General features: G+C 66.2%; 49 protein-coding genes, 1 tRNA gene and 2 pseudogenes (1 of these 52 running past the window's edge). 24 read left to right on the forward strand and 28 right to left on the reverse strand.

The window, feature by feature from the left end:
* Positions 1 to 121 precede the first annotated feature (121 nt).
* A tRNA-Gly gene (locus tag VH571_RS13175) sits at positions 122 to 192 on the forward strand.
* A gap of 209 nt (positions 193 to 401) precedes the next feature.
* Here the strand turns inward: VH571_RS13175 and VH571_RS13180 are convergent.
* From VH571_RS13180 to VH571_RS13195, 4 genes and pseudogenes are all read right to left on the reverse strand, one after another.
* Positions 402 to 3461 (reverse strand): type I restriction endonuclease subunit R, encoded by a 3060-nt coding sequence (locus tag VH571_RS13180; RefSeq protein ID WP_423265014.1) that lies wholly within the window; start codon positions 3459 to 3461, stop codon positions 402 to 404.
* 11 nt (positions 3462 to 3472) lie between these two features.
* Positions 3473 to 4765 carry a restriction endonuclease subunit S gene (locus tag VH571_RS13185; RefSeq protein WP_423264964.1) on the reverse strand — a complete coding sequence of 431 codons (1293 nt, stop codon included), beginning with the start codon at positions 4763 to 4765 and terminating at the stop codon, positions 3473 to 3475.
* Positions 4762 to 6789, reverse strand: coding sequence for a type I restriction-modification system subunit M (locus VH571_RS13190; RefSeq protein ID WP_423264965.1), 2028 nt, complete (start codon positions 6787 to 6789; stop codon positions 4762 to 4764). Before VH571_RS13190 ends, VH571_RS13185 begins: the two co-directional genes overlap by 4 nt.
* A gap of 373 nt (positions 6790 to 7162) precedes the next feature.
* Positions 7163 to 7642: pseudogene (locus VH571_RS13195) on the reverse strand (recombinase family protein).
* A 228-nt stretch (positions 7643 to 7870) separates the two neighbouring features.
* Between VH571_RS13195 and VH571_RS13200 the strand changes: the two are divergent.
* Complete coding sequence (locus VH571_RS13200) at positions 7871 to 8995, forward strand: AAA family ATPase (RefSeq protein WP_423264966.1); 1125 nt, start codon at positions 7871 to 7873, stop codon at positions 8993 to 8995.
* 47 nt (positions 8996 to 9042) lie between these two features.
* A complete protein-coding gene (locus VH571_RS13205) occupies positions 9043 to 9915 on the forward strand; it encodes a hypothetical protein (RefSeq protein ID WP_423264967.1) in 873 nt (290 codons plus the stop codon).
* A 167-nt stretch (positions 9916 to 10082) separates the two neighbouring features.
* On the opposite strand, the gene VH571_RS13210 is transcribed toward VH571_RS13205, so the two are convergent.
* The gene (locus tag VH571_RS13210; protein ID WP_423264968.1) at positions 10083 to 11024 is read right to left on the reverse strand and encodes a restriction endonuclease; all 942 of its coding nucleotides are present in this window, start codon (positions 11022 to 11024) and stop codon (positions 10083 to 10085) included.
* Between the two features lie 93 nt (positions 11025 to 11117).
* Positions 11118 to 11546, reverse strand: a complete 429-nt coding sequence (locus tag VH571_RS13215; protein ID WP_423264969.1) for a hypothetical protein — start codon at positions 11544 to 11546, stop codon at positions 11118 to 11120.
* 62 nt (positions 11547 to 11608) lie between these two features.
* Between VH571_RS13215 and VH571_RS13220 the strand changes: the two genes are divergently transcribed.
* The 4 genes from VH571_RS13220 to VH571_RS13235 all read left to right on the forward strand — a co-directional run bounded on the left by VH571_RS13220 (position 11609) and on the right by VH571_RS13235 (position 14303).
* Positions 11609 to 12247, forward strand: coding sequence for a hypothetical protein (locus tag VH571_RS13220; protein WP_423264970.1), 639 nt, complete (start codon positions 11609 to 11611; stop codon positions 12245 to 12247).
* Between the two features lie 130 nt (positions 12248 to 12377).
* Positions 12378 to 13169, forward strand: coding sequence for an alpha/beta fold hydrolase (locus VH571_RS13225; protein ID WP_423264971.1), 792 nt, complete (start codon positions 12378 to 12380; stop codon positions 13167 to 13169).
* A 378-nt stretch (positions 13170 to 13547) separates the two neighbouring features.
* Positions 13548 to 14108: a hypothetical protein gene (locus VH571_RS13230; protein ID WP_423264972.1), complete on the forward strand. Its 561-nt coding sequence runs from the start codon at positions 13548 to 13550 to the stop codon at positions 14106 to 14108.
* A gap of 9 nt (positions 14109 to 14117) precedes the next feature.
* Entirely contained in the window at positions 14118 to 14303 is a 186-nt protein-coding gene (locus tag VH571_RS13235) for a hypothetical protein (RefSeq protein ID WP_423264973.1), read from the forward strand.
* Positions 14304 to 14423: 120 nt separating this feature from the next.
* Here VH571_RS13235 and VH571_RS13240 read toward each other — a convergent pair whose 3' ends face one another.
* From VH571_RS13240 to VH571_RS13255, 4 genes and pseudogenes are all read right to left on the reverse strand, one after another.
* Positions 14424 to 14903 (reverse strand): hypothetical protein, encoded by a 480-nt coding sequence (locus VH571_RS13240; RefSeq protein WP_423264974.1) that lies wholly within the window; start codon positions 14901 to 14903, stop codon positions 14424 to 14426.
* A 340-nt stretch (positions 14904 to 15243) separates the two neighbouring features.
* Positions 15244 to 15807, reverse strand: a pseudogene (locus VH571_RS13245) (ABC transporter ATP-binding protein); the annotation flags it as partial.
* Positions 15759 to 17036, reverse strand: coding sequence for a hypothetical protein (locus VH571_RS13250; RefSeq protein WP_423264975.1), 1278 nt, complete (start codon positions 17034 to 17036; stop codon positions 15759 to 15761). The gene VH571_RS13250 and the pseudogene VH571_RS13245, both read right to left, overlap by 49 nt.
* Positions 17027 to 17935, reverse strand: coding sequence for a hypothetical protein (locus VH571_RS13255; RefSeq protein ID WP_423264976.1), 909 nt, complete (start codon positions 17933 to 17935; stop codon positions 17027 to 17029). Before VH571_RS13255 ends, VH571_RS13250 begins: the two co-directional genes overlap by 10 nt.
* Before the next feature lie 311 nt (positions 17936 to 18246).
* On the opposite strand from VH571_RS13255, the gene VH571_RS13260 reads away from it, so the two are divergent.
* The 4 genes from VH571_RS13260 (at position 18247) to VH571_RS13275 (ending at position 22811) form a co-directional block, all read left to right on the forward strand.
* On the forward strand, positions 18247 to 19398 hold the full coding sequence (locus tag VH571_RS13260; protein ID WP_423264977.1) for an ROK family transcriptional regulator: 1152 nt from the start codon (positions 18247 to 18249) through the stop codon (positions 19396 to 19398).
* 130 nt (positions 19399 to 19528) lie between these two features.
* Complete coding sequence (locus VH571_RS13265) at positions 19529 to 20674, forward strand: sugar ABC transporter substrate-binding protein (RefSeq protein WP_423264978.1); 1146 nt, start codon at positions 19529 to 19531, stop codon at positions 20672 to 20674.
* A gap of 107 nt (positions 20675 to 20781) precedes the next feature.
* Positions 20782 to 21546 carry an ATP-binding cassette domain-containing protein gene (locus VH571_RS13270; protein WP_423265015.1) on the forward strand — a complete coding sequence of 255 codons (765 nt, stop codon included), beginning with the start codon at positions 20782 to 20784 and terminating at the stop codon, positions 21544 to 21546.
* The gene (locus VH571_RS13275; RefSeq protein ID WP_423264979.1) at positions 21543 to 22811 is read left to right on the forward strand and encodes a sugar ABC transporter permease; all 1269 of its coding nucleotides are present in this window, start codon (positions 21543 to 21545) and stop codon (positions 22809 to 22811) included. The genes VH571_RS13270 and VH571_RS13275 overlap by 4 nt, the downstream gene beginning before the upstream one ends.
* Before the next feature lie 58 nt (positions 22812 to 22869).
* Here the strand turns inward: VH571_RS13275 and VH571_RS13280 are convergent, their stop codons facing one another.
* Positions 22870 to 23892: a LacI family DNA-binding transcriptional regulator gene (locus VH571_RS13280; RefSeq protein ID WP_423264980.1), complete on the reverse strand. Its 1023-nt coding sequence runs from the start codon at positions 23890 to 23892 to the stop codon at positions 22870 to 22872.
* Positions 23893 to 24056: 164 nt separating this feature from the next.
* Between VH571_RS13280 and VH571_RS13285 the strand changes: the two genes are divergently transcribed.
* Genes VH571_RS13285 through VH571_RS13300 form a run of 4 tightly spaced genes read left to right on the forward strand, consistent with a single transcriptional unit; the run spans position 24057 to position 29198 of the window.
* A complete protein-coding gene (locus tag VH571_RS13285; RefSeq protein ID WP_233572950.1) occupies positions 24057 to 25316 on the forward strand; it encodes a sugar ABC transporter substrate-binding protein in 1260 nt (419 codons plus the stop codon).
* Positions 25317 to 25344: 28 nt separating this feature from the next.
* Complete coding sequence (locus VH571_RS13290) at positions 25345 to 26322, forward strand: carbohydrate ABC transporter permease (RefSeq protein ID WP_423264981.1); 978 nt, start codon at positions 25345 to 25347, stop codon at positions 26320 to 26322.
* On the forward strand, positions 26322 to 27215 hold the full coding sequence (locus VH571_RS13295) for a carbohydrate ABC transporter permease (protein WP_423264982.1): 894 nt from the start codon (positions 26322 to 26324) through the stop codon (positions 27213 to 27215). Before VH571_RS13290 ends, VH571_RS13295 begins: the two co-directional genes overlap by 1 nt.
* 3 nt (positions 27216 to 27218) lie before the next feature.
* On the forward strand, positions 27219 to 29198 hold the full coding sequence (locus VH571_RS13300) for a glycoside hydrolase family 127 protein (RefSeq protein ID WP_423264983.1): 1980 nt from the start codon (positions 27219 to 27221) through the stop codon (positions 29196 to 29198).
* 63 nt (positions 29199 to 29261) lie between these two features.
* On the opposite strand, the gene VH571_RS13305 is transcribed toward VH571_RS13300, so the two are convergent.
* Positions 29262 to 30131, reverse strand: a complete 870-nt coding sequence (locus tag VH571_RS13305) for an oxidoreductase (RefSeq protein ID WP_423264984.1) — start codon at positions 30129 to 30131, stop codon at positions 29262 to 29264.
* 102 nt (positions 30132 to 30233) lie between these two features.
* On the opposite strand from VH571_RS13305, the gene VH571_RS13310 reads away from it, so the two are divergent.
* A complete protein-coding gene (locus tag VH571_RS13310) occupies positions 30234 to 31121 on the forward strand; it encodes a helix-turn-helix domain-containing protein (protein WP_423264985.1) in 888 nt (295 codons plus the stop codon).
* Between the two features lie 605 nt (positions 31122 to 31726).
* Here the strand turns inward: VH571_RS13310 and VH571_RS13315 are convergent.
* From VH571_RS13315 to VH571_RS13365, 11 genes are all read right to left on the reverse strand, one after another.
* A complete protein-coding gene (locus VH571_RS13315) occupies positions 31727 to 32224 on the reverse strand; it encodes a hypothetical protein (RefSeq protein ID WP_423264986.1) in 498 nt (165 codons plus the stop codon).
* 206 nt (positions 32225 to 32430) lie between these two features.
* Positions 32431 to 34281 (reverse strand): alpha-amylase family protein, encoded by a 1851-nt coding sequence (locus VH571_RS13320; RefSeq protein ID WP_423264987.1) that lies wholly within the window; start codon positions 34279 to 34281, stop codon positions 32431 to 32433.
* A 31-nt stretch (positions 34282 to 34312) separates the two neighbouring features.
* Positions 34313 to 35257 (reverse strand): carbohydrate ABC transporter permease, encoded by a 945-nt coding sequence (locus tag VH571_RS13325; RefSeq protein ID WP_084816076.1) that lies wholly within the window; start codon positions 35255 to 35257, stop codon positions 34313 to 34315.
* A complete protein-coding gene (locus tag VH571_RS13330) occupies positions 35254 to 36243 on the reverse strand; it encodes a carbohydrate ABC transporter permease (protein WP_055961380.1) in 990 nt (329 codons plus the stop codon). Before VH571_RS13330 ends, VH571_RS13325 begins: the two co-directional genes overlap by 4 nt.
* A 102-nt stretch (positions 36244 to 36345) precedes the next feature.
* On the reverse strand, positions 36346 to 37671 hold the full coding sequence (locus VH571_RS13335) for an ABC transporter substrate-binding protein (protein WP_423264988.1): 1326 nt from the start codon (positions 37669 to 37671) through the stop codon (positions 36346 to 36348).
* Positions 37672 to 37769: 98 nt separating this feature from the next.
* Positions 37770 to 38798, reverse strand: a complete 1029-nt coding sequence (locus VH571_RS13340) for a LacI family DNA-binding transcriptional regulator (protein ID WP_423264989.1) — start codon at positions 38796 to 38798, stop codon at positions 37770 to 37772.
* Positions 38799 to 38980: 182 nt separating this feature from the next.
* Positions 38981 to 39640: a response regulator gene (locus VH571_RS13345; RefSeq protein ID WP_423264990.1), complete on the reverse strand. Its 660-nt coding sequence runs from the start codon at positions 39638 to 39640 to the stop codon at positions 38981 to 38983.
* 4 nt (positions 39641 to 39644) lie between these two features.
* Positions 39645 to 41243 (reverse strand): sensor histidine kinase, encoded by a 1599-nt coding sequence (locus tag VH571_RS13350; RefSeq protein ID WP_423264991.1) that lies wholly within the window; start codon positions 41241 to 41243, stop codon positions 39645 to 39647.
* Entirely contained in the window at positions 41240 to 41923 is a 684-nt protein-coding gene (locus tag VH571_RS13355; protein ID WP_423264992.1) for a DedA family protein, read from the reverse strand. Before VH571_RS13355 ends, VH571_RS13350 begins: the two co-directional genes overlap by 4 nt.
* Before the next feature lie 426 nt (positions 41924 to 42349).
* On the reverse strand, positions 42350 to 43726 hold the full coding sequence (locus VH571_RS13360; protein WP_423264993.1) for an MFS transporter: 1377 nt from the start codon (positions 43724 to 43726) through the stop codon (positions 42350 to 42352).
* A gap of 251 nt (positions 43727 to 43977) precedes the next feature.
* On the reverse strand, positions 43978 to 44190 hold the full coding sequence (locus VH571_RS13365; RefSeq protein WP_123940552.1) for an Rv0909 family putative TA system antitoxin: 213 nt from the start codon (positions 44188 to 44190) through the stop codon (positions 43978 to 43980).
* A gap of 127 nt (positions 44191 to 44317) precedes the next feature.
* Here VH571_RS13365 and VH571_RS13370 point away from each other — a divergent pair, with 127 nt between their 5' ends.
* Positions 44318 to 45421, forward strand: a complete 1104-nt coding sequence (locus tag VH571_RS13370) for a calcium:proton antiporter (protein WP_123940550.1) — start codon at positions 44318 to 44320, stop codon at positions 45419 to 45421.
* Between the two features lie 99 nt (positions 45422 to 45520).
* Here VH571_RS13370 and VH571_RS13375 read toward each other — a convergent pair whose 3' ends face one another.
* Complete coding sequence (locus VH571_RS13375) at positions 45521 to 46261, reverse strand: aspartate/glutamate racemase family protein (RefSeq protein WP_423264994.1); 741 nt, start codon at positions 46259 to 46261, stop codon at positions 45521 to 45523.
* The gene (locus VH571_RS13380; RefSeq protein WP_423264995.1) at positions 46261 to 47931 is read right to left on the reverse strand and encodes an NCS1 family nucleobase:cation symporter-1; all 1671 of its coding nucleotides are present in this window, start codon (positions 47929 to 47931) and stop codon (positions 46261 to 46263) included. The genes VH571_RS13375 and VH571_RS13380 overlap by 1 nt, the downstream gene beginning before the upstream one ends.
* Positions 47932 to 48121: 190 nt before the next feature.
* On the opposite strand from VH571_RS13380, the gene VH571_RS13385 reads away from it, so the two are divergent.
* Positions 48122 to 48730 (forward strand): helix-turn-helix domain-containing protein, encoded by a 609-nt coding sequence (locus VH571_RS13385; protein WP_423264996.1) that lies wholly within the window; start codon positions 48122 to 48124, stop codon positions 48728 to 48730.
* A gap of 45 nt (positions 48731 to 48775) precedes the next feature.
* Positions 48776 to 49780, forward strand: a complete 1005-nt coding sequence (locus tag VH571_RS13390) for a ketopantoate reductase family protein (RefSeq protein ID WP_423264997.1) — start codon at positions 48776 to 48778, stop codon at positions 49778 to 49780.
* 325 nt (positions 49781 to 50105) lie between these two features.
* Here VH571_RS13390 and VH571_RS13395 read toward each other — a convergent pair whose 3' ends face one another.
* Together VH571_RS13395 and VH571_RS13400 are read right to left on the reverse strand one after the other, a co-directional pair.
* Positions 50106 to 50897 (reverse strand): oxygenase MpaB family protein, encoded by a 792-nt coding sequence (locus tag VH571_RS13395; RefSeq protein WP_423264998.1) that lies wholly within the window; start codon positions 50895 to 50897, stop codon positions 50106 to 50108.
* A gap of 16 nt (positions 50898 to 50913) precedes the next feature.
* A complete protein-coding gene (locus VH571_RS13400; protein ID WP_423264999.1) occupies positions 50914 to 51879 on the reverse strand; it encodes a glycoside hydrolase family 6 protein in 966 nt (321 codons plus the stop codon).
* A 463-nt stretch (positions 51880 to 52342) separates the two neighbouring features.
* Between VH571_RS13400 and VH571_RS13405 the strand changes: the two genes are divergently transcribed.
* The 4 genes from VH571_RS13405 to VH571_RS13420 all read left to right on the forward strand — a co-directional run bounded on the left by VH571_RS13405 (position 52343) and on the right by VH571_RS13420 (position 55974).
* Positions 52343 to 53428 carry a hypothetical protein gene (locus tag VH571_RS13405; RefSeq protein ID WP_423265000.1) on the forward strand — a complete coding sequence of 362 codons (1086 nt, stop codon included), beginning with the start codon at positions 52343 to 52345 and terminating at the stop codon, positions 53426 to 53428.
* Positions 53425 to 54684: a chloride channel protein gene (locus VH571_RS13410; protein WP_055961418.1), complete on the forward strand. Its 1260-nt coding sequence runs from the start codon at positions 53425 to 53427 to the stop codon at positions 54682 to 54684. The genes VH571_RS13405 and VH571_RS13410 overlap by 4 nt, the downstream gene beginning before the upstream one ends.
* A 118-nt stretch (positions 54685 to 54802) precedes the next feature.
* Positions 54803 to 55228 carry a DUF4383 domain-containing protein gene (locus VH571_RS13415; RefSeq protein WP_423265001.1) on the forward strand — a complete coding sequence of 142 codons (426 nt, stop codon included), beginning with the start codon at positions 54803 to 54805 and terminating at the stop codon, positions 55226 to 55228.
* Between the two features lie 80 nt (positions 55229 to 55308).
* Entirely contained in the window at positions 55309 to 55974 is a 666-nt protein-coding gene (locus VH571_RS13420) for a heme oxygenase (biliverdin-producing) (RefSeq protein ID WP_123940534.1), read from the forward strand.
* 106 nt (positions 55975 to 56080) lie between these two features.
* Here VH571_RS13420 and VH571_RS13425 read toward each other — a convergent pair whose 3' ends face one another.
* Positions 56081 to 57391 (reverse strand): ATP-dependent DNA helicase, encoded by a 1311-nt coding sequence (locus VH571_RS13425; protein ID WP_055961427.1) that lies wholly within the window; start codon positions 57389 to 57391, stop codon positions 56081 to 56083.
* A 78-nt stretch (positions 57392 to 57469) separates the two neighbouring features.
* Here VH571_RS13425 and VH571_RS13430 point away from each other — a divergent pair, with 78 nt between their 5' ends.
* A protein-coding gene (locus tag VH571_RS13430) for a hypothetical protein (RefSeq protein WP_423265002.1) crosses the window boundary here: on the forward strand, positions 57470 to 57671 show its 5' end (the start). Its footprint extends 839 nt past the window's final position; only the first 202 of its 1041 coding nucleotides appear in the window; it begins with the start codon at positions 57470 to 57472; its stop codon lies off the right edge, out of view.

Consider the following 57671-nt stretch of genomic DNA (forward strand, 5'->3'; position numbering starts at 1 on the left):
CCGCCGCGCCGAGTTGCGCGGTCATCAAATCCGGCGCCCTCTTCCGCGGCCGCCGCTCACCTCGGCGTGCTCTCGGTGCGACTTTGCTACGCTAGGCCTGCTGCTCTCCCGGGGGCGGTGCGCGAGTGTAGTTCAATGGCAGAACTTCAGCTTCCCAAGCTGATAGCGCGGGTTCGATTCCCGTCACTCGCTCTCTAAAGAGTGCAGGCGTGACTTGAGGCCGGAAGACCAGTTGGCGTGCAGGGACTCCTAAGGACCCCTTGGCGGCCTCGAGTCCAACAGAAGACGCAAGGTCATGCACGCTGGCGCTCTCGACTTTGCCCAGGGTTTTCACGCCCTCTGCAGCAGGGACGATCGCCCTTGCGATGGCTTCCAGGTACGTGTCGCTCGCCCATCTCCACTCACTCCCTCGCAGCAGATCGAAGTCGCTCGTAAAGGCCTGCCTGAAGAAGTACCTTGATTAGGCCGCCGATGTCCTCCATCTGCAGGAGTGCCGAGATGGCCTTCTCGTGGCCCTCCCCGGCCGTGTAGAGCAGTTCCTCGACCTGACTGTGGATCGTCGGCGAAGTGTCGAAGTCTGCTTGAGTGTTGGCCATCGCCTCTGCCTGCAGCTGAGGGTTGTCGACAGCGTGCCTGAACACAGACTCGAAGCTATTCACCTGGTCCGTCTCTCCGAGCCCCGAGCCGGCGAAAAGGGTGTTGAGCTGATTGATGATTTCCGACAGCCACCCGTACTTGGTTTCTTTTGCTTGTCCAGAGCCGCCCTCGGTGATGCCAGCGAGTTCACCGGCTTCGCCTTGAGTGAGGCCGAGAGATTGCTGGTCCATCCGCCGCAGCCGGTAGTGGGTGAGGATCACGTCGTCGAGGTCGAGAACTGGGGCTTGGGGTTCGTCTCGCTCGATGACGCGGCGAAAGACACGGAGGAAGATCGCCCACTTCTCCACTCGAGTGTCTTCGTAATTAATGATTTGGGAGAGGAAGTCGTAGGAGCGGACAAACGCGTTAACGGTCCCGCGGAAGTCTTCGAGCCTTGCCCTTTCGAGATCGTCGCTTGTCTCTGCGGCGGTTCTCCACCGGTCCCAGAATCGGTCGCGGGACGTCTTCACGCGGCTGTACAGCGTGTTGTTGCTGATCTTGTTGATCCAAGCATCGACGACCTGGTCGACGTCGATTTCATCGACGATGTGCATGCCCTGGAGTTTTCCGAGCATGTCGTGAATAACGTCCGGATCCGAAGGTGTCGTCAGCAGGGCTTCTTCGTAGTACACCTGGAACGCAGCAAGAATCTCCGCCGGGTCGTTCACGAAGTCGAGAATGTAGGTGTTCTCTTTGCCAGGGATGACCCGGTTCAGACGGGACAGCGTCTGTACGGCAGTGATGCCAGACAGCTTCTTGTCGACGTACATGCCCACCAACAGAGGCTGATCGAACCCGGTCTGGAATTTGCTTGCCACGATCATGACTTGGTATTCCTCACCGGCGAACGCAGCCTCGAGGCGCCGGCCATGAAGGCCGGGGTTGCTGGTGGCCTCAGTGATATCGGAATCCCCGGTGTCGGGGTCAGCCACGGAACCGGAGAAAGCGACGAGAGTGCCCAGGACGCCGGTCAGACCGTGGTCTTTGATGTAGGCGTCAATTTGTGTCTTGTATCGGACCGCTTCGAGGCGCGAGGCGGTGACGACCATCGCTTTCGCCCTTCCGCCGAGTTCGGAAGAGACATTGGCGCGGAAGTGCTCAACGATAACGGCGACCTTCTGGGCGATATTCACCGGGTGCAGGCGCACCCATCGCATCAGTTCCGTGTTCGCCTTCTTCGTGTCCACCTCCACATCCCTGTCCGCATGCGCGTGCGCGACGGTGAACGCAAGGTCGTAGGGTAGGTAGTTCTTCAAGACGTCGAGGATGAAGCCTTCCTCGATGGCCTGCTTCATCGAGTACAAATCGAACGGCCCCGGCACCCCAGTGATTTGGTCCGGGCGCCCGAAGAGCTCAAGGGTCTTCCCCTTCGGCGTGGCCGTAAATGCGAAGAACGAGATAGTTCCGCGACCACCGACGTTGCGATCCATGAGATCCGCAAGAACAGCTTCAGAGTCCACGAGGTTCTCGTCGTCCTCGGCGCTCGCTGTCAGGACTTGCTTGAGAGAGGCAGCAGCTTCCCCGCTCTGAGACGAATGCGCTTCGTCGGCGATCACCGCATAAGTGCGGTCAGCTAACCCGACGTCTTTTTCGATCACGTCCAAAGCAAAAGGGAACGTCTGCAACGTTACGCCGATAATCTGCCGTCCCGCGAGCAACGCTTGGGCGAGCTGAGCGGACTTCGAGCCGTCACTCCCCGACGTAATGCCCTCGAAAACCCCAGGCCGAGACTCTAGTTGTTCGACGGCACGCTGGAGTTGCCCATCCAACACCTGCCGATCGCTAACGACAATTACCCCGTCGAATACCTTGCGGCCCACGGGTGTATGGAGTGACGCCATCCGGTGGGCGGTCCATGCGATGGAATCCGTCTTGCCCGACCCGGCAGAATGCTGAATCAGGTAGCTTCCGCCGGGACCCTCGGACCGGATGGTCGCCTCAAGTTTCGTGACGGCGCGCCACTGGTGATACCTAGGGAACCGGACCTGCCGGTCATACGTCTTCGCGCCCGTGAGCGGATCTTGCCGTTCCTCAAACCGGTAGTGCAAAAACCGGCCGACGATGTCCAACCAGGTCTCCCGCTGCAGGGTCTCTTCCCAGAAGAAGGCCGTCGGCGAGGTCTCGTCCCGATTCGGATTCCCAGCGCCATTATTGCGACCCTGGTTGAAGGGCAAGAAGTACGTGTTCACTCCCGCGAGCTTCGTCGTCATGAACACCAACTCGTTGGAGACAACGAAGTGCACGAGGGCGCCCCGTCCGAATGCCAGCAGCGGCTCCCCTACCGGGACTCGATCCTGTGCGTACTGCTTGAGCGCGGCCGCTGCATTCTGCGTCAGGTCCGTCTTGATCTCGACCGTCGCCACCGGGATGCCGTTCACGAACAGGACAAGATCGAGGCGGTTGCCGTTTCTGGTCGAGTACGAGACCTGCCGCATCACGCGCACCCTGTTCGCCGCAAAACGTGCCTCTGTAGTCGCGTTCAGGTCGGTCGCGGGCCTCGACTGAAACAGCGACAGGGAAGCGGGGGTAACGCCGATTGGGCGTTTCAGCACGTTCAACGTGCCACCTGAGTTCATCGGATCCGTCGCCAAGACCCGCACGACACGATCCAGAACCCGCGACCGCCCCTGCGCCTGCTGCGCGTCTGTTCCTTCCGGCTTGACCACCTTTGCCAGATCGTCGGGCTGAGTTTCCTGCAGGAACACCAACAGGTCCTCCGGGAACAGGGCGCGCTCCCTGTCGTAACCGGCATCCGTCGGCGAGTACAGCCAGCCGTTCGCGGCCAGGTGGGTGCAGAGTTCCGACTCGAACGCCTCCTCATGCATGATGCTCACCGTCACACCTCCACGAGCTCGCGTACATGGATTTTCCCCGTCACCGCTCCCGAAATTAGCGCCACACGACGCTCGCGCGACAACGCCACGGCGCGCCTTGCATCAGCAATTGTGAGGTCGACTTCGTGCAATGCGTCCTGCAAATAATTGACGATTCGTGATTGCTCTTCAGGGGGGGGCATTGCTACCACCAACTGCCTAATGGACGCCATCGGCAGGTTGTTCGCGAGTCCTTCAGCGCCACTAACGGACGACTCGATCTGGCGACGAGTAGGCGTTGAATTCAGTAAGGCATTTAGGTATTGAGTGGAGGCCATGGACGGCAAGGGGTGCAGACGGAAGGTCTTGTCCGACAGAATCAACTTGCTGGATACGTGATCAACGAGGGCGGCGGATCCGAGCAGCCGGATGCTGCCGCTGGCTCGGTTCATGAGCAGGTCTCCCGGCCGGACGACAAGTGACGCAGGATATGAGAAGCCGTCCGGAAGCTTCTTCTGCTCGTCCTCACGAAAAACCCCGCCGTTTACACATCCGGATTTGAGCACGCCCGTCTCGCCTTCTTTGGCGGGGCCTGCCTCAGCCTGAGGGCTGATGCCCTGTTCAATGACGCCCAGAATTCGCCGCAACGTCGCGACAGTCCAGTGGCTTGGGATAAGACCCAGCCAGTTAGAGCCTGACTCCGTAAACGGCGCATCTGGATTGAGGCCTTTGGTCACGGCGTGGCTGACTGTCGCAGCCCGCCGCTCCTGGAGCAACCCGATCAGATCCTCCTGATCCCGAATAAACGCATCGATCTCCCCCGTCTCCTCATCCAGAAAATCAGCGATAGCCTCCTGGTCCGGCGTGGCTGGGACTTGGATTTTAATCGACATGAGGTCAGCCGCATTGATGGCCGGGTAGCTGATACCTACGGAACGCGCGACGATTTCATCGAGGACAGCCGGAGCCAGGATGGCATAGCCGAGAAATCGGGAATCAACACAGCGCGGACGAAGCACCGCGAACCCTGTCGATGCGATCGCGTTCGGGGGTGGGTCTTGCACCGAGGTGACAGCCCGAAGGTAAGTCCGCACCGTCGATACGAGGACATCACCAGGACGGACTATCCGGCGTGCTCGGCTGGGTGCACTGCCGAATGTGATGGGCTCGCCCCACCTAGCCCCCGACACGTGATCGACGTCCGAAATTTCGAGGTAGGAGATCTGCGTGGTCTCGTCTTGATTCTCCGGCAAAACTTCATCATTGACGGAGGCAACGGCTTTGAGTGGCATTTCCGGCCAGGAAGCCCAACTCATGCTTTGACGTGTTCGAGTCGTGCACGGATGCGTCCGAGGACGATGTCAAGGTCGGCGTCGATCTCTTCGAGGGGTCGGGGTGGCAGGTACTCGTAGAAGTGTCGGGTGAAGGGGATTTCGGCGCCTTCTCTGGTTTTGGTGGTATCGATCCACGCGTCGGGGGCAAAGGGACGTACTTCTTGGTCGAAGTAGTCTTCGATGTCCTGCCCCCAGGGCACGTTCTCCGTGTCCCGCAGCGTTGGATCCGCCTCCGCTCGGCCTTTCGAGTCGACGCAGACGTCGGCGGTATCGTCCCGCGCCCCGAGGGCCACCAGGATGATCTTCATCATCGTCGCCGCGACCCCGACGTGTCCGGCTCGGAGGCCGGCTTTCAGGTCGGTGGTGAAAGCGTTCCGGTTCTTCCACACCCGCTCCGCTCCCATCCCCTCGAGCACCGCCCGGAGGCCGGCCTGCTGGTCGGGGTCGAGTTTCAGGATGGCCTTCTCGAGGAACAGCGCGTCGATCCGGTCCGAGGTGACGGCCCAGTTGCGGCGAAGGGGGCGTTCGACGGTGATGGTGCGGTAGTAAAACGCTTCCCGCGGGAACACCTTCGACAGTTTCCCCTTCTCGTTCGCCCCGTACAGGCGAACGATGTCGGCGATGTTGTCCGTGGAGAGTTCGTTCCGTTTGGAGCCGAGGCCCTTCCGCATTTTCCGGAACAGTTTCGTCCCGTCCAAGAGTTGCACTTTCCCTGCCCGGTCGGGGTGTTTTTGGGTGCTGAGGATCCACAGGTAGGTGGAGATGCCGGTGTTGTAGAACATGTCCGTCGGCAGCGCGATGATCGCTTCCAGGTAGTCGCGTTCGAGGACCCACCGGCGAATGTTCGACTCCCCCGACCCGGCACCCCCGGTGAACAGGGGGCTGCCGTTGAGCACGATGCCGGCGCGGCCGCCGGGGCTGGTGTCGGTGGCGGGGCGGATCTTGGAGATCAGGTGCATCAGGAAGAGCATCGACCCATCTGAGACGCGCGGAAGCCCCGGACCGAATCGGCCAGCAAACCCGCGAAGTGCGTGTTCCTCAGTGACCTGTTTCTGCTGCTTCTTCCAGTCGACACCGAAGGGCGGGTTAGACAGGCAGTAGTTGAACGTGGCGTTGGGGTGACCGTCGTCAAGGAGAGTGTCGCCGAATACGATCGCGTCGACGGGTTGCCCTTTAACAGTCATGTCGGCTTTGCAGATGGCGTAGGACTGCGGGTTGATTTCTTGCCCCGCCAGCGTCAGTTTCGCCGTCGGGTTCATCTGCCGGATGTGGTCCTCCGCCACCGACAGCATTCCCCCGGTCCCCGCGGTGGGGTCATAGATCGACCGGACCGCGTTCGGGGTGGTCAGGGCGTCGGCGTCGGGGTTGAGAAGCAGGTCGACCATCAACTCGATGACATCCCGAGGGGTGAAGTGCTCTCCGGCTGTCTCGTTGGATGCTTCAGCGAACTTTCGGATGAGCTCTTCGAAAATGTGCCCCATCTCCTCATTCGGCACTGCCTCCGGGCTGAGGTCCACTTCGGCAAATTTCTGAGTGACGAGGAAGAGGAGGCCGGCCTCGTCGAGTTCGTGGAACCGGTCGGTGATCTTGTACTTGTCGAAAATGTCCCGCACGTTCTCCGAGAATCCCGCCACGTAATCCAGCAGGTTCGCGGCGATGTTCTCCGGATCCCCCAGCACCGCTTTTAAGTCGAAACGGGACGTGTTGAAGAAGGAGTACTGGTGGTTCGCGCGAGTGCGGAGCAGGGCCGGTCGGACGGGGACGCCCTGGTTTTCGGCGTCCCGGACGACAGCAAGGACGTCGGTTTTGTTAGGAGCGAGGACCGCGTCGAGGCGGCGGAGGACAGTGAAGGGGAGAACAATGTCGCCGTACTGGTGTGCTTTGAAACTGCCGCGCAGCAGGTCCGCGATGGACCAAATGAATGACGCGTGATTCGAACTCAAACCTGTAACCTCCGTGACAGCCGGCATCGCCATGACACCGGCTCCCCTAACGGTATTGCCCATCCCGCAGTTTTCGCGCCCCCAGCCCGGGCTGCCCACGAAAACAGACCACCCCACACGGCGATACGATCCATCACGAACCGCCCGCCACATTGGGTGCCATTGCATCGGGTGGCCTCTTTACCGGTACATCATTTCCCACAGCTGTTCTCGTGCTGAAGTGAAATCGACGGGGCGGCCGGCCATGGCACTAGTGAAGTGCTCGACCGACTACAGGCTGAGGTGGCCATAGCGGGCAGAGTAAAGGCCGAGCGCAGTGATGCAGTACGTGCTGGAGTGGTCCAGACCTTCGATAGAACGTGAGCTGGACACGCCCAGCTCGCGGAACACGGGTGCTGCCGCCTCCCCCATCGATCAGACGAACCGCGTTCATGACCTACGGGTCAGTTACCTTCTGCGGCTGGCCACCGAGATTGCCGCATGACTGCCGGCGTGTGGCCACAGAATCAGTGTTCCGCTCTCGTTTATTGTCGAGCTCCATTTGAGCCAGGGCCGACATGACTGGGAATACCATCGACCCCATCGGGGTGGACGTGTGCACACCACCTCCCCCAAGATTCAAGACTCGAAGAACCTCGGACCTGGCTCGAAGGTTCTCGGCGGCGTCGAGCAAGCTCTACGTTGACCGGCCCAGCCGGTCGAGCGTCGTGACGATCAGGGTGTCACCTTCGTAGATCGCTTCTAACGCACGGGCCAACTCCGGCCGCGATGCCTGGGCACCTGATAGCCCATGATCGATGTAGAGATCGTAGCGGCGCACGGCAGCCGCAAGAAGGTCCGTTTCTTGCCTGTCCGTCGCCTGCTGCATGGTCGACACCCGTGCATACCTAATCCACTTGCTCAATAACGACCTCAAGGTGTCCCAAACCCAACGGTGACTGCGTCACGCGAGCAGAACGTTTCGGCACACAAAATTGAGAAAACCCGTATCGCGGACATTCGCGGAGGTAAGAATCTAAATTCGACGAGGGGCGGGACATCCCATGTCCCTAAGGTTTCGAGACAAGCGCGCAGAATTGCGCCCATTAAACAAATATGCATCCAGCGCGCCAGCTGAAGCCGTGGAGACACTACATTTACTTGCATGACCCGAATTGACAACATACGCATCGACCGGCTTTCGGGTAGGTCTACCCCTATTGACATTGAACTGAACCCCGACCTAAATGTCTTTTTTGGCTTAAATGGAACAGGGAAGACTTCACTGCTGAAGGTGATTTACTCGGCGGTTCGCAATCGTTCCGATCTCCTTGCAGGTATTTCCTTCGAGTCTGCCGCCGTCACTATCTTTAGCCAGCTGGAAAATACGTCTCTAACTCGCCGCATTAGGTCCGGCGACCTCGAAAAGCAAGAGGACGCGTTCTATGTAGATGAAGACGGGGACCACGTGCGCCTTGCAAGGGGCCCAGCCACAAGCTGGAAGACCTCAGGGCATAAGGAGAATAGACCGTTCGAAGCAACTTTTCTTACGACTTCGCGTCTTTCGGTATCTGACAGACGCGCCTCGCGAACTTATCCACGCGGAGGTGATTCCTCGGTGGATGCGACCATTGACGAACGCTTCGCCGAGGAAGTCCAACTTCTCTGGCGCCGCTACACGAATAAGACCCTTTCAGAGGTGCGGCAGATTCAGCAAAGCGGACTTGCACAAATTTTGCAGTCGCTATTCAGTGATGCAATTGCCACCCACCCTCAGGAACTTGATGCGCAGACTGCGTACTACCGGTCCATGGAGTTCCTGCGTCGGCAGGGTGTGCAGCCCCGAGAAACACTGAAATCATTTACATCTCATTATGCGTCAGATGTTCGCCTAGCGAGCATTGTTCATGAAATCGACTCCATTGAGCGCCGAATTGAGAGCGCGGAGGAGCCGCGACGAAAATTGCAGGAACTGATCGGACAGTTCGTTGGCGGAAAGGAAATTGAGTTCACGGATCGAGAAATCGACGTGCGATCTGGTGACACGCCAATCCCTCTCACCACACTCTCCTCAGGAGAAAAGCAGCTCATTCGCATTCTGGTGGACGTAATTAATGCCGGAGTCAGCACGATCATCATCGACGAACCAGAGCTCTCCATGCACATCGATTGGCAGCACGAACTCCTGGCGAGTCTTCGAACAGTAAATCCTGAGGCGCAAATTATCGTCGCCACTCACTCGCCCGAGATTATGGCGAATGTCCCTGACGCCCAGATTTATCGACTCTGATGGCTCGGCTCCAACATTCCTCCGCGGCATTCATCCGAGTAATGCAAATGTCTCGCGCAAAATTACAGGTCTTCGTTGAGGGAAGAGACCTCGATTCCTACGTTTACGGCAGAATTTGTCGGTCGGCGCTTCCTCATCTGTTCGACTATCGAACGACTCGAGCAGACGAACTCACTCCGGCGGGAACAGGCGGTAAGCAGGCGCTCCTCGCTTTTTTCTCCAATCTGCGACGAAAAAAACAGCTTGTTGTTGACTTTAAAGGCCAGAAATCCGGGACTCTTTTCTTCCTCGACAAGGATCTAGACGACCTCCTACGCAAGCAAAAGCGCTCGCCGCACGTCGTCTATACGCGGTCATATGACATTGAGGCTGAAGTCTTTAGAGAAGGAGACATTGTCGATGCTGTTGCCGCGCTTTGTTCGCTCGACCCAACAGCCGTCCAAGCGCGGCAGCAGCCTACGGACTGGCGTCATCTTGCTTTGAATAGCCGGCGTGACTGGGTGGACTATTGCGTTGCAGCCAAGACACACCCGAGCTTGAATCTGACCAGTTACTCCAATGTGAGCCTGATGCACTCGAAGGGGCAACTTCAGACGGACCCTCTAAAAGTTGCGACCATCTCAGCGCGTCTAGCGGCGGAGTGTTCGACGGCCGGCCTCAGCTTGACTCAAGTAAAGCTGAAGGCTGCGCGTCAGGTGTCTCGGTCCTACGCCAGTTCAGGCGGGTACGAAGTATTTAAGGGCAAATGGTTCCCTGAAGTCATCCACACTCTAGCCGTGAGCCACTTTCCAGTGGAGGCGGGCCGGGTAACGAGCTTCAAATCCCGCCTTGCGGGACACATGGCGCAATCGATGTCCATGCAAGCGCCCTGGGTTCAGCACTACTCCACCCCAATAGTCGCAATCGTCGCTCAGCTATGAGCCCACGCTCTCGCAACCAGGGCCAGTCGCCGAACGGCCTTGAAGTGTCCCAAAACCGGAGTGTGCCACAGGTGGCTTTCGCGATTGCACCTAAACTTAATCGCACCAGTCGCCGGTTGCCTGTCGAACGGTCCTGACGCACCAACGCCTGTACCGGGAGCTCTCCATCAGTCGAAGAAGTCGGCATCGACCTCCACGGCCGTGTAGGTGTTCCGCACTTGGACACCGACTCGGTACTTAATCATTAAAGCGATCAATCGTGGGCCGTCAATAAGGACGACGCGAGATTGCACGTTGCTGGTGTAATTGACGGCGGCGGCAGTGAACGCTGATGTTGTGAGGAACACCCCACGGGTGGCGCCGAAGCCGTGAAGTGCCCCGACGAAAGCTTGAATGGTTTCGCGGCTGATGTTGTTGCCGGCTTTGTACCTCTTGGCCTGAATGTAGACACGGTCAAGTCCCAAGGCGTCTTGGTCGATCACCCCGTCGATTCCCTCGTCGCCAGTCCCGCCGATGCGCTTTCCGCGCTGCTCTGCACCGCCGTAGCCCATTGCCAAGAGAAGGTCGACGACGGCCTGCTCAAAGAAATCTGGGTGACTCTCGCGAAGACGATTGAGGAGGTCTTCCCCGACTTCGGCTTCAATGCGGCTAATGCCGTCTTCAATTTGCTCGATGGGGTCGAGGATGTCGGTGGCGGCGTGAACGAGCTCGACGTCCTCAACCTCGGATCCGACTTGTTTGCGGGGCTCGTTGGGCCAGAACGGGGCAAAGATCTCGCGGGCCGTGGCGTAATCAAAGCCGTTTGGGTACTCCACTAGAGCGCTGCGGCCGCGGTCATTGATGGCGTAGTGGCCGCGGCTCGGCCGATCGATCCAGTTGGCTTTCGACAGGTGGCTCAGCGCCCAACCAAGACGTTGCTCGTACCGATAGCCACCGGAACGAAGAGTCTCGGCTTTTGCGGCGGGGCTGAGGCCGACTAGTTCGGCTGCTTCGTCAAAGACGTCCTTACGGTGCATGGTCCGACCGTCCTCGAGTACTCGCAGAACGGGAAGGACGAACGCCGGCCAGATGGGGACGATCGAGACGGCGTCGTCGTTAAGAGTGGTCACTCCCCCACTGTGCCGCACCTTGCCAGAGTCTGGGGCGCTGTCAGAGGTCATTGCCTCCTCAGTCGTGAGAAATGACGTCTCCTCATGCCATTATCAGTGGGTCAACCCGACAAGGAGCACGAGGCCCTGCAGATGAACCCGAAACCATCCCCCAAGACTGACGACGAACACCAGGAGGTGCGGCGAGACCGAGAGGAGCTCCGCACGTTTGTCAGGTCCCTCGACGCTAAGGATATCGCCTCCGGCAACTGGTTCAGCAAATTGCTCGCGCACGCTCTGGACTCCTACACGAACAAGGTCGACGCGGACTGGTTCACGGCAAAATACCCCGGCGTCCCGGCTGACGCGATCGTCGATCAGCGAATCAAAATGGCCGCCCGATACGCGGCTACGGAAGGTGGGCTCGCCGCCGGTGCCTACGGTGCTGCAGCGATGGCCGCGATCCTTGCCCCAATTGCCTTTCCCGCCGCGGCCGCCTCCGTCCTCGTCGATGTCGCCTACACCGCACGACTTCAGATCCACCTTGCCTACGACATCTCGGTGCTTTATCGCGTTCCGTTGGATCTTGACGATCCAGACGATTTATGGCGGCTGCTGCGCGTCGCTTTCACAATCCAAGGTGCACAAAGGCTGGTGAGGGGCTTCTTAAAAGCGTCCCCGCAATCGTCAAGCCGATCGTCAGGGCCTTCTACAAAGGGGACGTCATCAAGGCGGGTAAAACCCTTCCCGTCGTGGGCAAGTATCTGTTGCAACGCAATGTTATTAAGATCGGGATTCCGATCGTCGGAGTGCCTCTGTCGGTCGGCCTCAACTACTTCACAACCCTCATCGCCGGTAAACACGCGCGGGCAGTTTTCCGAAACGATGCCCGCATCACAGAAGCCGCAGACCGACTCACTACAGACACCGAACACCCCCAGTCGATGCTCTGGGTCGCCTGGATGCTGATCATGGCCGACGGCAAGATCAGCGACGACGAAGCCCTCCTCATGAAGCGACTAACAAAGCTTGCCAACGAGAAACACGACCTCACCGAGGAAGACCTTGAGCGGGTGATCGACATCGACAAGGCCGACATGTGGCGCCGCCTCGATGCCGAAGACGGCGACCTTCGAGATCTTCTAGACGTCGCTCAGAAGACCGCCGAGATCGACGGAGACGTCAACAAGCTCGAAAAGGCTGTTCTCGACGAAATTCGCCAGCGCTACAGCGCGAGCGATTAGTCGTTCCTGAGGGAGGAGAGACCCACGTGACCCCAATAAGTTGGACAGGCGCGTACCCACTTCGCCGACGCCACCGCGGTTCGCCTCTGGGCCCTTAACACGGTCACGAGGCCGCCCATAGGCTGACCCCGTGGCCCCCGTGATGAAGCAGACGACCGTCAGCGACGGGGTGACGATTGCCTACACGATCTTCGAGGGCGTTGAGCCGGCAGCGGTCATTCTTCATGGCCTCGCCGGGCGCAGCCGCGAATTCATCCCGACCGCCGAGGCCCTCAGCGGTCGGCGAGTGATCCTCGTCGATCAACGAGGTCACGGGCTTAGCACCACCAGGCCGTCCGACACGTCTCGCAGCGCTTTTGTGTCTGACGTTGTACACGTCATCAGCGAAGAAACATCCGAGCCGGTGATCCTCGTCGGCCAATCAATGGGCGCCCATACGGCCATGCTCGTCGCCGCGGCCCGGGGCGACCTCGTGCGTCAGCTCGTCCTACTCGAAGGCAACGAGGGCGGCGGGACGGCTAGCGAGCACAGTGCCCTTGGCGACTTCTTCCGCTCCTGGCAAATCCCGTTCTCGGATCGAGCTGACGCAGCCGCGGCCCTGGGTGACGGGCCTCTCGCACGCGCCTGGGTCGAGGATCTCGATGAGCGACCCGACGGCCTGCACCCTCGCTTCGACGCAGACATCATGCAAGCCACCGCCGAGGCCATGGGTGAACCGCGCTGGACCGAGTGGGAGGCGATCGAGGCTCCGACCCTGGTGATCTACGCCGACGGCGGCATGTTCACGGAGGAGCAGAAGTCGGAGTTCGTCCGCCGAGGCCGCAATGCTCGACGCATCGACGTGACCGCCGCCTCCCACGACGCGCATCTCGACGCTTTCGACCAGTGGATAGGCGCCTTGCGCACTGTCCTCGCGGACTAAACACCGGGGCAGCGCCAACACCATTCCGCCGGCTAGACCTACCGCTCGCTGCGCAACCGAGCGAGCATCGCCCCGTGGGGTCGAGGCGTCGGAGTGGCGGCCGTGCGCGTGTGCGTTTCGATGACCTCGAACCCAGCCTCACCAAGCACAGCCGCGAGAGCTTCGGGCGGCCACCGGTAGGCGGTGACTACGGCATGGTCGAAAGGTTCGACGTCCGGTCCCGTGAATGAGCAGGGTCGCACCCACGAGGTGACGACTCCTTCAGCAGCCGGTACGCCCAAGAGGACGTCCTGTAGTCAAGTGCGCGCACTGGCGACCGGCCCGCGCAGCCCGCCGGTATGCTCCGCATCAGACCGCTGCCCGAACGACGGAGTTTTCTTGTCTCAGCTCACCACCGACGACGACGACTTCCGGGCGCCGCTCGCACATGTTCCGTCAGCCGTTTTCGGCATTGGTGGCGGCCTGGTGATGGCCGTCGTGATTTTCGGGCTGTGTCTTTTCGTCGAAACGTCGTTTCGACAAGCCGTCGTCTTTGGCGTCGTCTTCGGAGTGCTCCTGGCGGTGGGCTTCACCGTTTTGGCAGCGTGGTCTAAGCGCTGGAGCGGCAGCCACCGGGTCACTCTCGGACAACGCGCCAATAGAGCTCTCAAAAACGGCCGTGTACCCGAGGGAGCCGACCCCACCGAGTGGCTCCCGTGGCTCACAAGCGCGCGGCGGTTCTGGAAGGTGCTCACCGTCGCCGGACTGATCCTCTACCCGAGTCTCGTCGTCATCGGCATCGTCGTTCTTGCCAGCGGGGACGGCGGCTGGAGAGTCGTAGCCCAAGTCGTCTTCATGTCCGCTTTCACCATCCTCTCGACCTGGCAAGGCCTGCTGCAGCTCCGCCGCATCCGAGTACTGACACTGCAGCTGAACACCGCACCGCGCGCGAGCGTCTGAAGGAGCCTCGTGGACAGAACAACCCGCGCAGTGCTGACGGTGCTCCTCACCGTCTTCGGCTTGACGTTCATGACGCTCGGAGTCATCGAGTTCGTGGCGCGACACATTCACTTTCTCGGGGCCATCCACGTCGCGACGGGTGTGCTTTGGCTGCTTGGTGTCGTCTTGATACGTCGGCGAGCGCCTCGCGTCTGAGCGGCTCGTCCACATCATTGCCGAGCTGCACACCTAATGCTCCGAGCAGCAGCGGTTGGCCCTTACGAGGGCGCCGGGCCGTCTTGGTAAGGAACAGAAGTCAAAGACGCCCGCCACCCGTCAGACGGACGCGTGAAACGAGGCCTGCCCTGGTTTGTCAGCGACCATCCCCTTTGGGCCGATTGCATGCAGATTCTCGACCTCTTCCGTCATAGCCACGGTTAGGGCAACGAGCGACTTCTTTAGTTGCTCATCTGAGTCACGTTCGCTGTGCTCAAGGAACGAGTTGCATGCCTTGCCCATTTCACGGAGGGGGCTCAGCGCCTTTGAACGGGGGCGCAGCTGAAGACGTGCCTCGCGGACGAGGATTCGAGCGTGACGGATGGACCCCTCAACCCTCTCCGGCTCGCCGTCCGCCCACTCCCACTCGTCGGAGACGACGAAAGCGCGCTTGGCCGCCAGATCAAGAATCAGGTTGTCGAGAGCGGCCTCCTCTTTGAGTTTGGCGTCACGACGACGAGTGAGCCTTTCCACGAGGAGCGCGACACCCGCGCCGAAGAAGGTGCTGAATGCCACGGTAAGAACATCGATTGGGTTCATCGGGTCAGTATGGGCGAGGCAAGGCAGCTCACTAGGTACGCCGCCGTGTTGCCCGCGCGTCGCCTGGGCCCGCCCGCCGCACATTGAGCTGATCAGCCGAAGCCAATAGCCGAAGTCATGGGCAGCGGGACTCCGCAGACCACTGGATCCTTACTGCCAAGCGCTCCGGAACGGACGACGAATCGACGGCTCACGGGATGTCGACGAGCCGATGCCCCTCGAGGAGGAGCCTCCGGTCGCAGGAGTCCGCCACCCTCGTGCTGTGGGTCGCGATGACGAGCCGTGCCCCTGAATCGCCCAGGGAGGTGAAGAGATCGAGCACCTCTTTCTCGGTGGCTTCATCGAGGGCGCCCGTGGGCTCGTCGGCGAGGAGGAGTTCGGGAGCCTTCACGATGGCCCGGGCAATCGCTACTCGCTGGGCCTCGCCGCCGGACAGCCTGCGGACTCGCTTGGCACCGAAGCCGTCGAGGCCGACCGCGGAAAGGGCCTTCTCGGCCTCCTCATCGGCCCTGGCACCGCCGCTAACGGCCAGCTTGACGTTCCGTACGACGTTGAGGTCGCTGATGAGGTCGTAGCGCTGCGTCACGATGCCGATGTGGTCGAGTCGGTGTTTCGCCATCGCGTTCGCCGTGCGCGGGAGTAGCTGGTCTCGGTAGAGGTAGTCGCCCCGATAGCCGATGTCGAGGCCGGCCAGGATCCTCAGAAGGGAGCTCTTTCCGCTTCCGCTTCTGCCGAGGAGCGCAACCGATCGCTCGTTTTCTGACAGGGAGAAATCGAGGTCTTTGAAGAGGATCCGCGTCTCACCATTGGGCTCCTTGACCGACTTCGAGACGCCGCGCAATTGAATGATGTGGTTCATGCCGTGTTCCTCGAAGCTTCGGAGATGGTCGTCTTCAGCAGCCATCGTTGCCAGACGGCGTCGCCCACGAATATCACGACTAGGCCGAGTGTCAGTAGGCGCCAGCTGCCGGGGTCGTGGTTGGGAAGAAGCCTGATTACGAGAGTGACGAGAGCCCCGACCATGACGTACTCGACGGCCACCGTCGCGATGGCAGTTCGCTCGAGATGCCCAGGACTCCATCCGAGAGCCCACTGCGTGCGGACGCGCTGGCCGCGGCGACGATGGTTTCGGTGCGTCAGGGCCGCGACGACCACGGCCGCCCCAAGCGCGAGCACTATCTCGATCGCCACGAGCAGACCCAGATTATCGGTGATGAGAGATCTCACGAGGCCGAATTGGGTGATGTAGGCCGGAACCCCTATCAGTGCGAATTCGTGGAACCCGGACTGGGCGGCCGCTACCTGGAGTGCACTCAGCACGGCGTCGCTGCTCATGTCGGTACTCGCGGCGACGTTCGCGTTGATCATCGCGAAGGCGAGAATGCCGTAGAAGTACGACTCCGACTCCGGAAAGTCAGCGATAGTCGGTGGATACGGAATCACGACGTAGTCGTCGATAAAGAAGTTGATGGTGTTTTGGTAAAACACCGATGAGTCGGCCTCCAAGAATCCAACTACCGAGAACTCGGCGATCTGCGAGTAGTAGTTGCCTTTCAAGGTGTCGCCGACCTCGTAGACGTCCCGATAATCTGCGCCGAGAAGCACCGGAATCGAATCGGCGGCGTAATCGACCTCGTCCCAGTTCGGGGCAGTACCCGACTCGGTTTTGAGGTTGTAAAAGTCGAACGCTGTCTGATTCAGCTGCACCGATTTCACGTTGACCACGTCGGTGCCGAGGCCCTCCTCGTCGTGGGGCCCTTGGGTTCCGATCTCGGTTCCGTACCCGTATTCGAACGACTCGTCACCTGTGAAGTCGGCTATCGGGAGGCTCTGATCGAATATCGACAACACCTTGAGTCGGTCGTCGGCGCCGACGTCATCATAGAACCGCGCGAGCTTCCGGATGTTCTCCGGCGACGACCGGTACTGCTCGAATTGCTCAGGATCCGCGAGCTGGTCCGATAGACCGTAGAAGTTGACGCTGGCGGAGCTTGCGAAACTTCGGTTGACCGCGTCGCGGCTCGACTGCCCGAATGAGGCGAGGTTGTAGACGGTCACGGCAAGCACGGTGATGATGACCACTTTGGCCAGGGTCGGGAGCCACGTTCCCCGGAAGTTGTCGATTAGGCCCATGAGGGCTTCCTCCAGATGGTCCGGGCGCTCGCGAGGACGAAGCTGACGACGATCAGAGTTGCTGGTGCCAGCGTGTTCCACAGAATCGATCCAGCTGACTGAACCGGGGGTGAAAGGCTCAGAGTGATGCCGCAGACGAGTAGCAGCGGGCCGGCCGCGCCGAGGAGGAGACGGGCAGTACTTGCGGCGAGGATCCTCACGCGTTGGTGCCCCAGCTGAAACCGGACGGCGCAGAGGCGACGCCCGTAAGACGCAGCGAGGAGGCCGGTTACGATCGACCCGATCACGGTCAAGGCCCTACCAAACCCCAGAAGAACCGGCGAGACGAAATCGATGTTGGTCCGTCGATCTGTTCCCCCGTCGTGGGTCGCGGGTGTCGCCGAGAGGCCGTGCAGGATGTCAGCTACATCAGGGCCATCGACAACCATTCGAGCTTTGCCGTCCCGGTCGAACAGACCGGCACCCTTCAGAAGGACGGCGTGAGAGAGCAGGCTCTCGGTATGAAGCCCCAGGTGGCCGACGACGGGGTAAGAAACACCCTCGAAGACATACGACTTGCGGCCCTTGTCGGTAGTCACCCGGACGTCGGCACCCACCAGTGCGCCGCGGTCGCCACCTGACCCGAGCTGCCGTCCTGAATGGAGGGGCAAGGGTGACGGACGCCCGAACTCCATGACGGCCCGTACCGTTCCCTCGTTCGTGAGATCGCGAAAGACCCGGGCATTCGCACCGGCTTTTTCCAGGGCATCCCGAATCGTCGAAGGTTTTTCGTCCACGTCAACGCTCTGACTGGAGTAGAGGTTGTTCCCCTCGAGAGAGAGTGCGGTCTGGATCTGGTTGTACGTTCCGAGCACGCCTCCCATGGTCGAAAAAAGACTCACGAGGAGGGCGATGGTCACGAGGCGTAGTGGACTCATTCGCTCACAGACGTCGATGCGGCAAGGAGGGGAAGGCCCGCTCCGGCAACCCCTCCGTCGACATAGTTGCGGCGATTAGCGACAGCCTCGTCCCCTTCGTTTGACACTGCATTCGTGCCTCCCGCGGAAGACACGGTGACCACCCGGAATATTAATACTGGAGAGCCGAGCCTCCCGCAAGCCAGACGCCTCGAGCGCCATTCGCCCGCCTCGGCACTCTCGACCCGCCAAACACGCCCTGTATGCTCCCCCTCGTGAGCGCTCGCCAAGGAAGCCCAGGCAGCCAGGCTTCATTGCGTGAAGCCAACCGGGGCAGAATCGTCGATGCGGTCAAGCAGCACGGGGGCCTCACGCAGGTGGAGCTCGCCGGCGCGACGGGGCTCTCGGCCGCAACCGTGTCGAACATCGTCAAGGAGCTCGTGGCGACGGGCGCCCTCCACTCGACGCCGAGCACCTTCAGCGGGCGACGTGCCCTCAAGGTCACCCTCCCGCACGGGCTGGGCCTCGCGGTCGGGGTGCACGTGTCGCCGCGACACCTGCACGTCGCCCTTTCCGACCTCAACGCGGCCGTCCTGGTCGAGCGACACATGCCCCTGGCCCGCGACCACCGCGCCGACAACGAGCTCGACCGCATAGCCCTGCTCATCACCGACATGGTCGAGTCGATCGATTCGGGGCTCGACGAAGTGCAGACGATCGGGCTGGCCGTCTCCGCCCCGATAAACCGGGCGACCGGCGTGATCGCGAGAGCCGGGATCCTTCGGGGGTGGGACGGGATCGAGATCTCGAACTCGCTCGAGAAGAGACTGCGACGGCCGGTGGTGATCGACAACTCGGCCAGCCTGGCCGCGCTGGCGGAGCACCGCTGGGGCGCAGCCCGGGGACGCAGCACCTCCATCACGATCGACTGCGGCGACGGCATCGGCGCGGGCCTCATGATCAACGGCGCGCTGTTCCGGGGGTACCACGGGGTCGCGGGCGAGTTCGGGCACATCCCGATCGAGAGCGGCGGGCCGCTCTGCCGCTGCGGCAACCGGGGATGCCTCGAAGCGGTGGCGGGCGCCCCGGCCGTCTTGGAGTCGATCCGCGACACGGTCGGGCCGCTGAAGCTCGTCGACCTCATCCTCCGCGCCATGTCGGGCGACGCGGCCTGCGTCCGGGCCATCGGCGACGCCGGTCGCACCATCGGCACCGCCGCCGCGGGGCTCTGCAACGTGCTCGACCCCGAGAGGATCGTGGTGACCGGCGAATTCGCCCGGGCCGGGGAACTGCTTCTCGGGCCGCTCCGGCATGCGCTCGAAGCCCGGATCCTGATCGAGCCCGATGGGATTCCCGACGTCGTCCAGGGCCAGCTGGGATCCAAAGCGGCCGTCACGGGAGCGCTCTCGTTCGCCATCGATTCCACCGACCTGCGCCAATCCACCGATCTGCGCCAATCCATCTGAAAAAGACCGGTCCACCTGAAAAAACCCTGCACGCAAAGACTCTTGACTTCAAGGCTTGACGTCAACGGATTCTTTGATGCATGCTCAGGACACCGCCAACGACGGCGGTCACACAGCTGGAGGACTTTCGATGAAGACGGCCACCACCAAGAGACGCATCACCAAGACAGCCACCATGAGAGCGGTCGTGGGCGCAGCAGCGCTCGTCCTCTCAGTCGCAACCCTCACGGGTTGCTCCAACGGAGCAGGCAACGGCGGAGGTGGTGGCGGCGGCACCGGCGACGCCTCCAAAGCCAAGATCGGCCTCCTCCTTCCCGACTCCGTGACCGCACGGTACGCCAGCGCCGACAAGCCGCTCTTCACCGCCGAAGTCAAGAGCAAATGCCCCGGCTGCTCGGTGGTCTACGCGAACGCCGACGGCGACGCGTCGAAGCAACTCCAGCAGGCGCAGTCCATGCTGACCCAGGGCGTCAAGGTGCTTGTGCTCGACCCCTTCGACGGCGAGGCCGCGGCCTCGATCGTGCAGCAGGCGAAGCAGAAGAACGTGCCCGTCATCTCGTACGACCGTCTCATCGACAGCGCCGACCTCAGCTACTACATCTCGTTCGACAACGAGAAGGTCGGAGAGCTGCAGGGCACGGCCCTCGTCGCGGCCCTCAAGGCCAAGAACGTCGCCGAGGGTTCCGGCATCATCATGGTGAACGGATCGCCGACCGACAACAACGCCTCGCAGTTCAAGGCCGGTGCCCACAAGGTCATCGACGCGAGCGGCTACAAGGTGCTCGCCGAGTACGACACACCCGGATGGGACCCGGCCAAGGCTCAGGACTGGGCCGCCGGACAGATCTCGAAGCTGGGTGCCGACAAGATCACCGGCGTCTACGCGGCCAACGATGACACCGGTGGCGGTGTCATCGCGGCTCTGAAGTCGGCCGGCGTGAAGAAGCTGCCTCCGGTCACCGGTCAGGACGCCTCCCTCGCGGGAATCCAGCGCATCCTCTCGGGTGAGCAGTACATGACCGTCTACAAGGCATTCAAGCCGGAGGCCAGCCAGGCCGCCGACCTCGCGATTCAGCTCGCCCAGGGCAAGAAGCCCGCGGCCGACACGACCGTCAAGACCGCCGGCGGAGCGAGCATCAAGTCGTTCCTCCTCGACCCCGTGGCCGTGACGACCGCGAACATCGAGTCGACCGTCATCAAGGACGGCCTGTACACGGCCAGCCAGGTCTGCACGTCGGAGTACGCCTCGGCCTGCAGCAGCAACGGCATCAAGTAACCCCCGTCGGACCGCTCGGCCTCCGGGCCGAGCGGTCCTCTTCACAGAGCGAGGATCGTCAAGTGACGACAGCAATCCCGAATGTCCACGGCGCTCCGGAGCCCGTCATGTCCCTCCGGGGAATCAGCAAGCGATTCGGTGCCGTGCAGGCGCTGACCGACATCGACTTCGACGTCTACCCGGGCGAGATCGTGGCGATCGTCGGCGACAACGGTGCCGGAAAATCCACCTTCGTCAAGATCCTGGCCGGCGTCTACACGCCCGATCGGGGCAGCATCACCTTCAACGGCGAGAACGTCACCGTTCCCAATCCGGCCGCCGCGCAGTCCCTCGGCATCGCGACCGTGTTCCAAGACCTCGCCCTCGCCGACAACCTCGACGTCGTCGCGAACCTCTACCTGGGGCGTGAGATCACCCACGGCACCCTCGACGAAGAAGAGATGGAGCGCCGCTCCTGGGAGCTGCTCCAGCAACTGGCCGCAAGGATCCCATCGGTCCGGATTCCCATCGCCTCCCTTTCCGGCGGGCAGCGGCAGACGGTCGCGATCGCCCGCTCGCTGATCGGCGAGCCCCAGGTCGTCATCCTCGACGAACCGACCGCCGCCCTCGGCGTCGCGCAGACCGCCGAGGTCTTGAACCTCGTGGAGAGGCTGCGCGAACGAGGTCTCGGCGTCATCCTCATCAGCCACAACCTCGCCGACGTCCAGGCGGTCGCCGATCGCGTGGCCGTCTTGCGCCTCGGCCGCAACAACGGCACGTTCCGCATCGACGACGTCACCTACGAAGAGATCATCGCCTCCATCACCGGAGCGACTGAGAACGCCGTGACTCGCCGCGCCGCGGCCCGATCCGACCAGGAAGAACCCGTATGAGCAACTTCGACGAGACCCTCACCGCGGCAACGCCCACGCCCTCCGCCGCCGACCTCCAAGACGAGCGACTCCTTCGCGATCAGGGGCTCTCGGGCGCCAGCAAGGCATTCGTCCGTCGCGTGCGGGGCGGTGACATCGGCTCCCTCCCCGTCATCGTCGGGCTGGTCGTCATCTGGGCGGTCTTCCAGATCCTCTCCCCCGACTTCCTCTCCCCCGGCAACCTGGTCAACCTGGCCCTGCAGTGCGCCGCGGTCGGCACCATCGCCATCGGCATCGTTTTGGTGCTCCTCCTCGGCGAGATCGACCTGTCGGTGGGCAGTGTCAGCGGCCTCGCGGCTGCGATCCTCGGGCAGGGCCTCACCTCGCTGGCCTGGCCGCTCTGGCTGGTCATCGTCGTCTCGCTCGCGGTGGGCGCCGCCGTCGGCCTCCTCTACGGGCTGCTCTTCACCCGCTTCGGCGTGCCGAGCTTCGTGATCACCCTCGCCGGGCTCCTCGGGTTCCTCGGCCTGCAGCTGCTGATCCTCGGGCCGAACGGCTCGATCAACCTGCCGTACACGTCGCCGATCGTCCAGTTCGCGTCGGCGTCGTACCTGCCGCCGTGGCTCGCCTACGCTCTCGCCGCGCTGGCCGCGGGCGGGCTGCTGGCCTCCGACCTCCGCCGCGCCAGCCGACGTCGTCGAGCAGGGCTCTCTACCGGGCCGCTGTCGCTGACGATCATCAAGGCGGTCGCGATGCTCGTCGGCCTCTGCATCATCGTCTGGTACCTGTCGCGCGACTTCGGCACGGGAACGTCGTTCGTCTTCTTCATCGCCCTGGTCGTGCTGATGAACTTCGTGCTCAAGCGCACGAAGTGGGGACGGTCGGTCTTCGCGGTCGGAGGCAACGTCGAGGCCGCTCGCCGGTCGGGCATCCGCGTCAACCGGATCTACATCTCGGTGTTCATGCTGACGTCGATCTTCGCGACGGTGGGAGGGATCCTTGCCGCCTCGCGTCTCAACTCGGCCAGCCTCTCGTCGGGCGCCGGAGACACCAACCTCAATGCCATCGCGGCAGCCGTCATCGGCGGAACGAGCCTCTTCGGCGGTCGCGGCAGCGCGTGGTCGGCGCTGCTCGGCATCATCGTGATCCAGTCGATCTCGAACGGCCTCACGCTGCTCAGCCTCGACTCGTCGATCCGCTACATGATCACGGGTGCCGTGCTGCTGCTGGCCGTCATCATCGACTCGCTCTCGAGGCGCAGTCGCGCGAGCCACGGCGCGGCCTAGAGCGGCGAGACCGGGCGCCGGCCTCAGCCCTACCTCAGGCCGGCGCCCGGGACACCCCCTACGACTCCCGCACCACCAACCGCACCGGCTCCACATGGCGACCGGTGCGGGGCCGACCGTCGATCGCATCGACGAGGGCCTGGGCGGCGGAGCGGCCGAGGTCGTCGAGATTCATGTCAACGCTGGTGAGGGGCGGGCGGGATTCGCGCACGAGGATATCCCAGTTGTCGAAGCCGACCACCGAGACGTCGTCCGGCACACGGCGGCCCTCCTCGCGGAGGGCGTCGATGACGCCGCGGGCGATGTGGTCGCTGCCGGCGACGATGCCATCGAGGTCGGAGTGCGCTGAAGCGAGGAGCCGCGCACAGTCGCGACCCCAGCCCTCACCCCACTGACCGAACAATGATTTGCCGCCGACCAGTGGGATCCTCGCTTCTTCCATCGCCTGGGCGACGCCCTCCGCGCGATCGCGGGCGGCGGCGTACGAGGCCTCGCCGTTGACGAGGGCGATGCGGGTGCGGCCCGCCTTGAGCAGGCGCTCGGCGGCGAGACGACCGGCCATCACGTTGTCGGGCGTGAACGACGTGTCGGCATCGTCGTCGGAGGGGGCGTAGACGTAGACGACCGGCACGTCGCCGGGCACGGTCGCCGGCGGGCGGGAGTTCGTCGTGCGACCCACGATGAGGAGGCCGTCGACCCGGCGGGTGAGCAGGGTCTGCACCAGGAGCTGCTCGCGCAGAACGTCGTCGCGAGCATCGGCCAGAAGCACCGAGAGGGAGCCCGACCCGAAAGCGTCTTCGGCGCCGAGCAGGATCGGCAGCACGAAACGGTTGTCGAGGTCGCTGGTGATCATGCCGATGGTGTTGGTGCGCGTCGAGTTCAGGGCCTTCGCGAAGAAGTTCGGGGTGAAGTCGAGCGAGCTGGCCGCCTCTTCGACGCGCCTGCGTGTCTCTTCGCGCACGTGGGTCTTCTTGTTCAAGGCTTTCGATGCGGTGGCGATCGAGACACCGGCCAGGCGGGCCACGTCGGCGAGCGTCGACTTCGGGAGAGCGCCCGTGTCGCCCCGCTGCTGTTCGGCCATGTTCCGAAATTAGTTCATGAAGTCGTTGACAAGCAAACTAATCGGCTATTAGGTTCCTACCGAAACCGCTTTCGGTTTTGATTTCATCGGAGAGATCACCCTCACAGCGGGCCTCTCTTGACCCAGGCAACCTGCAGACACTCTGCATTCAGAGAGGAATCACTGTGATCTTCACCCCTCGCCGCAAGCGCGCCTTCGCCGCGCTCGTCGGCATCGCCACCGCCTCCGCCGCGCTCACCGGCTGCTCGACCGGCGGCGCCGGCGGCAACGGCGGCTCGGCCGCCTCCGGCACCTACACGTTCTGGGATCCGTACCCCCAGTTCGACGGTTCGTCGGCGTGGACCAAACTCGTCGAGAAGTGCGGCACCGAAGCCGGCGTCACCGTCAAGCGGACCGGCTACGACACCTCCGACCTGACGAGCAAGGCCCTCCTCGCCGGCCAGCAGGGCAACTCGCCCGACCTGCTGCTCGTCGACAACCCGGTCGTCTCGACGCTCGCCGACGCCGGCCTGCTCACCGACACCGCCGAGACGAAGACGAGCACGACCGACATCGAGGCGAACATTCTCGCCGCCGGTCAGGTCGACGGCAAGACGTATGGCGTGCCCATCGGCGCCAACACCCTGGCCCTCTACTACAACAAGAAGATCCTGTCGGCAGCGGGCGTCGACCCCGCGAAGATCACCGACTGGACGTCGCTGACCGACGCACTTGCCAAGGTCAAGGCCAAGGGAGACAAGGGCATCACCTTTGCCGGGATCGGCACCGAAGAGGGCAGCTTCCAGTTCTTGCCCTGGTACTGGGGCTCCGGCGCGAACCTCGACCAGCTCGACTCGTCCGATGCCGTGTCAGCTCTGTCGCTCTGGACCGACTGGGTCAACAAGGGCTACGCCCCCAACTCGGTGATCAACAACACCCAGACCACGTCGTGGCAGGAGTTCCTTACCGGCGACTTCGCCTTCAGCGAGAACGGCACCTGGCAGCTCGCGGGAGTGAAGGCCTCGAAGATCGACTACGGCATCATCTCGATCCCGGCCAAAGACGGCGGAGCCGCTCCCGCTCCGACCGGCGGCGAGTTCCTGACGATCCCCGTGCAGAAAGACTCGGCCCGCTACGCCGTCTCGGCGAAGATCCAGTCGTGCCTCACGAGCACCGCGAACGTCGTCTCGACCGACAACACGCTCTCGTACGTCGCTCCGACGAAGGCCGCTCAAGAGAAGCAGGTCGCTGACAACCCCGACCTCGAGCCGTGGGTGACCGCGGTCGGCGATGCCAAGGGCCGCACCAGCGACAACCTCGGCACGAAGTACCCGAAGATCTCGGAGCAGATGTGGAAGGCCGTGCAGAACAGCCTCAGCGGCTCGCAGTCGGCCGAGGACGCGCTGAAGCAGGCCCAAACGGCTGCGGCTGCAGCCACCAAGTAGTACCAGCGGCCTCGAAGGAGCACGCACCATGAGCAACACCATCATCGAACGCCCCGAGGCCGCCCCGCCGGCCGGGAGCCCGGCCGTCGACGCCGGGCCCCCGGTCCGCCCCTCGCTGAAGAGGCGCTTCCGCGCCGACCAGCTCGCCGCGTGGGCGTTCATCCTGCCCGTCGTGGCGTACCTAGCGATCTTCTACGCCTACCCGCTGATCAAGAACGTCGACCTGGCCGTACGCGACTACACGGTGCGGTCGTTCATCGACGGCACAGCGCCCTTCGTCGGGTTGGCCAATTTCGTAGCCGTGTTCCAGGATCCTACGTTCGGCCCGGCCCTTCGCAACACGCTCCTCTTCACCGGGGTGTCGATCGCCTTCCAGTTCTCGATCGGGATGGCGCTGGCGGTGTTCTTCTTCCAGAACTTCCGTCTCTCGTCGACCCTTCGAGCACTGTTCCTGGTGCCGTGGCTGCTGCCGCTGATCGTCTCGGCATCGACCTGGTCGTGGATGATGAACAGCGACTCGGGCGTGATCAACTCGGTCATCACGTCGTTCGGCGGCACCGGCATTAACTGGCTCACGTCGCCGCAGTGGGCGCTGATCGCGGTGATCATCGCAAACATCTGGATCGGCATCCCGTTCAACCTCGTCATCCTCTACTCGGGGCTGCAGAACATCTCGACCGACATCTACGAGGCCGCCTCGCTCGACGGGGCGAACGCCTGGCAGAAGTTCTGGCGCATCACCTTCCCGCTGCTCAAGCCGGTCTCGGCGATCACGATCCTGCTCGGCCTCGTCTACACGCTGAAGGTCTTCGACATCATCTGGATCATGACCAAGGGCGGCCCCGGCAACGCGTCGACCACCTTCGCCATCTGGTCGTACCAGCTCGGATTCGGCTCGACACTGCCGAACTTCAGCCCGGCCGCGGCCGTCGGCAACCTCCTCATCGTCATCGCCCTGATCTTCGGGTTCTTGTACCTGCGCGTGCAGAGAAAGCAGGCTCAGTAATGTCCGCCACCCTCACCCGGCCCGCCGGGGCCCGCCCGGCCCCCGGGGCCTCGACCGCCTCGGCGCCCAAACGCAACCGCGGCCCACGCACAATGTGGAAGAGCGCCCTCGGCGTGCTCTTCACCGCCATCATGCTGTTTCCCGTCTACTGGATGGTCAACGTCTCGCTGACGCCGGCCTCCGAGATGCGCAGCACCCCGCCGTCGTGGTTCCCGTTCAACGCGACCTTCGACGGCTACACCCAGGTGATCCAGCAGCAACTGCCCTACCTCGGCACCAGCCTGCTGGTCGGCCTCGGCACGGTCGTGCTGACGGTCGCCGTCTCGGCACCGGCCGCGTTCGCGCTGGCCAAGCTCCGACCCCGGGGCGGCGGCGCCCTGTCGTTCATCCTGATCGTCGCGCAGATGATCCCGCAGGTGATCATCGCGATGGGCTTCTACGCGATCTACCTCAACCTCGGCATCTTGAACCAGGCCGGCGGGCTCATCATCGCCGACTCGACCCTCGCCGTGCCGTTCGGCGTGCTGATCTTCACCGCGTTCATGTCGGGAATCCCCGACGAGCTGATGTCGGCCGCGAAGCTCGACGGCGCCAGCACCTGGCGCACGTTCACCTCGGTGGTGCTGCCGGTCAGCCGCAACTCGGTCGTCACGGTCAGCCTGTTCGCGTTCCTCTGGGCTTGGTCGGACTTCGTCTTCTCGTCGACCCTCAACTCGGGCGGCACGTCGCAGACGATCACGCTCGGCATCTACCGCTACATCGGCAACAACAACCAGGACTGGAACGCGATCATGGCCACCGCCGTCGTCGCCTCCATCCCCGCGACGATTCTCCTCGTCGTCGCCCAACGCTATGTCGCCGCCGGTGTCACCGCCGGCGCCGTGAAGGACTGACCCATGACCCAGCTCGTCGACACCCCGACCCCCTCCGACCCGCAGACGCACTCCGCCTTCCGAGGTGGCCCCGTCGCCCCGTCCACCTCGAAGCTCACCCCGCTCGACTCCACCGAGATCCGGCTGTCCGAGGGCTACTGGCGCTCGTGGCAGCAGAAGAACTCCGACGTCGTCCTCGCCCACTGCGAGGCGTGGATGGAGCGCATCGGCTGGATCGGCAACTTCGACCGGGCGGCCAGCAGCGACACCGGCTGGGAGCATTCCGGCATCGAGTTCGTCGACTCCGAGATCTACAAGCTGCTCGAGGCGATGGCGTGGGATCTCGGCCACGGCGAGAACCCCGACCTGCAGCAGCGCTACGACTCCCTCGTCGAGCGGGTGGCCTCGGCGCAGGAGGCCGACGGCTACCTGCACACCAGCTTCGGCCGCCCCGGCCAGCCCGCCCGTTACTCGAACCTCGAGTGGGGCCACGAGCTGTATTGCTTCGGGCACCTCATTCAGGCGGCCGTCGCGCGAATCCGAACCGCAGGATCCGGCCGTCTCGTCGATGTCGCCATCCGTCTGGCGGACCACCTCTATGCCACCTTCGGTCCGTCCGGACGCGAGGCCGTGTGCGGACACCCCGAGATCGAACCCGCCCTCGCCGAGCTCGGTCGCGCCACCGGCGACGCCCGCTACCTCGAGCTCGCGGCGCTGTTCGTCGAGCGTCGCGGCCGCGGTCTGCTCAAGCCGATCGAGTACGGCCAGGAATACTTCCAGGACGACCAGCCGGTGCGCGAAGCGGAGACCCTCCGCGGTCACGCCGTGCGCGCCCTCTACCTCGCCTCCGGAGCGCTCGACGTCGCGGTCGAGCTGGGCGACCAGGCCCTCGCCGCGGCCGTCGAGCGGCAGTGGAACCACACCGTCGCGACTCGCACCTACATCACCGGCGGAATGGGATCGCACCACCAAGACGAGGCCTTCGGCGCCGACTTCGAGCTGCCGCCCGACCGCGCCTACTCCGAGACCTGCGCGGGCATCGGCTCGAACATGCTGTCGTGGCGGCTGCTGCTGCAGCACGGCGACACGAAGTACGCCGACCTGCTCGAGCGGACGCTGCTGAACAACGTCATGGCCTCACCGCGCGAAGACGGTCGGGCGTTCTTCTACACGAACACGCTGCACCAGCGCGTTCCGGGCACCGTGCCCGACGAAGACGAGCTGAACGCCCGGGCCCTGTCGAGCCTCCGCGCACCCTGGTTCGAGGTCTCGTGCTGCCCGACGAACGTCGCCCGCACTCTCGCCAGCGTCGAGCTCTACTTCGCGACCAAGACCCACGACGGTGTGCAGCTGCACCAGTACGGCAGCTACGACATCGACACGACGCTCGACTCGGGCACCGCGGTCTCGTTCTCGGTCGTCAGTGGCTACCCGGCCGAGGGCCGCATCGTAGTCACCTCGCGCGAGCAGACGGCCAGCGAGGTCACGTTGACCCTGAGGATTCCCGCCTGGGCCGGCCACGCCGACGTCACCGTCGGATCCGACGCTCCCGAGCGGGTCGACGGCGATTCGGTCAGCGTCACGCGCCGGTTCGCCCCCGGCGACACCGTCGTGCTCGACCTGCCGATGGAGGCGCGCTGGGTCACACCCGACCCGCGGATCGACGCCGTCCGCGGCACCGTCGCCGTCGAGCGCGGGCCGCTCGTGCTCTGCCTCGAGGCGCAGGCCTCCGACCGAACTGTCAACGACGTGCGGGTCGACACCTCGGCACCGCTACTGACGACCGAGACCGGGGCCGGCGTGACGCTGGTGACACCTGCCGCGCCCGGAACGGCGGGAACGGCCGGAGCGGAGGGCACGGACGGCCTCGGACGGGCGGGGTGGCCGTACGGCGAAGCCCCTGCCGACGAGGGTCGAGGGGCGTCGGAGGGGATCCTTCGTCCCTATGCCACCTGGGCGAATGAGGGCCCGTCGACCATGCGGGTGTGGTTGCCGACCGCCTGATCGCCCTTTCTCGGGTGGGGCGGCTGATCCGCCGCCCCGCCTGCGATGACGAGGGCGCCGGTGTCAGGCGCCGATCGCATCCAAGCGCGCGACGACATCGGCCGACAGCTCGAGGCCGGCGCCGGCCACGTTCTCGCGGAGGTGCGCGCGCGACGAGGTACCCGGAATTAGCAGCAGGTTAGGCGACCGCTGAAGAAGCCAGGCGAGGGCCACGGACATCGGGGTGGTGTCGAGTTCGGCCGCGACGGATCCTAGAGTTTCTGACTGGAGCGGAGTGAAGCCGCCCAGCGGGAAGTACGGCACATACGACACGCCCTGCGCCGCGAGCGAGTCGATCAGCGCGTCGTCTCGGCGGTTGGCGATGTTGTACAGGTTCTGCACGGTCACGATGGGCGCGATGGACTGGGCCTCGGCGATCTGCTCGGCGTTGACGGTGCTGAGCCCGAGATGCTTGATGAGCCCCTCTTTCTGCAGGGCGACGAGCGCCTCGAACTCGGTCGCGATCGAGCCCGGCTCGGGGGCGTCGAACCCGCCCATACGCAGGTTCACCACGTCGAGCGCCTCCACGCCGAGACGACCAAGGTTGTCGTGCACCTGCTTCGTCAGCGACTCGGGAGTGGTCGACGGGATCCAGTTGCCCTCGTCATCGCGCTGCGAACCGACCTTCGTGATGATGCGGAGGTCGCTCGCATAGGGGTGCAGCGCCTCCTTGATCAGCTCGTTCGTGACGAAGGGGCCGTAGAAATCGGCGGTGTCGATGTGCGTTATGCCGAGCTCGACGACCTCGCGCAGCACGGCGAGCGCCTCGTCGCGGTCGGCAGGCGGGCCGAAGACGTGGGGGCCGGCGAGTTGCATGGCGCCGTATCCGACGCGGGTGAGCTGGAGGTCGGGCGCGGCCGAGAAGACGCCGCCGGGGAGAGTCGTGTTGGTCATGCATCCATCGTGCGCCTGGTGGAGCGCGGACGGCAGTGCCCCGGCGTTCCTGGGTCTGGCAGGGCCAGGCACGATCGGGGCGCGCGGGGTTAGCGTTGCCCCATGAGCGAGTCGACGGAGCTGGGGGAGTTCCTCCGCGCACGCCGCGAACTCGTGCAGCCGAGCGACGTGGGCCTGCGGGTCGGGGGCATCCGCCGCGTCACCGGACTCCGCCGCGAAGAGGTCGCGATGCTCGCCGGAATCAGCGCCGACTACTACCTCCGCCTCGAGCAGGGCCGGGACCGCAACCCCTCGGTGCAGGTGCTGACCGCGCTCGCCGGGGTCTTCCAGCTCGACGACGAGGCGACCGAGCATCTGGTCCGGCTCGGTCAGCCGGCTTCCGCTCGCACCGCGAAGCCCAGGATCCGACGCGAAGTCGCCCCCGAATCCATCCGCCAGCTGCTCGGAGTGCTCGGCCTGCCGGCCTTCGTCGAGAGCCGCGCCCTCGACGTGCTCGCCACGAACGACCTGGCGACCGCCCTCAACCCCAGTCTCGCCGTCGGCCGCAACCGGCTGCGCGACGTGTTTCTCGACCGCGATGAGCGCGCTCTCTACCCCGATTGGTCGCGCCTCCTCCCTGGCATCGTCGCCAATTTCCGGGCGGCGATCGGCACGGACACCGACGACCCGCGCGTCGTGCAGCTCGTCGGTGAGCTGTCGCTCGCCAGCGACGAGTTCCGCCGCCTGTGGGCCCGGCACGATGTGCGCGCGGGCCAGGGCGGCATCACGCAGTACCGACACCCTCAGGTCGGCGACCTGACGCTGCGTCGCGAGAAGCTCGCGATCCGCGGGGCCGACGGGCAACTCCTGGTCATCTTGCACGCGGCCGACGACGCCGACTCGGCCGGGCTCCTGCGGCTGCTCGGGACGCTGAGCGTGGGGGTCGGGGCGGCGCCTGAGGTTGGCGCTGCGGTGGCCGACGCTGACCGGCCGGGCCGGGTCGGCGGCTGACGGCTGACGCTGCCGTTGCCGTTGCCGTTGCCGTTGCCGTCGGGAATTCAGGCCATAGGCAACAGGTCCCCTGCGCCGAGCCCCGCTACGCCACATCTCGCGTCTCTAGCCTGAATTGCCGAACGCTGCCGCGCAGCCCGAGCCCGCCCGAGCCCCGCCCGGCCGCTCGCGGGTGCGGCAATTCAGGCCACAAGCAGCCCGGCCTCGTAAAACCAACGGCGCTCAGCCCAGCCATACGTCTCTGGCCTGAATTGCCGAACGCTGCCGCGCCGCCCGAGCCCCGCCCGGCCCACGGCCGACCCAACCCGCGGCCCGGCCACCGGCTCTCGCGGGTGCGGCAATTCAGGCCACAAGCAACCCAGCCCCACTAAACCAACGGCGCTCAGCCCAGCCGCACGTCTCAAGCCTGAATTGCCGAACGCGACCGCGCCGCCCGCCGCGGCCGGCCCAACCCGCGGACCGGCCACCGGCTCACGCGGGTGCGGCAATTCAGGCCATAAGCGGCACAGCCCCGCGAAACCTGCAGCGCCCCGGCCAGGCTGACGCCTATGGCCTGAATTGTCGTCGCGGGCACCGGGGCCAACGCCGCGTGGGGCTACCGACACTCACCCGACGTCGACGACGACCCGACCGGCCTTGATCGCGACCGAGAGTGGCTGCACGCCGACGGGGCTCGTCAGTGTGACCGTCGAGGTGAGCATCTCGGCGCGTGGCAGGCAGGTCGACACACCGCGCGACGAGTCGTAGGCGGCGACGAGGCACAGGTGATCGGCGTCGATGCCCTGGCCGACCCAGACACGCCAGCGGAGAACGGCTGATCCCGCGCGCGGCTGACCGTCGAAGAGGAGGCGGTAGGAGTCGCCCGGGTAGGCCGAGCCCGAGCCCGACTGGTATCCCAGCGGCAGGTCGGACGGCTGCTGCGGGCGAGCGAGCGCGCGTCCGAGGTCGGAGTCGGCTTCGGCGCGGCTCAGCGCGGTGGCAGATCTGGTGGCGGCGCTGTGCTGAGCGAGCTGGATACCGGCGGCGAGTCCGCCTGCGACGAGCAGCACTGCGATGCCGGCGAGGAGGGCGATTCGCCGACGCGAGGTCCGTGGGCGCGGCACTGGGCCGACAGAGCGAGACACCACCGAAGCAGGGGAGGAAGGGGAAGGCGGGGAAGAAGGAGGGGAAGGCGGCGAAGAGGGGCGCGAAGCCGCCGCATCCCAGGCCTGCAACCGCGCGAGCGCCAGGCGGGCCTGCTCGGGCGAGGCGTCCGGTGAGTAGGCGGCGCGCTGGAGCTCGGCTCGAGGATCCGACGCGCCGACCACCGCTACACCTGGAGCCAGACGAACCGCTGCGGACCGAGCACCAGCGGCTGCCGCAGGTCGAACGTCTCGCCCGACATCGCGTCGACGGCCGAAGCGGGCATCCCCGACAGGGTCAGTGCCGAGACGGTCGCAGCGTCGTCCCCGAAGTTCGCGAGAACGAGCACAGACGCAGAAGAAAGAACACCCCCGGGCCGCACGAACCCCAGCACCCGCGAGTCATGCGTCTCGAACGGCACGAGCGCCCCGCCGGCCATCGCGGGCAGCTCCGCCCTCACCGCGAGGAGCCGCCGCACCCCGGCGTAGAGGCGGCCGGAAGCGCTCGCGAGATCGTGCCGTTCCGCGTACCGCGCCCCGGGGTAGGGAGGTCGGCCCGACCATCGGCTGTCAGCGGCTTTTCCGGGATCCTCGAGGTAGCTCGAATCGCTCGTCTGCCCGACCTCGTCGCCGAGGTACAGCAGCGGGATTCCGCCGGTCGACAGCACGATCGACTGCGACAGAAGGATCCGCCGGATCGCCCCCTCGGGGTCGACCTCGATGCCGGCCAGTGACGCCGTCGCCCCCGACACCCGGCTGTCGCCGGTCTTCGGGTTGGTCTGAAACGGGGTGCCGTGCGCGAAGCTGCCCTCGAACCGTCCGACGTAGAAGCGGTTCAAGAACTGCCGGTGCGCGTCGGGGTCGATGCCGAGCTGGCGCGCGTCTTCGTCGGCGAAGGTCCAGCCGATGTCGTCGTGGCTGCGGAGGTAGTTGACCCACGCGGTGCCCGGAGGCAGGGCGTGCCGGTGGGCGAGCGCCTGGGCGAGGAGGCCGACGTCGCGGGTGGCGAGGGTGCTCCAAAGCAGCGCCATCTGCAGCGGGTTGTAGCTGAGCTGGCACTCGTCGGGGCTGATGTAGTCGACGACGTCGTCGGGGTGCACGATCGCCTCCGAGAGGAACAGCACCCCGGGTGCGACCATGCGCACCACCGCGTTGAACGCCTGCAGCAGCAGGTGCGCCTCGGGGAGGTTCTCGCTCGAGGTGCCGAGTCGCTTCCAGATGAAGGCCACCGCGTCCATGCGCAGGATCTCGACGCCGAGATTCGCGAGAAAGAGCATCTCGCGCGCCATGGCCCGGAAGACGCGGGGGTTCGAGTAGTTGAGGTCGAGCTGGAACGAGTGGAACGTCGCCCACGCCCACCGATCGCCCTGCACCGGCACGAAACTGCCCGGGTGGTTGTCGGGAAAGATCTCGCGCGTGGTGCGCTCGAACGCGTCGGGCATTTCGCGGTCGGGGTAGATCCAGTAGTAGTCCTCGTACTCGGGGTCGCCCTCGAGCGCCCGTTGCGCCCACTCGTGCTCGTCGGAGGTGTGGTTGAAGACGAAGTCGAGTGCCAGCGAGATGCCTGCTTCGCGCAGCTTCGTCGCCAGGTCGCGGAGCTGCTCGATCGAGCCGAGCGCGGGCCTCGTGGCCCGGTAGCTCGACACGGCATACCCGCCGTCGGAGTTCGGCTCGGGCGCGTCGTACACCGGCATCAGGTGCAGCACCGTCAGCCCGAGCTCCTCGAAGTACGGGATGCGCTCGATGAGATCGGCGAAGGTTCCGGCGTAGAGGTCGACGTAGCAGACGCCGGCCAGGATCCTGGTCGATTCGAACCAGCGCGGGTCACGCTGGCGGTGCTCGTCGAGCTCCTTCAGCTCGTCAGGCCGCGAGTACCAGGCCTCGCGCACGTCGCCCAGCAGCCCATCGAGGGTCTCCGCGAGCCGCGGGTCGCCTCCGTAGAGACGCCCGAGCAGCTCGCGGAGCCGGAGCTCCTCGACCTCGACTCGCTCTGTGAACCCCTGTCGCTGGGTGGCGGCCACGTCGCTGTGGATCGTCATCGGAAGCCCAGGATCCGCGCCCGGCCGGCCTCTACTTCACCGATCCGGCGGTCAGGCCCCGCACGAAGAACCGTTGCAGCGACAGGAACACGACGAGGGGTACGAGCAGCACGATGAAGGCGCCGGCCGCGACGAGGTTCCAGCCCTGGTTGTACTGGCCGAGGAGGCCGAGGAGTCCTTGCTGGAGCACTGGCGAACCGTTGCCCAGGAAGATGTAGGCGACGAGGAAGTCGTTCCACACCCAGAGGAACTGGAAGATCGCGAACGAGGCGAGCGCCGGGATCGACATCGGCATGACGAGGCGCCAGAAGATCTGGAAGTGGGAGGCGCCGTCCACGCGAGCGGCCTCGATGAGCGCGTTCGGCAGCGTCGACATGTAGTTGCGCAGGATGAAGATGCACAAGGGCAGTGCGAAGGCGGAGTGGACGATCCAGGCCGCCGGGTAGGTGCCCGTGATCTGGATGCCCGTCGCCTGGGTGATCGCCTTGTAGGTCTGCAGCACAGGGATCAGCGCGATCTGCACCGGCACCACGAGGAGGCCGACGATCACGGCGAAGTAAAGCTCTTTGCCGCGGAACTCCAAGAAGGTGAAGGCGTAGGCGGCGAAGGCGGCGAACATGATTGGGAGGACGGTCGCCGGGATCGCGACGGCGAGGCTGTTCAAGAACTCGCCGCCGAGGCTCTGGCCCGTTCCCGCGCCGGCGCCGTTGAAGGCGTTGACGTAGTTGTCGAAGGTCCAGGCCGAGGTGAACGGCTTGAGGAGCGCACTCCACCAGCCGGTCGTCTGGGCGTCGGTGGTGCTGCGGAAGCTCGTCACGAAAAGGCCGATGGCGGGGACCATCCAGAGCACGGCGACGAGACCCAGGATGATGGTAAGCGTGGGGCGCTTCTTGGGGGCGGACGTCTTGGTCATCCGCGCGGCGCGGGTGCCCGTCTTGGTCTTCTGGGTAACGACGGTGGGGACGATCTCGGTCATCGGAGGACCTCCTGCTGACGGTAGGTGCGGACCTGGTAGATGATGACCGGGATGACCGCGATGATGAGGATGACGACGACGGCCGACGCCTTCCCCGGGTTGTTGAACGAGAAGAACTGGTTGTAGAACTCCATGCCCAGCACGTTCGTGTTGAACTGGCCGCTCGTCATCGCGAAGACGATGTCGAAGAGCTTCATGACCGTGATCAGCACCGTGATGAAGACCGCGACGATCGTGGCGCGGATCTGCGGAGCGACCACCCGGAAGAACGCCTGGCGCTCATTGGCGCCGTCGATGCGGGCAGCCTCGATGGTCTCCTCGGGCACGCCCTTGATGGCGGCCGAGAGCAGCACCATCGCGTAGCCGGCGTTGAGCCAGATCACGACGACCATGAGCAGCAGGCTGTTGACGTGGGCGGTGTCGTTCTGGAGCCACGCCACCGGGTCGGCCTTGGTGAGGCCCGTCCAGATGCCGTTCAGCAGACCGACGACGGGCTGACCCGGTGCCGTGTAGTAGTAGACGAACTGCCAGATCGACGAGGCGGCGATCGCGCTGATGGCCATCGGCAGGAAGATGATCGACTTGAACGTCTTCTCGCGCTTCGGGCCCATGCGGTCGGCGAGGGTCGCGACGCCGAGACCGATGACGACCGTGATCGCGGGAACGACGATGATCCAGAGCAGGTTGTTGATGAGCGTCTGGATGAACGACGGCGTCGTGAAGAGCGCGACGTAGTTCGACAGTCCGCCGAACGACTGCAAGCCGTACTGGTCGGTCTTCAGAAGGCTCTGATAGACGGTGAGACCCGTCGGAACGAGCAGGAAGACGATGATGAGGAGCAGGACCGGCCCGAGGAACACATAGGGCAGGAGCCTCGCGTTCCACCTCGTGTTCGTCTTGGCGACGATGAAGTTGAGCCCCAGATAGATGAGGAACGAGACGGCGAGACCGCCGACGACGGATATGAAGACGCTGAGGATCTGCACGGGTGACCACCTGACGACGTTGTGAGGGTGCGGGAGAGTGCGGGGGTGAAGGACGGCCGGCGATCGCTGTAGGGATGCGATCACCGGCCGTCCGCTGGTGGATCAGCTAGTGGCGGGCCACGAGGCGTCGATCGCCTTCAGAGCGTCGTCGAGGCTCTCCTGACCGGCAGTCCACTGGGTGAGATTCGTCCATTCGGTTCCGGCGCCGACAGCACCGGGCATCTGGTCGGACGCGTCGAAGCCGAAGACCTTGGAGTCGGCGACAGCCTTCTGGGCGACGGTCTGGAAGGGGCTGTCGTACGACGCGGTCGGGAAGTCGTTGTGCGCCGAGAGGTAGGCCGACCAGTCTTTCGCGTAGCCGTTCGTGCCGAACTCCTTGCCGACGAGGTAATTGGCGACCTTCTTGATCTGGGGCGTGTTCTTGAAAGCCGACACGAGGTCGCCGCCGCCGAGGGTTCCGGAGGTGGCGGCGTCAGACGGGGTGGGCAGCGTGAACGCGTTGACGTTCGAGGTGTCACCCTTGGCGATCTCGGCCTGGATGACCTTCGGGAAGAAGCCGGTGATGAAGGTTCCCTGACGCATCATGAAGCACTGGCCCTTGCCCTTGCCGCCGGAGACGAACAGGTTGTTGCCCGCTGCGCCGAAGTCGGTCGAGGCCATGGCCTTGCCGCCGCCGTTGACCGCGCCGTCGGCGAAGATCATCGACTCGACCTTGGTCGCGGCCTTCTTGACCAGCGGCGAGTCGAACTTCACCTTGTGCGTGATCCAGTCGTTGTACTGGGTCAGTCCGCCGTAGCGGAGCACGTACTCTTCGAGCCAGTCGGTCATCGGCCAGCCGTTGGAGCCCTGCGACGCGATGCCGACGCACCACGGGTAGCCGGCGCCGCTCGAGATGATCTTGGCCTGCAGCGCCTGCAGTTCGGCGTCGGTGGTGGGCACCTTGTAGCCGGCCTTCTTGAAGGCGGAGGGGTTGTACCAGACCAGCGACTTCACGTTGATCGAGTAGGGCAGACCGTAGGTCTTGCCGTTGACCTTCGCGATGTCGGGGAGGCCCTGTGCTTCGTCGGCCGTGACGCTCTTGACGTCGACGAGGTCGTCGAGGGGGACCATGCTGTTGCTGATGAGCGACTTGAGCACACCGGGCTGCGGGAAGATCGCCAGGTCGGGAGCCTGTCCGCCCTTGACCTGCGTCACGATGCCGGTCTGGAAGCTGTTGCTGCCGCTGTACTTGACCGTGATGCCCTGGGTCTTGCCCCATTTGGTCAGGTCGGCCTGGAAGGCGGTGGCCTGGGCACCGGTGAAGGCGCCCGAGATGGTGACCGTGTTGCTGCCGGCCGAGCTGCCGCCGCCGCCGGAGCAGCCGCTGAGAGCGAGAGCCGCCGCCGCCGAGAGGGCGACCGCTGACAGGATTTTCTTCTGAAGCCTCATTGCTTCGACCTTTCGTCAATGAAAGTGGTGCAGAACCAAAACGATTTCGCTGGCGGCGACGCTACGCCCCCAACACACTTTTCACCAGTCCCGATACGTCACGAAAAGGTAACAGCAGGAGCCGCCACTGATCCGCGCTCCACCAAACGACCGGGAAGACGCTCGACCGAGGCCTCCGGGGGTGCATCCTGCTGGAACTGACGCACCGAGAGCTCGACGGCGCGACGCCCCATCGCGGCGTGCGGCAGAGCCACCGTCGTGAGCCCGGGGCGCAGGGCGGCCGCGACGATGCGGAGGTCGTCGACGCCGACGATCGAGACGTCGTGGGGAATGGTGATTCCCGGTACCAGCACGACCTCTTGGTAGACCCCCATCGCCATCTCGTCATTGAAGGCGAACACGGCGGTCGCCCGGTCGGGGCCCCGCCTGGCCTGGGCGATCGCGAACGCCCCCGCAGCGGCATCGGCCGGCCCGGGAACGCGCACGATCTCGCACTCGAGCCCCTCGGCCTCCATCACCTGCCGGTAGCCCTCCTCCCGACCACCGACAGCCGGGACGTCCTCCTCGACGGTGAGGTGCAGGATCCTGCGGTGCCCCGCTTCGACCAGATGCCGCGTCGCCAACACGCCGATCCCCACCTCGTCGGGCACCACGGTCGGGCTGGTCGTGCCCGGGTCGTAGGCGTCGACCAGCACCGTCCGCGCCGGATCGAACCGCTTCGGCAGAGTCACGATGCGGTGCGACGACGACGCGAAGATGAGCCCGTCGACCTGCTGGGCGAGAAGAGCATCGATCTGCGCGTCTTCGACCGTGTCGCGGTTGACATTGATGATCATCAGCATGAGGCCGAGCTCGGCGGCGGCCTCCTGGGCACCGACCAGGATCAGGCCGGCGTACGGCGTCGTCGCGATCTCCTCGCTGACGAAGCCAATCAGATTCGTGCGGCTCGATCGGAGCGCGCTCGCGATCCGGTTCGGGGCGTAGCCGAGCTCGGCGGCGATCCGCTGCACCCGGATGCGCGTCTTGTCGCTCACCTTGCCGCGGCCGTTCAGAGCGTGCGACACGGTTGTGACAGAGACCCCGGCGGCCTCGGCGACGGACCGGATCCCGAGCTTCTCCTGCCTCATCGCACTGCCTCCCATGGCTGATCCCCACCTTCGACGGGCCTTCGCGAGGTGGCGGCGAGCGGCGAACGGTCGAAGTTCGGGGGTGTGTGCACATGAAGATACGCCATCGGGGGTGCGGGAAGGCGCGCACCGCCTCCGGGCCGGCTGCCGAGCGGCGGCTGCCGGATCCTTGGCCCCCGGCCTTAGCTCGTCTTCTGCAACCAGGCGAGAACGGCAAGAACCCGCCGGTGCGCAGTGCCCGAATCGTCGAGCCCGAGCTTCTGGAAGATCGCCGTCGTGTGCTTCTCGACCGAGGCGACCGCGAGGTGAAGACCCGTGGCGATGCCCTGATTGGTGCGGCCCTCCGCCATGAGCGAGAGCACCTCGATCTCGCGGGGAGTGAGCCGCGACAGCGGATCGTGCCGGCGTGCCAGCAGGTCGCGGACGATCTGCTCGTCGATCACGGTGCCTCCGCCGACGATGCGTTCGACGGCGTCTTGCAGCTCGTCGAGCGACGAGACGCGATCCTTCAAGAGATAGCCGACACCGGAGGCGCCGGTGTCGAGCAGGTCGGCGGCGTACTCGGCCTCGGCGTACTGGCTCAGCAGCAGCACGCCGACCGCGGGATGCGAAGCCTTGATCGCGACACCGGCGCGCACCCCCTCGTCGCGGAACGTCGGCGGCATCCGGATGTCGAGCACGGCGAGATCGGGGCGCACCTCGTCGAGACCCGCCATCAGCGAGTCGGCGTCGCCGTACGTGCCGACGACGTCGAACCCGGCCTCCTGGAAGAGGCGCGCGACGCCCTCGCGGAGCAGGACGGAGTCGTCGGCGAGAACGACGCGGACGGCGGAGGGGCTCATCCGATCAGCGTACGGGCGGGCGGGGTGCGGGCGGGGTCGAGCCGGTCGGGGCTGAGCCGGCGGGAGCCGAGCCGGCAAGGGCCGAGCCGGCGGGAGCTGCGCCTGCAAGAGCCGAGCCGGCAAGCGGCAGGGCCGCGGTGATGCGCGTGGGGCCGCCCGCCGGGCTGTCGACGGCGAGCGATCCGCGGAGACCGGTCAGCCTCGCGGCCAGCCCGCTGAGCCCATGACCGAGCGTCTCGATCGCCCCGCCCCGACCATTGTCGATCACCTCGACGACGAGCGTGCGCCGGCGCCGGGGCAGCAGCGCGCCGGTCACCTCGGTGCGAATGGCCACCGAAGCCGCCGTCGCCCCGGAGTGCTTGGCCACGTTCGAGAGCAACTCCGACACCACGAAGTAGACGCTGCGTTCGATCGGCCCCACCGACGCCTCGTCGTCCGGCACGTCGAGCGCCGTCGTGGTCGGCACCGGGTTGCGCGACGCGAGCGAGCGAACCGCCGAGACGAGGCCGCGATCCTGCAGCAGCGGCGGGGCCATCCCCCTCGACAGGTCACGGAGCTCCTGCAGCGTGTCTTTGGTGAGCGCGAGCGCCCCCTCGAGCAGCGGCCGCACCGTCTCGTCGTCGTCCTTCAAGGCGCGCAGCGAACTCGACAGGTCGTACTGCACCCGCAACAGGCTCTGCTGCGGCCCGTCGTGGATGTCGCGTTCGAGCCGGCGCAGAGCGTCGTCTTCGGCGAGGAGGGCCGACACCCGAGACACCTCGCTGTCGGCAATTTCGCGCCGCAGCACCGCCGAGCTGCTCTCGCCGAGCAGCAGCCGGGCCGCCCCCTCGTGGATGCGCACCAGACCGTGAACGAGAAGCGGCAGAACGACGAGTAGGATCCCGCCCATCGCCGCATAGAAGATGCTCTCGCCGGCGAGAAGCCCCTCCCGGGTGCTCTCCGGCAGATACCCTGGGATCACCCGGAGCACCGTCACATGCACCCACGTCTCACCGGGCTCGGCCGGCAGATAGCGACCCCAGAACCAGTACGTCACGCCGCCGACCGAGAGGGCGAGCCAGACGACCGCGACGATCCACGTCACGAGCCCGAGCACGAACGCGACGAGCAGGCCGTGCACCCACGCGCCCCAGGTGCGGGCATCCGCGACGATGTCGACGAAGCGCCGCCACAGCGAGCCGCGAGCCCGTCGCACCGGCCAGTCGGGCGCCTCGATGGGAGGCCGGCCGGCCCGCCTCAGGCGGAGCAGCTCGAAGGATCCGAATCGCCGCGCGAGCAGGAGCGTCGCGGCCAGAATCGGAAACCCGACCCAGATGATCGCCGTCGAGACCCCGGCCACGAACCCGGTCAGCAGCACCACGAAGCTCACGATGCCGACGGGCAGCGACACCAGCAGGTAGCCGAGGGCGCGCGGCAGGTCGCGCCACCGGCGGAGGTATCGCCGGAGGGGGCCCGCGGGGCGCTGGGGGTCGGTCACGCTGCCATTCTCGCGGGTGGCGGTGCGGTTACCGCCGCCGCTGCTTGTGCGCTTGCCACTGCCGGGGCGGGCCGTGGTGGCATCGGCGGCCGCGCCCGTGCCGGTGTCGGCCAGGGCCGCGGTCACAGGGTTCCGCCGTGGCTGGGCTCGAGAGCGATCGGGGCTGGTCGCACGGCGCTCGCTCGCGGCACCTGCCGAGCTCGACGCGCCTCGGTCGCCCGTGCGACGCGACGCGAGACAGCGTCGACCACGAAGCCGATACCCAGCGCCGCCACGGCCGCGACCGCCGCACCGAGGAGGGGCTGCTCGTGCAGCCACGCACCGGCGAGGATCCCGATGCCGATCGAGTACCCGGCCCAGAGGACGCCCGAGATCGCGCTCAGCACCATGAACCGGCGCCGCGAGAAGCCACTCGACCCCGCCAGCACGTTGACCGCCACCCGCCCGATCGGCACGAACCGGGCGGTGAGGATCGTCGACGCGGAACGCTCCCGCAGAGTGACCCGCACCCGTGCCAGCAGCCGGGCCATACGAGGCCGGCGTGTGAACCCGAACCGATCGATGCCGAGACGCCGGCCGAGCCAGAACGCGATGTTGTCGCCGACGAACGATCCGGCCGCCGCGGCGAGGAGCACCAGCCACGGGTTCGGGGCACCGGTTGCGAAGCCGATCGACGCCAGCGCAACCACCAGGGTCTCGCTCGGAACCGGCGGGAAGAAGCCGTCGATGGCCACCAGCACGAAGAGGGCGAGCAGGATCAGCGGCGAGGCTGCTCCGGCGAGAAGAAGAGAGGTGAGGGCGTCCACGTCGGATCCGATCTGTTGGTTTTCACGACACCGACGACGCTACGGACGCCCCCGCGAGCGCACGACGGGGCTGACCGCCCGGTTCGAGTAGGGGTAGCCCTACCTCGGCGGGAGGTCGAGCGGCGGCGGCCGGATCCTTGGCCCCTCGGTGCAACTGGCCGAGAGTCGAACGCCGGCGTCCCCCGGGAGTCCCCCTCATGACCGACACCCGCCTTGGGGGCTGCGGGGGAGAGCTCACTTTGGTTGGATCAAACCAAGAGAACGCGGGTGGTGGGACACCCGGGATCTCGCAGTGGGCCGCGTGGCGCGGCTGAGCTCAAGACGTCGGAATTCGGGCCGACGTCGGGGCTCAGTCGCGCCGTACGCCTCGCCTCACGGGTGACCGACCTCGACCCACCTCGACGTCGACCGGATCGGCACCCTATTTCAGGCGGTTCGCCGAGGCACGGCCCGCCCGCTGACCGCGAGCCCCAGCACCGCCACGGCCGCTGCCACCGCGAAGCACGCCACGAACGCGGCCGGCTCACTCGACCCGCCGAGCAGCCCAAACACGGCGCCGTTCAGGCCGAGCACCACCGCGGCCCCCGCCGAGTCGGCGATCGTGAGGGCGCTGCTGTTGAAGCCCCGCTCGTCGTCGTGCGAATACCGCAGCACCAGCACCGAGAAGCGCGGATAGACGAAGCCCATGCCGAAGCCGGTGATCGTCCAGCCCACCACGATCACGGCCGGGGTGAGATGCCAGAGGGGTGTTGCAACCGCCGAAAGCACTCCGGCGACGATCAGCACCAGGCCGAGGCGGATCCCCGTCCGCTGCGACACCCGCTCGCCGAGCCTGCCGACCAACCAGCTCGCGAACGCCCAGCTCACGGCACCGAGGGTCAGCGTGATGCCCGACGCGGCCGGCGAGAAGCCGTACTGCGCGCTCAGCAGATACGGGATGAACACGTCGCCCCCGAGGAACGCCGCACCGGCCAGCCCCCGCAGCAGCACGAGCGTCGGCACCCCGGCGCGGGCCCCGAGCGTGCCCTTCGGCAGCAGCGGCCGCAGCGCCACGGCGAGCACCACGACCGCGGCGATCGTCACGAGGCCGGCCACCACGGGCGGCACCTCCGACAAGAGGTTGAGGCCGACGACGGCGACCGCCGCGGCAACGGACCACAGGATCCGGGAGACGCTCCACGCCACCGGCTCCCCCGCCGGCCCCACCACTCCCTTCAGGGTCGGCACCACCATGCAGAATGCGGGCACCGAGGCCAGCAACGCCCCGAGGAACACCCAGTGCCAGCCCACCGTCTCGGTGAGAGTGCCCGCGATCACCGGGCCGACCAGCCCCGGAATCACCCACGCCGCAGCGAACCCCGCGAACACCGACGCGTGCAGGCGCTCCGGAAAGACGCGCGACACGAGCACGTACAAGCCGACGATCACCGCGCCGGAGCCGAGCCCCTGCACGAGGCGACCCAGCAGCAGGACGAGCATGGTCGGCGCGAGCCCCACGACCAGCAGGCCGGCGCCGAAGAGCAGCGTGGACGTGATCACGACCCGGCGTGGGCCCGAGCGATCGGCCCAGTTGCCGGCGACGACCATGCCGACGAGGCTCGTCGCAAGCGGCGCCGCGAAGGCGAGGGAGTAAAGGCTCTCGCCGTTCAGCTCGCGGCTGACGGTCGGCATCACGGTGGTGACGGCAAGGGCCTCAAAGGCCGCGATACCGATCAGGGCGCACATGCCGAGGGTGGCCAGGAGGTACTGCCTACTGAAGACGCCGGGCTCGCGCGGGGGCGACTCGACGGCTTCTGTGCTCACGGGTTCAGCCTACGGCGGAGGTGGGGCGCTCGTTCGGTTCGGCAATTCAGGCCATAGCCGCACACCGCCGTGGAGCGCCCCGAGGCCGCAGGGCTCCGCCTCGGCGGGCTGCTTATGGCCTGAATTGCCGACACCCGCGCGCGGCCCGGGTTGCCGACAGGGCAGCGTGACCCGGGTTGCCGACACGGCTGCGCGGCCCGGGTTGCGGACGCGGTCGCGCGGCCCGCCCCGCCGCGCGGCCACAGAGAGCCCTACTGGTCGCCGACCTTCTTGTCGGCCTCGTCACGCGCCTTCTGGATCTTGTCGGTGTGCTTGCCGCCGGTGGCCTTGTCGGCCGCCCCTGCCACGGCGTCGAGCAGCTTGTCGCTGACCCCTTCGGCCTTCTCGTTCGTGAGCGCGCCCTTGACCTTGTCGTTGTTCAAGAACTGCTGCGCCTTCTTCGCGATGTCGTCGAATCCCGCCATGATGCCCTCCCGAGCGTTGCTCCGAGCGATCTGCCCGCAGTTTGTCGACACGGTAGACCACCCCGGCCGCCCGGGTCCTCCCAGCCGACCCTCAGTAAGCTGAGAGCCCGACCTGGAGGGGAGTTCCATGGCCGCCAAGCTCCGCACGTACGCACCCATCGCGATGCCCGTACTCGCACTGATCGCTGTCGTCGCGACGTACCACCGCTATCTGTCGACGGGGGTGGCGATTCTCGTCGGCGCGATCCTGATCGGCGCCGTGCTCTCGGCTGTGCACCACGCCGAGGTCGTCGCCCACCGCGTCGGCGAACCGCTGGGCTCGATTGTGCTCGCTGTCGCCGTGACCGTGATCGAGGTCGGCCTCATCATCACGCTGATGCTCGCGGGCGGCAGCGGCACCGAGACCCTCGCTCGCGACACCGCCTTCGCCGCCGTGATGATCACCTGCAACGGCATCGTGGGCCTCTCGCTCTTCCTCGGCTCACTGAAGCACGGTCTGCCGCGGTTCAACCGCGAGGGCACCGGCGCGGCGCTCAGCGTCGTGGCGACTCTCGCCGGCGCGGCCCTCGTGCTGCCCGCTTTCACCACCGGAGCCTCGGGCGGCCGGTTCACCGGCGTGCAGCTGGCGTTCGTCGCCGTCATTGCCCTGGCCCTGTGGCTCGCGTTCGTGTCGACGCAGACGGGCCGTCACCGCGACTTCTTCCTGCCGATCAAGCCACCGTCCGACGCCCGCCTCGATTCCACCGACTCGGGCGACCACGCCGACCCCCCGACGAACCGGGCCACGATCATCAGCCTCGTGCTCCTGGTCGTGTCGCTGCTCTCCGTCGTCCAGCTGGGCCATGCTGTGCAGCCGAACATCGAGTCGGGCCTCGCCGCCGCCGGAATCCCCAGCACCTTCGTCGGTGTCGTGATCGCGTTCATCGTGCTGCTGCCCGAGGGCATCGCCGCCTCGCGCGCCGCCCTCGGCAACCGCCTCCAGACGAGCCTGAACCTCGGCTACGGCTCGGCGATCGCGAGCATCGGCCTCACGATCCCGGCGATCGCCGTCGCGAGCATCTGGCTCGACGGCCCGCTCGTGCTCGGCCTCGGCCCGGTCCAGCTGGTGCTGCTAGCCCTGACTCTGCTCGTGAGCGTGCTCACCGTCGCCCCAGGCCGGTCGACCCGGCTGCAGGGAATCATCCACCTGATCATCCTGGCGGCGTTCGTCTTCCTGGCGATCAGCCCGTAGGCGGCGGGTTCTCGAAGACCCTAAGAGCGCAGGATCCGGCGGCCCCCACTGCGAGCCGCCGGATCCTGCGCTTCTGTCGTCGCTAGCCCGCGGCGCCTGCTACACCCGCGCCCCGAGCTCGAATTCGGCCAGCAAACCCGCCATCGGCTTGAGCGGCGGCGTGGCGTACTCGCCGCGCTTGCCGGTCGCGAGCCTGAGGCGCACCAGCGACTCGGCGAAGACGGTCGCGGCCGAGACCCCGTCGACCACCGGAGCGCCGATCTCGTCGGAGAGACGGTGGCAGAGGTCGGCCATTCCGGCGCAGCCGAGCACGACGGCGTCGGCCCCGAGCGCCAGCACCTCGCGGCACTCGGCGACGACCTTCCCGTACGCGTCGGAGGCGGGATCGTCGAGCTCGAGCACCGGGATCTCGCACGCGCGGACGGCGACGCACACGTCGGCGAACCCGTAGCGTTGCACGAGTTCGTGGGCGCGGCCGGTGGTGCGACCGAGGGTCGTGACGATGCCGAACGTGCGCCCTATCATCGCCGCGGCGTGTATCGCGGCCTCGGCGATGCCGAGCACGGGGCCCGACGCGATCTCGCGCGCCGCGTCCAGGCCCGGGTCGCCGAAGCACGCGACGACGAAGGCATCCACGCCGCCAGCCTCCCCCTCGCGCACCTGCTCGAGCAGGCCCGGCACGGCGAGCGACTCCTCGTAGTGGCTCTCGATCGACGCGGGGCCCATGCTCGGATTCACCGCCTCGACCAGGGTGGAGGGGCCGGCCACCTCGCGAGCGCACCGGCCGATCGACTCGGTCATGCTCGCGGTGGTGTTGGGGTTGACGACGCGAATCAGCATCAGATGGCCTCCTCCAGCGTGCCGTCGTTGACGGTCTCGTCGGTGGCCGAGAGCTCGGGCATCCGGGGCGAGAGCGTCTCGAAGAGCCAGAACAGGGCGAGGCCGAGAGCGCAGCCGATGAACCAGCCGTAGTTTCCGAGCCAAGTGAAGTCGGGGCCGCCGAGATCCTTGACGATGGTCGGCACGAGCGCCGCGGCGACCGAGATGCCTCCGGCGATGACCATGGTCCAGACGGCGTTGGGGTTGAAGCCGCGCTTGAACCAGTACCGGCCGGTTGGCTCCATCGAGAAGAGGTCGTCGACCGCCACGCGCTGCTTGCCGACGAGGTAGTAACCGGCAATGAGGAGGCCGAACAGCGGGCCGATGAGAGCGCCGAGCACACCGAGCGTGTACTGGATGGCCTGGGGGTTGCCGTACCAGTTCCACGGCGTGAGGAGCACGGAGCCGACGGCCGCGATCATGCCGCCCATGCGCCACGAGATCTTGCGTGGCGCCACGTTCGAGAAGTCGAACGCCGGCGAGATGAAGTTCGCGACGATGTTGATGCCGACCGTCGCGGTGACGAACGTGAGCCCACCGAGGAGGATCGCGAACGGGGCGCCGATCGCCTGCACCGTCTCGATCGGGTCGGTGATGAGCCGGCCGAAGACCGGCACGGTCGCCGACGCGCAGAGCACCGTAAGGATCGAGAAGAACAGGAAGTTGACCGGGAGCCCCAGGAAGTTGCCGCGCTTGACCGCTGTGAAGCTCTTGCCGTAGCGCGAGAAGTCGCCGAAGTTGAGCATCGGGCCCGAGAAGTAGCTGACCACGATCGCCACGGCCGAGATCATCACCGGGATCGCCGCGCTGAGAGACAAGGGCTCGCCGACCGACAGGTTCAGGCTGATGTTGCCCCAGCCGGCCTTCGCCACGAGGTAGATCGCCAGCGCGATCATGATCACGTAGACGGCGGGCCCGGCGAAGTCGATGAACTTGCGGATCGTCTCCATTCCGCGCCAGAACAGCGCCGCCTGGGCGACCCAGAGGATCGCGTACGAGATCCAGCCGAGAGCGTTCAGCCCGAGGAACGAATGGTCGAGGAGGGCCGCCGACGAGGGGATGAACTTCAAGAAGATGATGTTCAGCGACTGCGCGGCGAGGAACGTCTGCACGCCATACCAGGCCATTGCGATCAGCCCGCGGATGATGGCGGGGATGTTCGCCCCGAGCACGCCGAACACCGCACGGTTGATCACCGGGAACGGCACGCCGGTCTTCTGACTCGGCTTCGCCACGAGGTTCGTGAAGACCATGACGATGAGGATCCCGACGACCAGCGAGATCAGCACCTGCCAGCTCGCGATACCGAGGGCGAACAGGCTTCCGGCCGTGACGTATCCGCCGACCGAGTGGACGTCCGACATCCAGAAGGCGAAGAAGTTGTAGCCGCCCCAGGTCTGCTTGCGGAGGGGAGCCAGGTCTTCGTTGGTGAGGCGGGGGTCGTACTCGGGCTTGACGAGGCCGCTGCCTGCCGGGTGGCCGGCGGCTTCAACGACGTCGTGGGGGCCGGTGAGCGGGGGCTGCTGGCCCGGCTGCTGGCTTGCCTGCGTGCCCGGCTGGTGGTTTGCCTGCGCGTTCGCCTGCTCGCGCGGATCGGCGGACGTGGTGGGTGGAACGACGTTCGTTGCCAAAGCAACCTCCTGTGCGGCTGGTACCCTTCGAGGGCGGAAGAGACGTGCTGGTGATGCCGATGCTCGGCACCGGCAGGCGTTCATGCTCCTTCGAAAATGAACCTATTGCTTCACTTTTTCGCCCTCGTTTCACCTTTGTAACAAGCGTGTGACAGCAACTGCTTCACACCCTCTCGACCCAAGGGGGAGCATGACCGACGAGATGTCGTCCGTCGGCCAGCTCGATGCCGAGGCCCTCGGCGCACGGCTCCGGGTGCTGCGAAAGGGTGCAGGGCTGACCCTCCGGGAGCTCGCCGACGCCCTCGACATCTCGGCGAGCGCCGTCTCGCAGATCGAACGCGGCGTCAGACGACCGTCCGTGAGCCGGCTGCTCGCTATCGTGCAGGTTCTCGGCCGACCGCTGGCAGACGTGTTCGACCCAACCGGGGAGCCTGAGGCCGGGGCTGCGCCGTCGGATCCTTCGGGGTATGTGCTCGCCCGCTCGGGCGCCTCGAAACCGGTGACGCTCGGCACCGGCGTGGTGTTCCGTCGGCTGTCGCCCGCGACCACCACGGGCGTCGACTTCTTCGAGTCCACGTACCCGGCGGGGGGGGGCGCGACCGACCTCGACACGCTCATCACGCACGAGGGCTACGAAGTCGGCACGGTCACGGCCGGCGAGCTCACGATCGACTTCCCCGACGAGCGGGTGGTGCTGCGCGCGGGCGACTCGATCACGTTCCCGTGCGCGCTGCCCCACCGGATGGGCAACACCGGCACGGACGACGCTGTCGCCACCTGGCTGATCGTCCACTCGTAGCGGCCGTTTCTCGCCGGGCTCAGGCGCGGGTGGTTTCGTGGGGGTATGCGATACGTGATCATCGGTGCGGGTGCCATCGGCGGAGTCCTCGGCGCGCGGCTTGCGCAGCACGGGTCGCCCCACGAGCCCCTGCTCATCGCGAGAGGGGAGCACGGCGCGCTCATCGCGGCCGACGGGTTGCGGATCCGCTCGCCCGAGAGCGACATCGTCGTGCGAGTGCCGGTGGCGGCCTCGCCCGATGAGGTGCGCCTGGAGGCCGACGACGTGCTCGTGGTCGCAACCAAGACGCAGTCGCTCGACGAGGCACTGCGCGACTGGGTCGATCGGCCCGTCTACTCGGGCGACGCAGTGGCCGGAACCGCCGGCTCGTCACTGCCGCTGCTGGTCGCCCTCAACGGACTCGAAGGCGAACGCATCGCCTCCCGCTACTTCGATCGCGTCTTCGGGGTGTGCGTGTGGCTGCCGGGCGTGCACCTCGTGCCGGGAGAGGTGCTGGTCCGCATCGCGCCGTCGAGCGGCACCTTCATCATCGGGCGGTTCGGCGCAGTGGCATCCGACGCCGACCTCGACCTGCTGGCGACCCTCGAGACCGACTGGGAGGCGGCCGGCTTCCGCGTCTTCATCGACGACGAGGTCATGCGCTGGAAGCACCGCAAGCTCCTGTCGAACCTCGGCAACGCCGTCCAGGCGATTCTCGGTCCGTCCGATCCGTCGGCCGGCGCCATCCACGGCGCCCTCGAAGCCGAGGCCGTCGAGCTCTACCACTCGCTCGGCATCTCGTGGCCGTCGGACGCCGCAGAAGCCGAGCGGCGCGGCAACGCCTTCGACATCCGGCCGGTGCCGGGCGCACCCGAGGAGCTCGGCGGCTCATCGTGGCAGTCCGTCCAGCGCGGCGGATCCATCGAGACCGACTACCTGAACGGCGAAATCGCGCTGCTCGCGCGGCTGCACGGGCGTACAGCGCCGCTGAACGCCGAGGTGCAGCGGCTGGCGCGGGTGGGGCCCGAGGCCGCGGGCGAGTTGCGGCGGCTCTTCGCCGAGGTGGGCTGACCGGGCTGCTGGCTGGCTGCTCCGGCTGCTGCGGCCGCTCGCGCAGCTAATGTTCGCCCGCCCTGCTCCGGGCCGCTCGGGCTGCCTCGCTCCGCTCGGGATTGCTCCGCTCTGGGCCGCTCGGGTCTGCTCCGCTCCGCCGGTTCGGCAATTCAGGCTATAGGCGTCCCGGCCGGGATCACGCCGCGCCCCGTCCAGCCGCCCGCCCACCCGGCGCGGCTATGGCCTGATTTGCCGACGCGACCGAGCGCTCGAGCGGCGCGCACGGCGCCGGGCGCCAGGCACAGGGCCCCGGGCCCCGGGCGCCAGCCCGGCATGCCCTCCCCTAAGCCCCCGGCGACTCCTGCGCCGCAGCGACGATCCCCCGCAGCCGGCCGAGGTAGTACCGCTGAGGCCAGGTCCGCACCACGCTCGGCACCCTCGGATACACCACCCCCACACCACGCAAGAGCAGGTCGGCGCGGCGCTCACGCCGGACCGACCACGGCAACTCGAACTCGGCCCGCACCCTCGGCGGCAGAAGACCCGCGGTCACGAATCGCACCAGCGGCATCACCCGCCGCACCCACCACGGCGCCTCGCTGGCCCGCCAGAGCGCCTCGGCCTGCTCGCGCACCGTGCCATCGACCTCGAGCCGCGCGCAGGAGTCGTCCCAATAGCGCCGAAATGCCGCGCGACTCTCCGGCCACATACCCGGCGGTACGTCGAGCGCGGTGCCGAGCGCCGCATAGCGCTCGTAGAGGCGATCGGCCTCCGCCTCGGGCAGATGCCCCAGCACACGCGCATGCACCCGCATCGCCGTGTCGTACAGCGTCGCCGCAACCCACAACTGCGCCTCCGGATCGCGCGCGTCGTACTCCACACCCTCATCCGTCCCCTTCACCGGCGTGTGCATACGGCTGACGACCGCGGCGGCCGCCTCGCGGTCGGCCTCAGTACCCGCCATCACCGCATACACATACATGAGCGTGCCGTGCAGCCGCCCCATCGGATTGCGCGCGAAGTCGCTGTGCCGAGCGACACCGTGCCCGACATCGGGTCGCGCCAGCTGCAGCAGAATCGCGCGGCCCGCACCCAACAGGAGCACGGCCTCGCTCACAGGATCGATACGGACCATGGCCGCACGCTACCGCCTACTTCTTGAGCGTCACCAACGCGGTGGCGTACGACGCGAACCACTGGCCGGCCGCGGGGCCTCCGTTGCAGGTGCCGTCGCTGGATCCTGGGGTCTTGACCCAGAGAAGAGCATCAAGACTCGAGGATCCGGCGGTCACGTGCGGGTCCTGACCGAGACCCGCACCCGGCGCGTTGCACCACGTGCCCCTGTAGCCTCGGCCGTTGCGCGACACGTCGATGACGTAGTGCGAATCGCCCGTTAGCGCGCTGATCTGGTCGGCGTAGGCGCGCTCGCTCGTGACATCGACGTAGTTGGCGACGTTCGTGTAGAAGCCGCGCGCGGAGGCAATTCCGGCCTTGGTCAGCAGGCCCGCCATGACGCTCGGAGCCAGCCACCGCGAGTTGCCGCCGTCGAGGTACGCCGGCACGCCGTTCGCCGCGAACTGCTCCGCCGCCGACTTGAGCTGGGCGAAGCGCTCCTCGCCGACCGTGGCACACGTCGTGGCGTGCCCGAGCGAATCGGGCTCGATCAGCACGACGGCGTGGTGGCCCTTCAGAGTCGTGGCGATGGTGGTGTTCCAATCGGCGTAGGCGCTCGGTGAGAGGCCTCCGGCGGAGTAGCCGCCGCAGTCGCGCCCCGGAATCGCGTAGGTGACGAAGACGGCCGTCTTGCCTGCCGCATCGGCCGCCCGTGCATTCTTAAGGACGTATGCGGCCAATTTGTCGCCGGTGTACCAGTCGCCCAGCCAGATGGCGACGGGACGCCGGGCGATGTAGGCGGCCGATGCGGCGTCGGCCGAGTTGCCCGCCGCTCGGAGCTCGGCGGCACGCTTCGCGGCCACGCTGTCGACCTGGTTGTAGAGGCCTCCGGCGAAGACGACGGTGTTCGGCGCGGTCTGGATGCTGGTGGCTGCGTTCGCCGGGGTGGCAGCGGCCACGGCGAGAAGCGCGAGTGCGATGAGAGCGGCGATCAGGCGTGGCATGGGGATCCGAATCGTGTGGGGGGGCAGGTCGGTGAGCTCACCTCAGCACTATGCGAGGGGGCCCGGTAGCCGCACTTCGGGGGACCTCGTGCCGTGGGCCTTGGCCCTGCCACGCCCCCTCGCCCCTCGCGGCCCCTCGTCTCGTCGGCCCCGCGACACACCGCCCCCGCCACCGCCCCGCGGCGCCTCGCGCCTCGCGTCCGTTGTCAGCCCCGCGGGACCTTGCCCTCACCCCCGTCGTCGGCAAATCAGGCCACATGCGGCGTGCCGCTCTCACACCCCCGCAGGTCTGGGCCCGCCTCCGCAGCGGCGCGCATATGGCCTGACTTGCCAACGGGCCACCCAGCCGGGGCCGCGTCGGGGCGGCCTCATCCTCGCCTCCCCAGGGCCCTTCCTCGACGCCGTTCTCCCCAGATCAACGTCACCGCGGCACAGAAGGACGCCGTTCCCACACCGTGGATGCATGACTTCCATCTCCGGGCTCGTCCACTTGCACGGCGGCCTCCTGCACAAACGTCAACTCGTCGAGAAGGGCGCTCACGATCGGCATCTCACCTGGGCCGTCCGTAAGGGTGAGGTGCGACGGCCGAGGCGCGGCTGGTACTCGACCTGGCCCCCTCACGACCCGAGATTCATCGCGGTGCAGGTCGGTGGTCGCCTGACCGGTGCATCCGCTCTTCAATCGTGGGGCGCCTGGCTGTGGCAGGAGCCCCGCATTACGGTGTCGGTGCCGAAGAACGCGAGTCGCCTGCGTCGGGCGAGTCGGGTTCGGGTCGTGTGGGATCCCCCCGAGGTCGCCGAGCGAGGCACCAATCACTCCGTGGGGCTGCGGGATGCCCTGCGTGAGGCCCTTCTCGAGCTGCCCTTCGAGGAGGCAGTCGCCGTTCTCGACTGGGCGTTGTACACCGAGCAACTCGGCATGGGCGAGATTCCTGCGCTGGTCGAGGGGCTCCCGCGAGACGTGCAGGGAATCGTCGACTGGGTCGACGAGAAGTGCCAGAGCATCATCGAGAGCATCAGCCGGACTAGGTTTCGCCGAGCCGGCCACGACGTCGAAACCCAGGTGCCCGTCGACCGGAACAAGGCCATCGACATCGTGGTCGACGGCGTCGTCGGCCTCGAATTGGATGGCCGGGCGTTCCACCAGGACTCGTTCGAGAAGGATCGCTGCAAAGATCTCGAGATCATCATCGAGGGGCGGGCGGCCATCCGCGCCAGCTACCGGATGGTCCGCCACGGATGGGAGCGCGTGCTGCTCGCCGTCGAGACAGCGACCTCGAACCACCGCGAGAGTGGTGCTCGCGTCGGCGTCGGCAATTCAGGCCCGGGGCCGCGGCCGCCTCGCAGAGGCCCGCGCCTCTGGGCCCGGCCTTGCCGGAGGCGCCCCAAGCCTGAATTCCCGCCGGGCGCAGGTGCAGGTGCAGGCGCCGGCGCGGGCGCGGGCGCGGGTGCAGGTGCGGGCGCCGGCGCGGGTGCTGGCACAGGCACCAGCCGCCGCGGCCGCTCGCGGCGGAGCGCACCCTCGCGCATCGCTACCATCGTCAGGTGACCTCCCCCTCGCGCTGGCTGCTCCGCCTGGCCCTCGTCACCGTCCTTGTCGGCATCGGCAGCGGCCTGAGCGGCATGGTCGTCAGCTGGCTGCTGCATCTACTGGAGCACGTGACCTACGGCTTCGGCGAGGGCTCGTTCCTCGACGAACTGCCCACGCCCAGCAGCGAGCTCAAGGTGTTCGCGCTCTTCCTCGCGGGCACGATCGGCGGTTTCGGCTGGTGGGCCCTCCGCAAGTGGGGCACGAAGGTGGTCAGCGTCGAAGACGCCGTGCAGGGCAAGCGGATGCCCCTGTGGTCGAGCCTCGGCAACATCGCCCTGCAGATCGTCATCGTCGGATTGGGTGCGAGCATCGGTCGCGAGGTGGCGCCGCGCGAGCTCGCCGCCCTGGTGGCGCAGTGGATCACGCGCAAGACGGGCGTGACGGCCCGCGAAGCGAAGATCCTGGTGGCGTGCGGCGCGGGCGCGGGACTCGCCGCGGTCTACGACGTGCCATTGGGCGGGGCCGTCTTCGCCGTCGAGATCCTCCTCGCCGAGCTCAGCATCGCGACCGTCCTCCCCGCGATCGCGACGTCGGCCATCGCGGCGCTGGTCGCTCGCCTGGTCACGAGTCCGGCGCCGCTCTATACCGTTCCGCCTCTCGAGCTCAGCCCGAGCCTCATCGTCTGGTCGATCATCGCGGGCCCGGTGGTGGGATTCGCCGCCCTGGGTTTCGTCGTCCTGGCGAAGTGGGCCGGAGCCATCCGCCCGAAGAACTGGCTGATCCTCATCGTCATGCCCGTCATCTTCACCCTGGTCGGCGTGCTCTCGATCTGGTTCCCCGAGATCCTCGGTAACGGTCGGGCTCTCGGCCAGCTGGGCTTCACCGGCACGGCTCCGCTGCTGCTGATCCTGCTGGTCGTCGCGCTCAAGTTCATCTCGACCATCAGCACGATCGGCGCGGGCGCGGCCGGCGGCACTCTCACGCCGTCGCTGGCTCTCGGCGCGGGTCTCGGCGCCGGGCTGGGTGGCTTCTGGCTGCTGCTCTGGCCGGGTTCGAGCATCTCGGCTTTCGCCTTCGTCGCGGCAGCCGCCTTCCTGGCCGGGTCGATGCGCGCTCCTCTGACCGCTCTTGTTCTGGTCGTCGAGTTCACCGGTCAGGGCCAGGCGATTCTGGTGCCGGCCTTACTGGCAATCGCAGGATCCGTCATGGTCGGCTACATGACAACCCGTCGCCGTGAGTGGGCCAAGACCCCGCGCGGCGAGGGCGTCGCTTGACGCCGGCCCGAGGCGCCGTGGCACGCCGACCCAAGGCGTCGCCTGACGCCGACCCGAGGCGTCGCCTGACGCCGACCCCGCCAAGTAGGCTTTCCCCACACCGCTTTCTGGAGGACCAATGATCCACTCGCCCAACCGCCTGCTCAGCACGATCTTCGGTATCGTCCTCCTGCTGGTCGGGCTGTTCGGATTCTTCCTGGCGACGCCGTACCCGTTCGCTACGGCGGAGGGCGGCGTTCTGATCGGCCTCTTCGCCGCGAACGGCTTCCTCAGCCTGATCCACGTGCTCCTCGGGGCAATCCTTCTCCTCGCGGGTCTCGGCGGGGTCCGTCCGGCAAAGGTCTTCAACATCCTGTTCGGCCTCGGCCTGGTCGTCTTCGCGTTGGTCGGCTTCGGCATCGCTCACACGGGTGCCAACATCTTCGCCCTGAACACCCCGACGATCCTGCTCCACCTGGTCGTCGGCCTCGCCCTTCTCGCCGCGGGTCTTGGTGCCGACAAGGTGATTCTGCGGGCCCCGTCCGCCGCCGTCGCAAAGGCCTGAAACGCTCGGCTCGGAGGTCTGGTGCCGCACGCCCGCTCGGGCTAAGGTTAGGGTCACCTAACCCCGACCGAGGAGGGCCCATGTCGACCATCCCGTTCTCCCAGGCGCTGCGCGATCGTGGCACGCGCCCCGTGTCCGGGGTGGGAGCGTCCGGCCCCGGGGCCTCCGAGCGCTTCATGTCCGATCTGCTCACCGGCCGCCGTACCCGCGATGACTACATCGCGATGGTCGCTCAGAACTTCTTCGTCTACGGCGCCCTCGAGCGCGCGGCGGAGGCCAGGCGTTCCGATCCGGTCGCGGCGATGTTCATGTCGCCGGCGCTGACCCGGTTGCCGGCGATCCGCGAAGACCTTCGCTTTCTGCTCGGTGAGGGCTGGCAGAGCGAGATCGCGCCCATGCCGACGACTCTCCGGTACGTCGACCGAATCGAGCGGGTTGCGGCGGTGAGCACCGGCGGTTTCGTCGCCCACCACTACACCCGTTATCTCGGCGATCTGTCGGGCTGCGCGATCATCCGCTCGATCATGCAGCGACAGTTCGGCTTCGACACGAACGGCATCGGCTTCTACGTCTTCGCCGACATCGCCAAGCCGAAGGAGTTCAAGTCGACCTACCGCCGCCAGCTCGACAATGTCGGATGGTCGGCCAACGAGCAGCAGCTCGTCATCGACGAGGCGCAGACCGCTCACGACCTGACCGAGAGTCTCTTCGCCGAGCTCGACGGTCGGGCTGTCCGCGCCGCCTGAAGCCCCGGCCTGCAAGCACCGCACGGCACCGCGCCGCACGCCGCTGGAGCAGACCGGGCCAGACCACACGAAACCAAACCTCAAGGATCCGGCCACCCCCGCGCCGCTACGACTTCGCTATCGTCTCCGCCTGGATCGCCGGCACCCTCGTCGCCTGCGACATGAACCGCCGCACGTCGAGGTCGACGATGATGTCGGCCGGCCGAAGGGGCCGCGACAGGTAGAGGCCGTCGAGCGAGGTGATGCGGCTGAGCGCGACGTAGGTCTGCCCGGCGCTGAAGACGCGCGACCCGAGGTCGACGATCGCTCGGTCGTAGGTCTTGCCCTGCGACTTGTGGATCGTCACGGCCCAGGCCAGGCGCAACGGAAACTGCTGGAACTCGGCGACGATGTCTTTCTTGAGCTCTTTCGTCGTGGCCGAGTAGCTGTACTTGTACTTCTCCCAGACCGCGGGCTGCACCTCGACCTCTTCGCCGTCGAGCTCGACGAACACGGTGTCGCGGATGCGGGTGACGACGCCCACCGACCCGTTGACCCAGCGTTGCTCGGAGTCGTTGCGGAGGAACATGACCTGCGCCCCGGGCTTGAGTTCGAGGGCGTCGTCGGCCGGGAACGTGCGACCGCCGAAGTCGCCGGTGACGTCGGCCTTGGCGGTCTTGATGGTGCCGGGGAGGCGCGAGAGCTCGAGCTTGTTGATGCGCGCGACAGTGTCGTTGCGCGTGGCGAGGGTGATGGCACCGCCGTCGGTGGGCAGCTCTCGGGCACCGGCCTGGTTGAGTGCGCCGGCGATCTCGGCAGTGACACGGCCGTGACGCACGGCGTTCAACATTTCTTTGAATCCGGCGTCGCTCTGTCGGTGGATGAACGCGAGCTCGAGGATGCGCAGCGACGCGTCGTCCCAGACGTGCGCGTCGAAGAACCACATCGAGCGGTAGTGATCTCGGAAGTAGGCACGCTCTTCGGGGTCGCCGGGCACCGGCGCGAGCTGGTACGGGTCGCCGAAGAGCACCACCTGCACGCCGCCGAAGGCCTCGTTACGTCGCTGACGGGCCTGGCGGAGCGACCGGTCGATGGCGTCGAGGAGGTCGGCGTTGACCATCGAGACTTCGTCGATCACGAGGGTGTCGATGGTGTTGAGCAGTTTGCGCAGCTCGGCGTTCTGCTCGATGTCGTGGTCGGCGATGAGGCCGATCGGCAGTCGGAACAGCGAGTGGATCGTCTGGCCGCCGACGTTGAGCGCCGCGACGCCGGTCGGGGCGCAGATGACGATCTGCTTGGAGGTGTTCCACGACAGGTGGTTGAGCAACGTCGATTTGCCGGTGCCGGCCCGGCCCGTCACGAAGATGTGCTCGCGGGTGTTCTCGATCGCGTCGTAGACCGCGGCCTGCTCGGCCGACAGCTCGGGGGCTGGACTCACGCGTCTCCCCTTTCGTTCACACCTCCAATCTACCCGGCGCCCACGAGGGGCACGGTCGCGCGAAGTTAGGATGTGGACATGCTGGCGCCTGGGGGGACGACGAAGCGCGCCCTCCTCATCTGGGGCGGCCTTCTCGCTCTCGTCGTCGTGGCTTTCATCGCAACGGTCGTCATCCTCAACGCGACCGTCTACAGCGCCTCCGGCTTCGTGCGGGGCTACCTCGGTGCCCTCGATCGCGGCGACACGAACAGCGCTCTCCATCTCGCCGGGATCCAGCCGG

It is taken from the genome of Frondihabitans sp. 4ASC-45 (genome assembly GCF_049472575.1).
GTDB lineage: Bacteria > Actinomycetota > Actinomycetes > Actinomycetales > Microbacteriaceae > Frondihabitans.

Coding starts and splice junctions, on each gene's coding strand:
- VH571_RS13275 (WP_423264979.1), top strand. CDS start 21,543: ATGAGCAACTTCGACGAGACCCTCACCGCGGCAACGCCCACGCCCTCC.
- VH571_RS13305 (WP_423264984.1), bottom strand. CDS start 30,131: ATGACCAACACGACTCTCCCCGGCGGCGTCTTCTCGGCCGCGCCCGAC.
- VH571_RS13395 (WP_423264998.1), bottom strand. CDS start 50,897: ATGGTCCGTATCGATCCTGTGAGCGAGGCCGTGCTCCTGTTGGGTGCG.
- VH571_RS13400 (WP_423264999.1), bottom strand. CDS start 51,879: ATGCCACGCCTGATCGCCGCTCTCATCGCACTCGCGCTTCTCGCCGTG.
- VH571_RS13200 (WP_423264966.1), top strand. CDS start 7,871: ATGACCCGAATTGACAACATACGCATCGACCGGCTTTCGGGTAGGTCT.
- VH571_RS13300 (WP_423264983.1), top strand. CDS start 27,219: ATGACCCAGCTCGTCGACACCCCGACCCCCTCCGACCCGCAGACGCAC.
- VH571_RS13385 (WP_423264996.1), top strand. CDS start 48,122: ATGACCGACGAGATGTCGTCCGTCGGCCAGCTCGATGCCGAGGCCCTC.
- VH571_RS13270 (WP_423265015.1), top strand. CDS start 20,782: ATGTCCCTCCGGGGAATCAGCAAGCGATTCGGTGCCGTGCAGGCGCTG.
- VH571_RS13310 (WP_423264985.1), top strand. CDS start 30,234: ATGAGCGAGTCGACGGAGCTGGGGGAGTTCCTCCGCGCACGCCGCGAA.
- VH571_RS13250 (WP_423264975.1), bottom strand. CDS start 17,036: ATGGGCCTAATCGACAACTTCCGGGGAACGTGGCTCCCGACCCTGGCC.
- VH571_RS13325 (WP_084816076.1), bottom strand. CDS start 35,257: ATGACCGAGATCGTCCCCACCGTCGTTACCCAGAAGACCAAGACGGGC.
- VH571_RS13375 (WP_423264994.1), bottom strand. CDS start 46,261: ATGCTGATTCGCGTCGTCAACCCCAACACCACCGCGAGCATGACCGAG.
- VH571_RS13365 (WP_123940552.1), bottom strand. CDS start 44,190: ATGGCGGGATTCGACGACATCGCGAAGAAGGCGCAGCAGTTCTTGAAC.
- VH571_RS13420 (WP_123940534.1), top strand. CDS start 55,309: ATGTCGACCATCCCGTTCTCCCAGGCGCTGCGCGATCGTGGCACGCGC.
- VH571_RS13320 (WP_423264987.1), bottom strand. CDS start 34,281: ATGACGATCCACAGCGACGTGGCCGCCACCCAGCGACAGGGGTTCACA.
- VH571_RS13370 (WP_123940550.1), top strand. CDS start 44,318: ATGGCCGCCAAGCTCCGCACGTACGCACCCATCGCGATGCCCGTACTC.
- VH571_RS13185 (WP_423264964.1), bottom strand. CDS start 4,765: ATGAGTTGGGCTTCCTGGCCGGAAATGCCACTCAAAGCCGTTGCCTCC.
- VH571_RS13290 (WP_423264981.1), top strand. CDS start 25,345: ATGAGCAACACCATCATCGAACGCCCCGAGGCCGCCCCGCCGGCCGGG.
- VH571_RS13405 (WP_423265000.1), top strand. CDS start 52,343: ATGACTTCCATCTCCGGGCTCGTCCACTTGCACGGCGGCCTCCTGCAC.
- VH571_RS13265 (WP_423264978.1), top strand. CDS start 19,529: ATGAAGACGGCCACCACCAAGAGACGCATCACCAAGACAGCCACCATG.
- VH571_RS13295 (WP_423264982.1), top strand. CDS start 26,322: ATGTCCGCCACCCTCACCCGGCCCGCCGGGGCCCGCCCGGCCCCCGGG.
- VH571_RS13335 (WP_423264988.1), bottom strand. CDS start 37,671: ATGAGGCTTCAGAAGAAAATCCTGTCAGCGGTCGCCCTCTCGGCGGCG.
- VH571_RS13390 (WP_423264997.1), top strand. CDS start 48,776: ATGCGATACGTGATCATCGGTGCGGGTGCCATCGGCGGAGTCCTCGGC.
- VH571_RS13340 (WP_423264989.1), bottom strand. CDS start 38,798: ATGAGGCAGGAGAAGCTCGGGATCCGGTCCGTCGCCGAGGCCGCCGGG.
- VH571_RS13345 (WP_423264990.1), bottom strand. CDS start 39,640: ATGAGCCCCTCCGCCGTCCGCGTCGTTCTCGCCGACGACTCCGTCCTG.
- VH571_RS13180 (WP_423265014.1), bottom strand. CDS start 3,461: ATGCATGAGGAGGCGTTCGAGTCGGAACTCTGCACCCACCTGGCCGCG.
- VH571_RS13190 (WP_423264965.1), bottom strand. CDS start 6,789: ATGGGCAATACCGTTAGGGGAGCCGGTGTCATGGCGATGCCGGCTGTC.
- VH571_RS13220 (WP_423264970.1), top strand. CDS start 11,609: ATGGCGGCTGCTGCGCGTCGCTTTCACAATCCAAGGTGCACAAAGGCT.
- VH571_RS13240 (WP_423264974.1), bottom strand. CDS start 14,903: ATGAACCCAATCGATGTTCTTACCGTGGCATTCAGCACCTTCTTCGGC.
- VH571_RS13205 (WP_423264967.1), top strand. CDS start 9,043: ATGTCTCGCGCAAAATTACAGGTCTTCGTTGAGGGAAGAGACCTCGAT.
- VH571_RS13415 (WP_423265001.1), top strand. CDS start 54,803: ATGATCCACTCGCCCAACCGCCTGCTCAGCACGATCTTCGGTATCGTC.
- VH571_RS13280 (WP_423264980.1), bottom strand. CDS start 23,892: ATGGCCGAACAGCAGCGGGGCGACACGGGCGCTCTCCCGAAGTCGACG.